Consider the following 50,748-nt stretch of genomic DNA (forward strand, 5'->3'; position numbering starts at 1 on the left):
CTTCATCATACCTCCTGCTATGCAGGAGGTCGGTGATTTTAACAATATTATTGTTTTTGCTCAAAATATTTTGCGAAAGGCGCATAAGATCCAGCCATTTATATGGCGTTCTTTTTAACGCTCGATAGTATAGGTTGAATCCATCAATATAAATATAAGTGTCCATAAAAAAAGCAGGGGGCCCTAAAGCCCCCGCACCATGGGTCGAAACCTCATGGGATGTTTTAAATTTTTTTTAGCATTTTCCAATGAAATAATCTTTTTGAATACTCCTGTCAAGAATTTTTAAAAATATTTTTTTATCAGCGTCCTTTTTTTTCTTAATTATTAATTTAATACTTTTTTTCATTTAAAACAATTTAAATAAAACTCGGCCCATATTCGGCAATAAATTGTCAAGATAATTATTTTAAGGTCTAAATTTGTAAAAAAGATTGATTTTTTCTGATTTGTTATTACAATAGTTATAACAAGGAGGGTTCTAATGTTAGAATTAAAAGTAAGAAAAATCGGCAATTCTCTTGGTTTGGTGCTTCCAAAAGAATCTTTGGCAAGATTGAAAGTCAAGGAGGGGGGGGTTCTTTATTTCACTGAGGCACAGGACGGAAGTTATCGTTTGACCGGATACAACGAGAATTTTTCCCGCCAGGTTTCAGAAGCTGAAAAAATAATGCGGCAGGATAAAGACCTTCTTCGTGAACTGTCAAAACGATGACATATAACTGGATCGAACTTGACACAGTTCTTGCGGTTCACGATATACAAATTGCAGAACATGGTGGTGCACCCGGCATAAGAGATATCGGTTTGATTGAGAGTGCACTGACCATACCCCGCAATCTACTGAGCTATGGTACTCCGGGTGTTGTGGAACTTGCAGCCGCATATGGTTTTGCTCTGACAAAAAATCATGGTTTTATTGATGGAAACAAACGAACTGCATATGTAGTAACCCGTCTTTTTTTGCGGTTACATGGTATGGATTTCAATATTGAGCCAATAGCAAGAGTATTTGCATTTGAAAAATTAGGTAAGGGTGATTATTCTGCCGAAGAGTTCACTCAATGGCTAAAAAGCAATAGTCAGAAAATAGAAGAATTTATGTAAGCACCCCTGAAATAGGGTTTAACCAGAATCGGTTAAACCCTTGATAATCTTGGTACCGGAGGCGAGACTTGAACTCGCAAGAGCTTAAAGCCCGGAGGATTTTGAGTCCTCTGCGTCTACCAATTCCACCACTCCGGCATGAATGGTTCTTTTTTAGGGGAAAATGTGAATTTTGTCAATGAAATTATGATGTCTCCGGATGTTAACCTGCCAGGATTTCGTTAATTCTGCGGGCTGAAACTTCTCCTTCTCTGATAATATTAATATTTAAAGCGGTAACATCTACGATTGTTGATCCTGCGCCTCCTTTTAGAACACCCGCGTTCAGGACCAGATCGGCATGGTCAATAATGGAGGGAACAAGCTGGTCGGTCTGGCTGCAGCCATTTTGGCCGGACAGATTAGCGCTGGTACCGGTAATGGGAAACCCGACAGATTCAACAAGGGCTTTTGCAACCGGATGCGCTGGAATTCTCACACCTATCTTTCCTGTACCGGCAGATAAAAGCTGTGGGATATTGTCTTTGGTTTCAAAGATAATGGTCAGGTTTCCGGGCCAGAACGCATCCATTAGTTTTTTGGCAGGTTTGGAAATTGTTGTGACAAGATCCGGCAGCATGGTCCTGTCAGGGAGGAGGATAAGAATCGGGTTGTTTAACGGCCGGTTTTTTAAGTGGAAAACTTTTTCCACGGCCTTTTTATTCAATGCATTGGCTGCAACCCCATAAAGGCATTTAGCCGGAAAGATTACCACTCCATTGTTCTGGATGATCTTTCCGGCTAAATCAATAATGTCAGATTCAGGATTTACAGGATCAATGCTGACTATTTTGGGGGACATCATACAAAAGATTGTGCCTTTTTATTGACTTTTTCTGCCATCTCCTGTTTAAAGGCCGAAAGTTTTTGGGCTATCAAAGGGTCTGAAACAGCAAGGATCTGGGCAGCAGAAATGCCTGCATTATAAGCACCGGATTTTCCAATAGCCATGGTTGATACCGGGATTCCCGGAGGCATCTGTACAGTTGCCAGCAAAGAATCCATCCCCTTGAGTGCGGATGAATCTATGGGCACCCCTAAAACGGGAAGGGTAGTATGAGCTGCCATGACACCTGCGAGATGTGCTGCATGACCCGCACCGCAGATGAGAACTTTTATCCCTTTTTCTTTTGCTTCAATGGCAAGTTTGGCTGCTCTTTCCGGGGTTCTGTGGGCAGAAGCAACTGTGACAGTGTAGGGGATATCAAATTTTTTCAGTATGGACAGTGCTTTTTCCATGACAGGAAAATCAGAGTCGCTTCCCATGATCACTCCCACCCGGGGGGGTATGGAAAGTCGTTTTAAAGCCTTTGCCCCGATATCTTTGCGATAGAAGTGTTTGTTAAATGAAATTTTTGCACAAGCTTCATATGCCCTGTCAATGGCTTCTTTCACACTGTCACCCAGAGATGTTACTCCCAGGACCCTGCCGCCTGAACTAACGACTTTATCGTCTTTTAATGCGGTTCCGGCATGAAAGACAACGGTATCTTTAACTTTGTTTGCTTCATCAAGGCCGAATATTTCTTCTCCTGTTTCATAGGAGCCGGGATAGCCGCCCGAAGAAATCACCACACACATGGCAGCTCTCGGGTCTATTTTTGTGGAATAATTGTGCAGAGTGCCGTCACAGCAGGCTTCCATCAAGGGCACCAGGTCATTTTCAAGTCTCATGAGAATGGGCTGGGTTTCAGGGTCCCCCATTCTTGTATTAAACTCAAGCACTTTTATCTGGTCTTTATCCACCATAAGACCTGCATAGAGGACACCTTTAAAAGGGGTACCTTCTTTGGCCATTCCCTCTACGGCCGGGATCATGACATCATTCATGGCTTTTTCGCGCAAGCTGTAATCCAGGACCGGTGCAGGAGAGTAAGCTCCCATACCGCCAGTATTAGGGCCTTCATCATTATCAAAAATTCTTTTGTGATCCTGGGACTCCGGCAGCGGCAGAATCGTCTTCCCATCTGTTAATGCGATAAAAGAGGCTTCTTCACCTTTAAGGCATTCTTCCACAACCACGATAGCGCCGGCATCTCCAAACGCATTGTCATTGATCATGGAATCAATGGCCTCATTTGCTTCCTCAAGGGTAGAACAGATGATGACCCCTTTACCGGCTGCAAGACCGTCTGCCTTGACCACACAGGGCGCCCCAAGGGCTTTGGCATAGGCTTTGGCTTTGCCGGTATCGGTGAATGCCTTTCCCATGGCACAAGGGATATTGTACTTAAACATATGCTGTTTTGAAAAATCTTTGCTGCCTTCAAGTCTTGCCGCAGCTTTACTGGGACCAAACACCTTTAACCCCATTTTCTCAAAAACATCTGCAATGCCGCTTACCAGTGGGCCTTCCGGACCGACAACCGTCAAATCGATTTCATTTTCTTTGGCAAAGGCAGCCAATGCATCAATATCTTCTGCACTTATGGGGACAGATTCCGCAAGTGTGTGTGTCCCTGCATTTCCCGGAGCACAGTATATTTTTTCCACCAAAGGACTTTTTGATATTTTCCATACCATTGTATGTTCACGACCACCACCACCAACGACTAGAATTTTCATGTTGATCTCCTTAATTTTTGTTTTGTATGTTCTTTGATTGACAGTTGGATGAGCTTGTCCATAAGTTCGGTAAAAGAGTACCCTGCCACCTGGGCAGACTGGGGGTAAAGACTGGTTGCCGTCATCCCCGGGATGGTATTGGTTTCAAGAACAGACAATTCATTGTTGCAAAGGATCAAGTCTGTTCTGGAATATCCTTTCAGAAAAAGGGCCTGATGCGCTTTGACGGCAAGTTCCTGGACTTTTTTTGTGGTATTTTCATCAATGCGGGCAGGGCAGATTTCCTCGGTTGCTCCGGCAACGTATTTTGCCGTGTAATCGAAAAATTCATGACCAACCCCCGGGATGATTTCGATGACCGGCAATGCTTCCAGTTCATCATTGCCCAGGACGCCACAGGTCAGTTCAATCCCCTTAATATATTTTTCAATAATAACGGTATCATCATGCTGAAAGCTTAATTTAATGGCATCTTTAAGATCTTCTGCCTCTTTGACAATGGTCATCCCCACACTTGATCCGGCGCAGGCCGGTTTCACTACCAGGGGAAGATCTAAGGCGTTCACAATTTTTGCCGGTTCGATTTTTTCATTCATTGACAATGAAAGATAGGAGGGTGTGGGAACCCCGGCACCGTTATAAAGTCTTTTGGCAACCAGTTTATTCATGGCCATCGCACTTCCCAAAACCCCTGCGCCCTGGTAGGGAATATCAAGCAGGTCCAAAAGCCCCTGAACCGTTCCATCTTCTCCAAAAGGACCATGCAGAATGATCAGGGCTGCATCAATCTTATCTGCATCAATGACAAGCTGTTTCAGATCTGTTTTTGGGTCATACGGGGCGATATCATACTTGTCCTTATTGAGAGCATCAAACACCTGTTTGCCGCTGTTAAGAGACACTTCCCTTTCCGAAGAGACGCCGCCGGATAAAAGAGCCAGCCTGATTTTTTTCATAGTAAACTCCTGTTTTATCCTTGAATAATGTTTTGTCTTGCTTTATCAAACTCTGCTCTGGTGATGAGATCCTTTTCAAAAAGTGCCGTCAGTTTAAGAATTTTCTGTTCTGTTTTGTCGATGTCATTTCCAATGAGGAGCCTGTCCGAAGGAGTTGAAAGGGGATGGTCAATGAGCAGCTGTTGATTCTCTTTTGCCGTTATTTTAAAGGACGCAAGCCCTCCTAGAATCCTGACTTCAAGTGTCTTGTCCCGAAATTCCGGCATGGAGAGGATATCTTTGATATCAGAAGAACGCTTACTCATCCTCCGATAGAAAATCCAGGCAATTGCCAGGACTAAAATGCCGATACAGCCCATTATCCAGGGCAGGTAATTATATATCCCCTTGAATAGAATAATGGTAACCCCGATACCTGCCAATAAAATAACATGTAACAGCAGGATGAAATAAGCTGTTAAAATATTTCGGAAAAGGCTGTCTTTATCGTTATTCCAAAAATTCATGACATTTTTTTAATAATATTGTTCCGGTAAGTGTCTGCCATCACGGGTGAACAGGGTCTGTCTCCCCTTATTGTGTTCAATTTGACAAAAAGGTAATTTAGTTTTTTTTGAATTTTCAGTCTTTCAGGAGAATCAATAATCGCTGCTTCAAGCAATTGTTCGGTTTGAGTGATCTTTTTCGTAAGTTCAACTTCCGGGGGGAGAAAACCAGAATTTTTTAATATTTTATGGGCAAGCCGAAACTCCTCCGGAATATGCTGGTCTTCAAACTTCAATGGTTTGCTGTTGCCTTCAAGATTATCAAATGCTCCATCTTTTTGAGCTTTTTTTATTCTTTCTTCAACAAGTGTTTCAAATCCCGGAATCATAAAATTTTATTTGCTCCTGAGAATATTTAATGGTCAAATATTGGGTTGCTAATTTTTAAAATTTTAATTTTATTAAACCCGTAACCGATTTGCAAGGGATATTTTCTTGACACCTATTAGGCAATGCTGTATCAAATATCATTTTAATTTAAAGAATTTATCAAGCGTTTAAGCATGAAATGCAATCAAAGAAATAGTTTTATTGTAAAATGAGCAAACAAAAAAATATCAGCCAGTTTAGAAATATCGGAATCATGGCCCACATTGATGCGGGTAAAACCACCGTAACGGAAAGGATCCTTTACTACACTGGAAAATCTTATAAAATTGGTGAAGTTCATGATGGTGAAGCTGTCATGGACTGGATGCAGGATGAACAGGATCGAGGGATAACCATCACCTCTGCTGTGACCACCTGTGAATGGAATAAATCTCTTATCCAGATCATCGATACTCCGGGGCATGTTGATTTTACCGTTGAGGTGGAAAGGGCGTTAAGGGTTCTGGATGGAGCCATTGGTGTTTTTTGTGCCGTGGGGGGTGTTGAACCACAAACTGAGACTGTCTGGAGACAGGCAGACAGATATTCGGTTCCCAGGCTGGTCTTTATTAACAAGATGGACAGAACCGGCGCGGATTTTTTTGGTGCTGTCAATTCCATAGCAGAAAAGCTTATGGCAAATCCTGTGATACTTCAATTGCCCATGGGCTCAGAAGACAATTTTACCGGGATCATCGATCTTGTCGACATGAAACAGATCACCTGGGATGATGAAACCCAGGGTGCTGAGTATTCAAAAGATGACATTACTTCTGAATTTGAAGAGATAGCTTACGAATACCGGGAAAAACTTCTTGAAGCCATCTCGGAACTCAACGATGAGATAATGGAGAAATATCTTTCAGAAGAGGATATTTCGGTTGGAGAAATCATCAAAGCCATCCGGGCTGCAACCATTTCAAGGCAGATCGTGCCGGTATTTTGCGGAAGCGCCCTTAAGAACAAGGGCATTCAACCATTACTCGATGCTATAGAGTTTTATTTGCCAAGCCCCCTGGATGTTCCTCCGATTAAAGGCATACATCCAGACACAAATGAAGAATTGGAATTTTTACCCCAAAAAAGCGGCCCGCTCGCAGCCTTGATTTTCAAAGTCTCCATGATTGAAGGAAGAAAGCTTTCTTTTGCCAGGATCTATTCCGGTAAACTTGAGGCAGGATCTGATGTGTTCAATCCCTTATTAAAGAAAAATGAAAAATTATCCAGAATTCTTCAAATGCATGCCAATAAGAGAACGCGGTTAAAAGAGGCGTCGGCAGGGGCTATTATCGGTATCGTCGGACTTAAGGATTCCGGAACCGGTGATACCTTATGTTCACAGGATTATCCTGTTTTTCTTGAAAAAATGGAATATGAGGACCCTGTAATTTCCATTGCAATTGAGCCTAAAACCCATGCTGACCAGGAAAAAATCAATGATGTGCTTGAAAAGTTCACCATCGAAGATCCGACTTTAAAGGTGAGCCGTGATGAAGAAACCGGCCAGACAATTTTATCAGGCATGGGTGAACTCCATCTTGAGATTATTATTTCAAGGATGCTAAAAGAGTTTAAAACCAATGTCAATGTGGGGAATCCCCAGGTTGTTTACAGGGAAGTGGTTACCTCCAAATCAAGAGGCCATGCTGTTTTTGAAAGAGAAATTTCAGGGAAGGCGCATTTTGCAAATGTCAGTATCTGTCTTGAGCCTTTAAATCGGGGCGATGGGGTTACATTTAATTGTAAAGTGGGAAATGACCAGATCCCTGAACAATATATTCCAGGCATTGAAAATGGAATTCGGGAGAGTCTTGAAGGCGGATATCTTAAAGGATATCCCCTGGTTGATGTTGCCATAGTGATCGAAGATGGCAGATTTGATGATCGAAGCTCTGAACTTGCCTTCTCCGTTTGTGCATCCATGGCATGTAAGGATGCTTTGGAAAACGCCTCTTTAGGTCTTCTTGAACCGATTATGGAAGTTGAGATTTTTGTTCCGGATACTTACATGGGCGATGCCATATCCGATTTGAATGCAAGGGGCGGAAAGGTGGCATCCATCAATCCGAAAGCGGGTATCCAGATTGTAAAAGCCGTGGTCCCTTTGTCTAAAATGTTCGGGTATTCCACAGCACTTCGATCTGCCAGCCAGGGCAGAGGAACTTTTACCATGCAGTTTTCGCGCTTTGACAGGGTTTAGTTTTTAATATTCTTTGTAGATTGTTTTTTTAATCGAGCTAAAAGTTCTTTTGCTTTTTTTATTTTACTTTCATCCTTTAATTTGTCTAACGCCTTATTTAAATGAATAATGGCAGTTTTATTATTATTGATTTCAGCATAATAGACCCCAAGATAATAATGGGAAAGGTCTTGTTTTTTTTCAAGCGACATAATATTTGCCAGGTTGTAGTAGGCTTTTGGATATAAGGATGGCGTTTTGCTTACAACGGTATTGAAAAGATTTTTGGCTTTTGTCAGGTTTCTTAACTCAAGGTGTGCACTTGCCTGATGAAATCTGGCCATCAAACCCATGACCGGATCTGATTCAATTCCTTGAAGGACGTTGAGTGCTTTTTCGGGCTCACCATTCAGCAGATATATCCTGCCCATTTCAAGAAGTACCATTGGATCGAAAATGTTAATGGAGAGAGCTTTTTTCAGATGCGATATGGCTTTTTCTCTCATTAATTTTCTGGCATAAATAAGGCCCATTCCATAATGGATGGCAGCAGCGTTAGCAGTGTCAGCGTTTGAAGGATTGCCTTCCAGCTTTGTGGTCAATTGATTAAATGTGGGTTCAATGTCTGCATAAAGTCCTAAAAGTCTGTATTTTACCATATCAAACCTGAAATCTTCATCGCATTTTATCTTATTCTCCGAAGGGATGTAGCCTGCGAGAATCGTTTCAACATGGGCAATTCGGTTCCCGGTTCCGGGATGGGTCTTAACATAGTCGGGGATTCCTTCCACGCCCCGGTAATCCGCCGCCCTGATTTTCATCAAACCGGACAAGAGCCCTTCTGGTGCAAAACAGCTCCTTTTTAAAAACATAATTCCTTTTTCGTCAGCTTCTGTTTCATTTTCCCTTGTGAATGTAAGCATGGCTGTCTGACCCACGGCCATTGTGCCCGTGATGATTGCCGCTCCGGCATCGCCACCTGATTTGCTGCCGATGATGGCACCGGCCAGCATTCCTGCCAGGCTTCCGATGTTGATAAATTTTGCACGATCAATGGATTCAGATACATGACGACTTGCGGCATGGGCAATTTCATGTCCGATGATTCCTGCCAGTTCATCAATGGAATCAAGGGCTGTAATCAATCCCCGATAGGCAAAAATATTGGCACCCGGACTTGCAAACGCATTAAAAACATCATCGTCCACAATGTAAAATGAATAATCAAACGGCTGGAGGGGCAGAAAAGAGAGGATATGATTGCCAACCTGTGTAATCATATGACTGGCAATAGGATCATTCAATATCATCTGTTTTTCATGTATCATTTTCATGAATTTTTTGGCGACTTTTCTTTCTTCCGGGATAGATATGGCAAAGCTGCTGTTTGAGGAAAATGAAAAGAAAAAGACCAGGCTGAGAAAGATAAAAAAATATTTGGAAGATTTCATAAAATTATTATCAATAAAACCGAATAAAAAGTCAAAGAGTTTGTTACCTTTCGCCACGTTTATAAGGCTCTGCCAGCATGGCAGGGGCATTTAATTTTCTTGGATCTTTTAAACTGATCAACAAAAGAATAAAGAGCGTTGCGATATAGGGGAGCATGGCCAGAAAGCTGGGTGAAATTCCCAGGGGCTGCAGCAAATACTGAACCACAAAAAAGCCGCCAAACAGGAATGCCGCCCATATGGCTCGCCCGGGGTTCCACAGGGCAAAAATGGTCAGAGCAATGGCAATCCAACCTCTTCCCGCAGTCATCCCCTCTATCCATGATTTTGAATATGAAATGGAAAGATGGGCGCCTGCCAGGGCTGAAAATCCGCCTCCAATGATAACACTTAAATATCTGAGTCTGGATACACTCACCCCTTGAGCTTCAGCGGCTTTTGGGTTTTCTCCCGTTGATCTGATCTGTATCCCCAGACGGGTTCTCTCAAGGAAAAACCAGGAGGCAAAAGCAAGAATTATGGCAAGATAGAAAAACGGACCCTGTGTGAACAGAATTTTTCCAAGCCAGGGAATATCCGATAACCAGGGAATGACCAAATCTTCCATTTTGATTGAAAGGGGTTTGCCCACATAGGGTTTGCCGAGCATACCGGAAAGCCCTAAGCCTAACATGGTCAATGCAAGACCGGAGACAACCTGATTGGCCTGCAAGGTTATAGATGCAAAGGCATGGATGATGGAAAACGCCATGCCCGCGGCTATGGCAGCAAAAACACCCAGCCAGGGCTGGCCGGTTGTCATGGTGACGATAAAGGCTACAACAGCTCCAATTGCCATTACGCCTTCAATGCCCAGGTTAAGGATGCCGGATCTTTCACAAATCACTTCACCTGTTGTAGCAAGAAGTAAAGGGGTTCCCGCAACCATAGCTCTATGAAGTGTTAAAACAATAATATCTTCCATCTATTGCATCCTTATCTGTCTGAAAATTGGATGGTGATTTTATGGTTTAAAAAATAATCACCCATAATTAAAAATATCAACAACGTGCCGTTCACAATTTCAACTGTGGCAGCAGGCAGTCCCAAAGATATCTGTATGGCATCGCCGCCCACCAGTATCCCGGCAAAAAAGATTCCTGAAATCACAGTATAGAGCGGATTTAATTTGGCAAGCCATGCGACAATGATGGCGGTGAATCCATACCCCGAAGATATTGAAGCGGGATAGCCAAGATAGTGATGGATGCCTGCCAGTTCGCCGACACCGGCAAAACCTGCAAGCCCACCGCTGATGGCCATGAGGATCAAGCCTGTTTTTAGAAAATTTATCCCTGCATATTTACCGGCATCCGGGTTTTCACCCACCACCCTTGCTTCATATCCGAAGCGCGTTTTATAAATGATCACACAAAGCACAATGGCACAGATGAGTGCCAGAATCAATGTGACATAGTGAATTCGGGAACCGGGGATCAAGCCTAAAATGGCAGGATCGGGAAGATTATCTGTTCCGGGAAACCCGAACCGTGTTTTCCCTTTCCAGGGTCCTACAATGAGCATGGTTAAAAATTCAGCACAGATATAGTTGAGCATTAAAGTGGAAATCACTTCATTAATAGAGTATTTGATTTTCAGAATGGCGGGTATGATTCCCCACAATGCGCCGCCGACAAAGCCTGCAAGAAAAATTAAGGGGACTATGATATATGACGGCAAAGCCCCTCCAAAGGTCAGCCCCGTCCAGGTAGCAAAAATTGCTCCCATTAACATCTGGCCTTCCGCACCGATGTTCCAGAATTTTGCTCTGAAAGCAAGGGTCAGCCCAGTGCCGATCAGGATCAAAGGAATGGCTTTGGTAATGGTTTCCTTAATCCCATAAAAGGAACCAAATGATCCTGAAAAGATTTCAGTGATTGCATAAATGGGATTAACTCCTGCAATCAGGAAAATAATACTGATCATCACAAGCGCTGCCAAAAGGGAGAGAATATTGGTCATGAAGGATCTCAGGGTGGTTATATTATATCGGTCTGTCGTTTTGATTTTTATCATCATTTTTTTCCCATTGAATCAGGCCCTTTTTGATCCAGCCATCATCAGACCGATATCAGAAAACCGTTTGTCGTCTGAATCAAGAATTGCCATGAATTCACCATCAAAAACAACAGCAATCCGGTCACAAAGTTCAAATATTTCTTCAAGATCTTCAGAAAACAAAAGCACGGTGCTTCCTTTTTTCCTAAGTTCCAAAAGATGTTTTCTTAAGAATTCCGTTGCCCCGACATCCAGCCCGTATGTGGGGTGAGACGCCACAAGAAGCTGTGGCTGCTCACTGATTTCTCTTCCAAGTATGAGTTTTTGAATGTTCCCGCCGGAAAGGTTCCTGATCTGGTTATTAATGGAATGGGTGGAAACTTTAAATTTATTAACAATGGTTTTCGTGTGATTTTTTACCTGATTGTATTTCAGGAAATAGCGCTTGGAAAATTTTTTTAAGTGGTGTTGTTTTAAGATGGCATTATCATATAAGAAAAGGCCCGGAGCGATTCCAAACCGGATTCTTTCTTCCGGTACATGGGAAACCCCATTGTCATAAATATGTCTTGGGGACTTGTTGGTGATGTCCTGGCCATTTATGTTTATTTTTCCCGATGAGATGGGCCTGATGCCGGTAATGGCCTCTGCAAGCTCGCGCTGTCCATTACCTGAAACCCCTGCGATACCGAAAATTTCATTTTCAAAAAGTTCAAATGAGATGTTTTTAAGAGCCAAAAGACCTTTGTCACCGATAACATTGATGTTTTCAACTGATAGGATTTTTTTGCCTTTGTTCAGTTTCTCCCTGCTGATATTAAAGACAACATCCCTGCCCACCATCATCCGGGCCAGGGATTTTTTATCGATATCTTTTGTGTGAGAGCTTCCCACAATTTTTCCTTTTTGAAGCACCATGACCCGGTCACAGATCTCCATGATTTCATCAAGCTTGTGGGAAATAAAAATAATCATGTGGCCCTTGGCCTTCATCTCCCTCAGTATGGAAATCAGTTCTTCTATTTCCTGGGGAGTCAGAACAGAGGTGGGTTCATCAAGAATCAGAAGATCGGCACCATTTAAAAGTGCTTTAATGATTTCTACCCGCTGCTGTTCCCCGGCTGAAAGCTGCCAGATCTTTTTGTCAGGATCAATATGAAAATCGAATTTTTTAGAAAATTGTTTAATTTTATCCCTGATTTTTATTTTGGGAAAGAAAAACGGCGTATCTTTATAGCCTAATGCAATATTTTCAATGACAGAATGATTCTGTACAAGCATGAAGTGCTGATGAACCATTCCGATGCCAAAGTTAATGGATTCAACAGGATTATTAATCCGAACGCTTTTACCGTTGATTTTGATATGGCCGGAATCGGGTTGGTAAAGTCCATACAGGATATTCATCAATGTGGTTTTTCCGGCTCCGTTTTCGCCCAAAAGTCCTACAATTTCACCTGGTTCAACGCAAAGATTAATATCCTGGCTGGCAGGGATACCGTGAAATGATTTTGAGATTGCTTGCATTTCAAGGCGTTGTATTTTTTTCATAATGTTCTTTGGAAAAACCGGGTAAAAAAAGCCGGGAGAGCTTATCCCGGCTTTTTTTATGTAATTGTAATTTTATTAATTAGGAATGGAGCCTTCAACATTATCCACATAATACATAATGCTGATAAGGTCATCTTTTGAGGCTTTTTCATTAGGCTTTATTTTCAGGTTGCCCTTATTATCGCTGATAGGACCTGTAAACGGATCAAATACATCAACACCCTGTTTCATTTGCTCATATCGTTTTACAACAAGATCATAGGCAGAAATTTTACCAAATTCCTTTGTATCAATCATCGCAGCCTTTAATTCTTTTACAAACTTGGGATTGATGATGTCGGTTTCACTACCGCCAAGGATGGCTGCTTTTTCTTTGGCAAGCCACCAGAGATCTTTATTCGTCCAGGTTTTATTATAAATATCTCCAAGGATCTTGGCATACATTCCACCCCAGTTCATGAGCTGTCCTGAAACAACAGAATCAACCCCATAAGGCTGCATGGCAGAATAATGGCTGAAGGTATAAATCTGTTTGCCTTTTTCCGAATGGCTTTGTCCTACTTCAATGACTGAGGGAGTATCTTCGGTAAAGGCAAGGGCATCACAGCCTTCTGCAATCAAAGCTTCAGCAGCTTCTTTTGCTTTATCCGGGCCATACCAGGCATAAATCCATTTTATATTGAGTTTGGCCGCAGGGTTTGCAGCTTTAATTCCAAGGGCATAGGCATCAATATGGCGAACCAGTTCAGGGATTGGGAAAGCTGCCACATAACCGATCTTGTTTGTCTTGGTCAATGCGCCTGCCATAATTCCGTTCAGGTAATACATCTGGTAAAGATCGCCAAAATAAGTTCCCACATTATCAGATCGCTTGAATCCTGAACAATGCATGAAAAGCTTATCGGGATATCGGGTGCCGGCATTAATGGTTTCGTCCATGAATCCAAAACTTGTGGTGAAAACCACATCGCATTTTTGCTGTTGAATAAGCCGGTCAATGATTCTTGCACAGTCTGCGTCAGCAACAGATTCTACAAAAATAGTTTCCAGCCAGGGAAATTTTTTTTCTGCATACTTTCTTCCCAGATCATGGGCATGGGTAAATCCATAATCGCCAACAGGACCGACATAAATAAAACCGGCCTTGAGTTTTTTGTCGCTGGCAAAGGCAGTTGTAGAAAATCCAATAAAAAACATAGAACACATTAACACCAATATCATCCACTTTTTCATTCCTTTCCACTCCTTATATTAAGTTGATTAAAATTCTAAGGATAATACGATAATTAGGTGTTTGCAGTCAACAATTAGATTTTGAAATGTTAGATTTTGAAACTGGATGTTTGCCATAAGGGTCAAAAAAGGATCTCATTTTTAAATATTTTCACAAACCCGTTGATTGGGCAACGCAACCCACCCGTGGAGATCCGGGGTGTCTTATCCTTCCTAGTGCCTGAATAATTTTTGAAAGTTCACAAAGATCTTCCATTGGACGGCAAAAACTCACTCGTTCCTCGCTCAAACAATTTGCCATCTTAACCATTCCAGATCTTTGGAACTTTGTCAAAAATCACAGGCAAACCGGGCGAACAAGACACCCCGGATCTCTTTGATACCTTACACTCCCCGCCAGCCTTGATAATTCCATTGATGGTTTTATCACTCATTGCCGGGATTAGACCCTAAAAAACAGGTGCCTGGATTTGGAATATGACTTTACATAGTTTTTCTGGTATGTCAGGGTGATTTGAACCAAATATTAAAAATAAATTCAAAAATCATATTGGATATTTTGATATTGTATTATAAAGAAAATATATAGGGTTAATATGCAGAATTTTTTCTGCTTAATATAAATGTTAGCATTCACAAATAAGGAACATGAAAATGAAAACTCTACTTACTTTAATCATCATCTTTTCTTTATCTGGTTGCGCTTACAGTATATCTGATATCAATATATCAAATTCAGATCCAATTTGTGTCCGAGAATGTGCGGCTACTTATTCTTCTTGTGTTTCAGGCGGGCCGCAAATAGGGGCAAAAACTGAAACATTAAGGGCATGTAGAGAATCGTATAGCGTTTGTGTTAGCACATGCCCACCTAAATAGAATATAATAAAAAGGAGACGGAAATGGATTACAATTACCCATTCACATCAATAGACGAACAAACTAAACGCATTGTTTTCAATAAAGATCAAGGGGAACGTATGCGGCCTGACGGATCAATATAGGTGGCTGGTCCGTTGAGTTCGGCATTTGCGGGAGGGAAAAACATGGTCCGAGCGGGAGTCAAATCCGAAATATCATTATCCGCCGGAGAATGGCTTATCCTCGATATTGGTTTTGCGAACAAATCAAATAGTTGTGGGTTGCGTATAAACCAGGAATCTTCGGTCGATCTTCAATTTAATGATGCGAAAGAAAGAATATGCTGTTTCATAACCAACAGCACGAAGCCAGTAAATTTGGTAATAGAAGCACCTTTATCGGTCGCCTTTGATTCAAAAGGTAATCCGAAAGGACGTGCAGTCGAAAAACAAGGGAGCAAAACACGTTACTGGTACACAGGGCCTGGTTGTAGCGTTATGGTTGCTGCGCTGTATCTTGTTAAGGCAATTACCGAAATACCAACAAATGCTGAAATTAGGTTATTTGAAGGCTTTGTTACATTTAAAAAAAAGGGTAAAAAAAGTATTCATTCAAGAGATGTTGAGCTATTGAGTGAGGTTATTAAAAATCCAAACCAATATTCTGAGGCAATCATCGAGCCTGAAGCGTTGAAAATGACCTCGTCAGATACATTGAAGAGCGCATTCCTGGTTGCTGGAATTGATGCAGGTATTCCACCACTCATCATGAGAAACGGCTAAAGCTGCGTCAGCCGACGCAAAAAGCCGCACGGCTGACACGGTGACAGCCTTTTCCTACTTCTTATTTGGCGGTTCAAAGTGGAGTCCCGCGTTGTGGGCTGTATTTGCGCTACTTGCAGTATGGATTGTTGTAATGAATGTACTTCACGATGCGGGGCAAAAAGGTCGAGCTTCATACGAGTGCTGAAAGTTGGAAATCGGTTTCCTCATGGTCGTAGCATTGATAGTCTTAGGTGCTTGGTCTAGACCGTTCTGGCGCATGGAAAATTTTGAATCTGTTATGGTTTGTCACAGGCTGATTGCCTTACGGGAGCATATGGATCTTTGCTTACACGTTTTGATTACCGCAGCGGTTAAGCCGCCATGGTGTTTGAGCGAAGAATGAGCGAGTTCATGGCGGTCAGCGAAGATAAGCTTAAAACGTGTTGCAATGTCCATCCAGCGGATGTAGGGCAATCAGCCTGGAATATAACTATATGAAATTATAGATTGTAAGTAGCCTGTGGCGGGTTAGGGGATATTTTTTATGTCAAATATCCAGTTTTGAAAAAATCAATATTCTTTTTTATAAAATAAATTTATATAGTGGAAGGAATTATTTTTTTATCGACAGAGCTTATAAAATATGGTTGAATGAATGTTTTTAAAACAAGTATGGTTTTAAATGTTACGGGAAAATAATGAGTAATATTAAAGAAATTTTAAACAAATCATCTGTCTTCAATTCTCTTGGGGAAGATGATATTCAAAGACTGGAACCACTTTTTGAGAAACGGGAAATACACCCGGGAGACATCATTGCAAAGGCTGAGGATACCGCACAATTCTTTTTTTTATTAAACAAAGGTACTATCTTGCTTGCCATGGAAGAAGGCAGATCAGTTGTTCTTAACACACCCGGGGATTTCATCGGACTGGAATTGTTGTCTGCCAGAGGTGTCTATAAAACGACCATGACTGTTCTTGAAAATGGAAGTGTTTTTGTTGTACCAAGACAGGATTTTCTATCCGTTATTCAGGAAGATTCATCTGCTGCAGCGGTTATTATGACGTCCTGGCAGGAATATCTTGACAAAACAGCATCATTTGCAAAAAATATTGAAGACTTAAGTCTTCCGGAACATTTTTAATGGAGGTAGACGTTTGTACGGATTAGAAGCAATCAATGCCAACAATGGGTGGGCTATTTCCGTTGTCGGAGTATCAATCGTATTTTCAGGTCTTGTCATGCTTTCCCTTGTGATCTCACAGCTTCATAAGGTATTAGCTTTGTGGGAAGATCCTTCAAAGATTAAAGCACTCTTTAAAGCAAAACAATCCGAAGATCAGTCAGACAAACTACAGGAAAAGGAAATAGTCGATCAGGCAGTTTTTACGGAAAGCCAAAAAGAGGTTGTAAGGCAATTCGGCCTTCTTATAAGAACCATGGAAGACCATTTTTCATTGCCAAGACTGCTCCATCTTGCCCAAATCAGTGATTTAAAAAATCCTCATTCAAATCTTAATAACCTTCTCGAAACAAAGATAATTATCCCCGATGGCTCAGGTTTTTTTACATGGGAAAAAGAGACGTTTGACAAAGCCATTTTATAATAGAATAGATTTCTTAAAAAAAATGACAAGTAAAAGGAAATAAAATGGATGCGTTATTTATAGAGTTTTATCACAACACAGGGTTTTATCTGTGGGATTACCGTTACCTTATCATGATTGTTGTAGGGTTGGTGTTTATCTATCTTGGAATTGCCAAAGATTATGAACCCTTGCTCCTGGTTCCCATTGGATTTGGTATCCTCATGGGAAATATTCCCGTATTCCAGGGACTGGGTTTAAGTATTTATGAAGACAATTCAGTTCTCCATTATTTATATTTCGGTGTGACACAAGGGATATATCCGCCCCTTATTTTTCTTGGCATAGGGGCTATGACAGATTTTTCCACCCTTTTGGCAAGGCCGATTCTAATGCTTTTAGGGGCTGCTGCTCAGACTGGTATTTTTATAACATTTCTGGGCGCACTGGCCCTTGGGTTTGCCCCGAACGAAGCATCTTCCATTGGAATTATCGGTGGAGCTGATGGTCCGACCGCCATTTTCCTTACGGCAAAACTGGCACCCCACTTGATCGGTCCCATTGCCGTGGCAGCCTATTCATACATGGCGCTGGTTCCTGTTATTCAGCCTCCGATTATGAGGCTTTTGACTTCCAGAAAAGAGCGTTTGATACGAATGGAAGAACCCAGGGAAGTTACAAAAAGAGAAAAAATAATTTTCCCCATTGTTGCATTCCTCCTCTGCTGTTTTCTGGCCCCTGCTGCCCTGCCATTGCTTGGAATGCTCTGTTTCGGCAATCTCTTAAAAGAGGCTGTTGTAACGGAAAGACTTGCCCAGACCGCAAGAAATGCCCTCATTGATACCGCAACCATACTATTGGGGATTACAGTTGGTGCAAGCACCCAGGGAGATATTTTTCTTGTACCAAGTTCGGTTGGAATCTTTGCTCTTGGTGCACTCTCATTCAGTATTGCCACAGCATCCGGGGTTCTTTTTGCCAAGGTCATGAATCTGTTTTTAAAGACAAAGATCAATCCGCTTTTAGGGGCAGCTGGTGTGTCTGCTGTGCCGGATTCAGCCCGTGTTGTCCAGATGGTCGGTCAGAAAGAAGATCCCACCAATTTTTTATTGATGCATGCCATGGCGCCCAATGTGTCCGGTGTTATCGGATCAGCTATCGCCGCTGGTGTATTATGGAGTTTGATGGCTTAAGTTAAATTTAATAGTTACCTGAATATATAAAAAGGCAAAATTGAAGGTGGATGGATAGTGTCAGAAAAGCCAAGAGAAATTATTATATCAAAAGAAGATGCCGTTTTCTGGATGGATAAAAATGGTGACTGGCATAATGAACACGGAAAGTTTGAGCATCCTAAAATCATAAAATATTTTAACGCATCTATAAAAAAAGATAAAAATGGGTATTATATCCATCAGGTGACGGATGAGTATGATGAAAAAGTATATTTTTCTTATGAAGACACAGCTCTTTTTGTTTTTGATATAAAAGTGAATAAAAATATCATCCTTACATTAAATAACAACGACACAATAAAATTTGATCCGAAACAACTTTTTACCAGGGATGACAACCTCTACATTCAAACCTCTGAGCACCAGGTTAAGTTTAAAGATCGCGCGCTTTTAAAAATTTCAAAGTTTATGGAAGAAAAGCATGGGCAGCTGCTTTTTAAATTGGAAGGCAAGACCTATCCTGTTCAATAGCCATATGGCTAAAGTTTTATTGGAAATGCTGGCGCCAGCAATATCCGGAAGCCCGATAATGGCCGACATAGTCATTGGAAGGGGTTAAACTAAATGATTACAGTGGCTCGCCAATTTTCTGAAACTCTCAAGGAAATCGGTGTTCGATATGTTTTCGGGGTCCCAAGTGGCAGCATGATTGACTATATTGAGGCTATCCGTGAAACAGGGAAGATTGATTTCATACTCGTCAGTCATGAGGCCAGTGCCGGTTTTATGGCATATGTCTGTGGCAGGCTGACCGGTATTCCCGGCGCCTGTTTTGCCACTTTTGGCCCAGGCGCGACAAATCTTTCAACCGGTGTGGGAGGAGCACTGCTTGACCGGTTTCCGCTGCTGGCCTTTACAGATGAAATGCCGGAAGAAAAACGGTATCGTACTGTCCAGATGAATATCGACCATCAGGCATTATTTAAGCCGATTACAAAATGGACGACCCGTTTAAAGGCCGGCAGGGTCAGGGAAACACTTTTAGAGGCTGCCAGGGTTGCCGGTTCCGGAATACCCGGCCCGGTGCATATTGGGATTCCTTCGGATATCAGCAACAAAAAGAGCGAAGAAGACCACATACAATTAAAGCCGCTTCCAAGAATCAAATCGGCAGAACCATCTGTGATACAAACAATGAAGGAGATGTTTTCCAGGGCCTGTAAACCTTTGATTGTTCTGGGGATTACAGCTGTACAGGCAGATGTAAAGCCCTTGATACATGAGTTGATAGAAAAATTTCGACTGCCTGTCATTTTGACCCCAATGGCCAAAGGAATGGTTTCAGAAGATCACCCGTTATATGCCGGTGTCCTGAATCATGCACTTGCAAATATTGTCGGCCAGACGCACCAGCAGGCAGATCTGATCCTTGGTATTGGGTATGATCCTGTTGAAGTGAATTATGAAGACTGGGTCCCTGATGCTCCCATCATTCATCTTAATACTGTTCCGGCGGATCTTGATACCGATTCCCATACGATTGCCGCAGACGTTGTCGGGGATATAAAAATCTCACTTCAAGCGCTTATGACCGTTTCTCATTTGAACAATAAATGGGATATGGATGCGTTGCTGAAGCAAAAACAAAAAATGTTTGCAATTCTGAAATCCCGCGAGGGTTCATTCGGTCCCCTGACTGTGCTTGAAGGATTGAGAAAAATACTTCCGGATGACGGTATCATGACCTGTGACGTCGGTGCCCATCTTCATTTGATCGGACAACAATGGCGGACACCGGAACCCGGATGCCTGCTGATGACAAATGGATGGTCTTCAATGGGATTTGCCATACCGGCAGCAATTGCTGCAAAATTATGTCATCCTGAGAAAAAAGTCGTATGTGTCGTGGGGGATGGCGGTTTTTTAATGACGGCAGGAGAAGTGGCAACCGCTCAGAGGCTGAATTTACAAATTGTAATTATACTCTTATCGGATCAGGAGCTTTCACTGATTCGGATTAAACAAAAAAAGAAAAATTATCAGTGCGGGTATGGTACCCTGCTTTCTGAAAAGGATCATCCAGAGTCAGATTTTTTTCTTGGTGTTCCCATTTTAAACGTTTCGGATCAGACGGCCTATAAAACAGCATTGCAAAAAGCACTTTCCTGTTCTGGACCAGTGATTGTCAAGGCTGCAATAAATAGCTCGGAATATGATGATTTGGTGCTTAAATGATCAGCCGTTCAAATTATTTTTTATATGAAAGTGTATTTAATTTGACCAGATTATATTCCCGTTTTCCAAGGCCTATTTTCTGGGCATAGTCAAGCTGATGCTCCCAGTCAACAGAGGGGTAAAGACCTCTGAACTTGTCTTCTCCAGGGTTTAGATTTGTTTTAAGAACAGTGCCGGGCAAAGCTTTTTGCTGGTTGACAAGGTCAGCGCTTGCCTGGTCAATGGCAACAGGATCACTTGATGCGAGAACGCCTACATTATTCACAATGGGGGATTCGCTGTAAGGCAGGCAATCACATTTGGGTGAAATATCTGTAATAAAATTGATGAAAAAAGCTTTTTTTTCTTTGTTTTTAAGGACCCCAAGATTGTATTCCATCATTTTTTCAAGAAAAATTGGAACCGTCTGATTCCAGTTGATATTCACGGATTCGGTCGGGCACCGGACAATGCATTCAGCACATCCGATGCATTTGTTTTTATCAATATAGGCTTTTTTTTCTTCAAGATAAATGGCCCCTGCAGGACAATGTTTTTCACATTCGGCGCACCCGATACAGGTTTTTCTTTTTATTTTCGGGCTGACATTGGAATGCTGGTCGAGTTTCCCTCTTCTGGAGGCACATCCCATGCCAAGGTTTTTCAGAGTACCGCCAAACCCTGAGAGTTCATGGCCTTTAAAATGGGCCACAGAAACCAATGCATCCGCATCAATGATCTCAGAACCGATATAAACATGTTTGCAGTTTTTCTGGTCCACTTTAATTTTTGTTTCGCTCTTTCCCCTTAGTCCATCGGCAATAATAATGGGCGTGGCATCCATTGAGGAATATGAGAATCCGTTTTCAATGGCCGTATGAATATGGGATACACTGTTGGATCGTGTACCCACATAGAGGGTATTGGCGTCGGTGAGAAAAGGGCCGGCCTTATATTTTTTTATGGTCTGGATGATTGTTCTGATAAATACAGGACGGATATAGGCGGTATTGCCCTGTTCACCAAAATGGATCTTTACGGCGGTCAGATCGTTTTCGTTTAAAATGTTTTCAATCCCTGCTTTTTCAACAAGTCTTGAAAGTTTCTGGGGAAGGTTTTCCTTTGAAGTGGCCTCTAAATCCATAAAAAAAACATCAGTAGTCATTCTTTTCTCCTAACAGAGTTGATTACAATATTAAAAATACTAAAATACGTTAATCTGTTGAGAATTACAATACACAGATGCGGCTGGATCGCTTATGTCATGGTTTGCAACAGCCTGAAGAGTGTTCTTCTGGCAAGTATGTCACCTGAAATAACACCGACCGCTTTATCTTCCTCGACAATGGGCATGGCTGAAATTTCATGGTTCTCCAGCTTCCGGATGCAGTCAATGATGGTGGCATCTGGATTGTTTGTAATCACATCTGCGGTCATGATCTTGGTCAACGGAGAATCCATGGGCAGTTTTGATGCCATGGCTTTGGTAATGTCCCAGTTGGTCACGATGCCGATGAGCTTGCCTTTTTCAGACACGACGTTGACGATGGGAACCTGGGCATCTACCAGTAATTTGGCAGCATCGGTCACGCTTTTATCCACACCGATGGTGGGGGCTTCTTCCATGATATCCCTGGCTGTCCTTGATTTTTCCATGGATGCGATTCGCTGAACACTGATTTGTTCTGCAATTTCACAGGGCAGGCTGTCTGCATCCTTGCAAAGGCCGTTAATCAGTTCTCCCATATTTCGGCGGATGACCGTTTCAAGTTTTTCAACAGCTGCTTTCCTTCGATTATTCGCAAGGCTTTCGAAATCATCCTGGTTTTTTTCAAGCCAGGATTCAATGGCGTTGGGATTTCCTAGAAGGTCTTTGGGAATCAGCAAATGATTCGGTGTCGGAATAATCCTTTCATGGGCAGCATAGATGACCCCGCCTGAGTTTACCAGATAGTCTGTTGCAATCAGCACACCTTTGTCCCTGTAAACAAAGCGTTCCATTCGTCGGCGCTCAGCTTTTCTTTCCGGATTCGGAGAATAGGTGTTTGCCCCTTCAACAATGATCTGCCAGGTTCCCATCCTGTCCGTGGTCATGGATGGGTTTGAGGCGGCATCCACATCCAGGTAGTTGAACACGGGCGATGCCGGAACCAGACAGAATGCGGATTCGGTTAGAAGGTTGTTGGAAGAGTTGGAAAAGACCATGTTTTTTAATTCAGGATGATCCTCGTGCATGATTTGATCATGAAAATATTTTTGAGTCACGGTACCAAACTCTTTCCACATATCAAAGAGCTGTTTCCAGGGGAGCCCGTCCGAATTCAAAAGATAGCCGTTTACATCACTGATCCCTTTGATAATAGGGCAGTTTTCAGGATCATACTCATGAAAAATTCTTCCCACGTGGGCACCCACAGCCCCAAATCCCTGGATGAGAATGTCCAGCTCAGAGGGTTTGGGAATGACCATATTTTTAAACTGGGGTAGTTGCTTTAATTTGGGTAGATGTTCGAGCAGGGCCTTGGTGGCTACCACAATACCATTGGCGGCACCGCCAAGTTCATCAATCCTGTTGCCGCCCATGTCAGCCGGTTTTGATACGACATTGTTCAGGCCGTTTTCAATGGCAAAGGTTTTCATATCCGCATCATTAGTCCCCACATCCGGACCCGGAATATAGATTTTTTTGTATCGTTTTAAAAGCTGACCAAATCCCTTTATGACTTCATACCGGTCTTTTTCACAAAGATTTTCATTCCTGACGATACCGGATTTTCCACCGCCAAAGGGAAGATCGGCGGCGGCATTTTTAAGGGTCATACCCCTTGCAAGGTTATGGATAATATCCGGGGTGATATCCGGCAGCATCCTTGTGCCGCCCATTGACGGCTGTCCCATGGCAAGGTTGTCCACCACAAGGAATCCGCCGATTTCCACAGGGCTGTCCTCATTCCACATACAGGATACCAGCCTTGGCCCCAGGCGGTCTACTTTTATGCCTAGACGTTGGAGACGATCAACATCCAGGGGACCGAATTCAAGAAATCTCAAAGGACCGTCCTTGATCAGGCGGTTTTTCCAGATACTTTCTGGCAGGGCATCGTGCAAAAATTGATGCATTCTTGACGGAATCATTTTCCCATTTCCTTATACTTAAGATTAATGCAGGTTTTTCGCTGCAATGACACCGGTACCGGACTTGATTAATGCCTGTGCTGTCAAGTTGACGGAATGATGCTTGTCAAGATAATTGGTTTGAAGGGCTTCCATCAGATCATTATCCAGAACTTCTTTTTTTGTTAAAAAGTATTCAAGAATGTTAGACGGATGCTCTCTTTTTTCCTCTACATCAATTTCTCCGCCTTCATGTTTTGCAGAAATATTGGGGACTTCTTTGGCAATTTCAATGAGTTCATCTCTGCGGTTGTATGGTTGATTTACAATGGACTGATAGGTTTCCGTAATATGGTGCTCAAAGCGAACCTGTTTTTCAAGGCCCAATTGTTTCCTGATGACATTTGCCTGTCGGATGGTCTCATTGTTTACTGAATTGGAAAGGTTGAAACCCACAAGGGATGTGGTGCCGTCTTCCCGTGCAAAGAGTCTGGCCGTCATGAGTGTCCACATGATAAAGTATGGATTGTCATTGCCTACAAATACGGAGATTTTAAATTCAATGTCCACGCCAAGTCTGTGCATCATGTATCCTAAAAGAATGGTGCCGGAATTTACGTTCAATACCTGCTTAATACCGTAGCCAGTATAGTAGTTGAGATATTCTTCAGCCCATTTTATGGGATAGTCATTGGGCTGCCCGATTCCACCAAAATACCCGGTAATGGTGCCAGGGCCGCCAAGATGAACGTTGCTGCCATCGGTTCCGCGGGTATCAAGGGATTCCACATATGTGGCACCGATGATCTGCATGGCAAGGGCGGTGGCCATGATATCGCCGTTATCTTCGACCTGCTCGGCCATGTTTCTGACCCGGATAATCCGGCCCGGCATGAGTTCTTTTTTCTCAATGGCCTGTCTGGCCTGGGCCATCAGCCAAGGGAAAAACTGCATGGCGCTGGCTTCAAGTGTTACGGCATTGGTCGAATCAACAGATGAGGCATCGCCATCCTTTCCCAGGATATTTTTGCAATAGTCATCCATTGAAATAAATGCTTTCTTGTCCCTTTGTTCCATCAGCCATTCAAGGTCGGCAACATAGGGGGAATTCATTTCTTTAAGGCGTTGCATCAGGGTTTCAGGATTCCTGGCCTGTGCTGCTTTTTCGTTAATGGCCCTGGCACCGCCAAATTTTTCAATCAGGTCACAAAGTTCTTCCACTTGTTTGTTGCCAGGATTTGTGATGAGTTGATTAACAATATCGAGATCTTTTGCTTCAATTTTAAGCATTTCTTTAAGGTTAGCCATGGCAATTCCTTTTTTTAGGTCTTTATTTTTTCATTAGTGCCAGAAATTTTTCTTTTTCGCCTTCAATCATGTGGTAACAATGCTGGTCTTCCGGGAATTTGCCTTCACGAACATCTGTACAATAGGCTTTCATGGCATCTGTGATGATGGTAGCAACATCGCAATATTTTTTAACAAATTTCGGAGTGAATGCCTGGAACTGACCAATGAGGTCGCTGACAATCAAAAGCTGCCCGTCACAGTCTTTTCCCGCACCAATTGAGAATACCGGAATGGTAAGTGTTTTGGCAATATATTGAGCTACTTCCGGGGGAACTGCTTCTACCAGAAGCATCTGAGCCCCGGCCACCTGAACAGCCAGGGCATCTTCAACAACCAGGGCGGCATCTTTGGCTGTCCTGCCCTGGGCTTTGTGGCCGCCCAGCGCTCCGGAACTCTGGGGTGTGAGACCGATATGCCCTATAACAACAATCCCTGCTTCTATGATGGCCTTGATTCTTGAGGCCACCCGAGTGCCGCCTTCAAGTTTGATGGCATCTACGTCAGCTTCCTTAAGGAAACGGCCGGCGTTTTTTACGGCATCTTCATCAGAAGTCTGGTAACTCATAAAAGGCATGTCGCCAATAATGAATGTGTTGGGCGCACCACGTCGAACAGCATCACTATGAACAATACATTGATCCATGGTAACAGGAACCGTGCCTTTGTATCCATAGACACACATGCCAAGGGAATCACCCACAAGAATCATATCAAGCCCTGCTGCTTCTGCAAACTGGGCAGTAGGAAAGTCATAGGATGTCAACCAGGTGACTTTTTCACCCTTTCTCTTCATTTTATAAAAATCATGGATTGCTTTTTTCTTAGCCATTTTATTCTCCTTTTTGTATTATTCGTGAGTTTGTTTAAGCTAAGCTGCATCAATGGGCCATCCCTGGTCGGGTTTGACTTCTGCGTATACAATAAATGTTTCGATTTTTCCCATCCCGGGAATGGTGGCAAGCTTTTCCTTGACCAGATTGCCCAGGTCGCTAATGTCCGGGGCAACAACATGCAAAAGGTAATCAAACCGCCCGGTAATATGGTAGCAGGCACGGACATAGGGAATCATTTTGATTTTATTTTCCAACAGCACAATATCTTTTACCTGGTGCCGGTCAAGGGAAATGCAGGCAAACCCCTGGGCTTTCAGCCCCAGCTTTTCAGGGTCCATTACTGCCCGGTATCCTTTAAGAATTCCCTTGTCTTCAAGTTTTTTGACCCGGTCCAGCATGGTGGAGGGTGCAAGCCCCACCTCTTTAGCAAGCTCACTATTTTTTTTTCGCCCGTCCTGTTGCAATGCTTTTAAAGTATGCCTGTCAATGCTGTCCATGGGGTCTCCAAAATTAAATTCGATAATTTATTATTTATACCGAATAAAATTGTAATGTCAAGTGGAAAAATAAATAAATTTTTGAGATTATTTAAAAACTACCGAATTTTATTCGATAAACAATTAACTGCCTTTCGTGGTCGGGCCTGGTATAGAAACTTGACTTTAAGGTCTTAATTTTATTAATCTGAATTATTAAAAGAAAGAACATTAACTTTTTACAATAAGTATAAGGAAAGATTATGGGTAAGAATGTAGTTGAAAAAATTGATGATCAGGTGAAAATAAAGACCCTTCTTATGAGTGTGTCTGACAAATCCGGCCTGGAGTCCTTTATTCCGGGACTGGTTGAGTTGAATCCGGATATTTTGATTCTGTCAACCGGCGGGACATATAGTAAAATAAAAGAGATTCTGGGTGGAAGGGCAGATTCCTGCTTAGAACAGGTATCTGAATATACGGGCCAGCCAGAAACCCAGGGAGGGCTTGTCAAAACTCTTGATTTTAAAATATACCTTGGTCTGTTGACGGAAACTTATAATGATGCCCATCAGGAGGATTTAAAAAGAACCGATGCCCGCGCCATTGACATGGTCGTGGTGAACCTTTATCCCTTTAGTGAAACCATTGCCAGAGAGGGGGTGAGCCTGGAAGATGCCAGGGGGAATATTGATATAGGCGGCCCGACCATGATCCGGGCGTCTGCCAAAAATTTTATCCGGGTGGCATCGGTGGTTGATCCTTCCACATATCCTTCCATACTGGAAAAACTTAAGGCCAATGATGGCTCTTTATCCCTTGAGGACAGGTTTGGGCTTGCCCAAAAAGCATTTGAGCACACTGCAGTCTATGATAGAACCATCAGCCGTTATCTTGCTGCAAAATCGATAAATGACGTTAAATCATGCTATAAATCAGGAGAATAAGCCATGTCCAAAGATCTCAAAGAGATGTACAAAACAATTATGGATGATCATTTTACCCCGCAGATGGAAGTTTCTTTTGTTGACGGGGATAAAAGACAGACCCTTTTTTATGAAAAGGTTTCATGGGTGATTGACGGGGTGAACAAGGGGTTAAGATATGGTGAAAATCCCGGACAGGAAGCAGCGCTTTACAGGCTTGTCAACGGCAACCTTGCCCTTGGTGATGCCCGAACCATTACCTCTGGAAAATATCTGGTGTCTGATATTGAACTGCTTCAATCGGGCAAGCATCCGGGAAAAACCAATCTTACCGATGCTGACAACGCCTTGAACATTTTAAGATATTTTACCGATACCCCATGCGCCGTGATTGTCAAACATAACAATCCTTGTGGGGCTGCAAGGGCGCAAAGCCTCGAACAAGCCTATCACAAAGCATATATGGCGGACCGTGTGGCAGCCTTTGGTGGGTGCATTGCCCTGAATAAAGCAGTGGATATTGCTACGGCCCAGGCCATCGCCAATCAGTATGCAGAAGTTGTGGTGGCACCGGAATTCGAAGATGGGGTCATCGATATATTGGGTGCCAGGAAAAATTTAAGAGTGATCCGGATTAATAATATTGATAAGCTCCAAAGCTTTATCGGTGAACGGGTGATTGATTTTAAAACTCTGATGGACGGCGGTATGGTGACTCAATGGTCTTTTGTTCCCCAAACCCTGTCTGAAAAGGATTTGGTTGTGGCTTCAACCGAGTATAAGGGGGAAGCATACAAGGTTGACCGTGAACCCACAAGCCGGGAATATGAAGACATGCTGTTCGGATGGCTGGTGGAATCCGGCATTACATCCAATTCAGTGATCTATGTGAAAGACAATGTCACCGTAGGGATCGGAACCGGCGAGCAGGACAGGGTAGGAGTGGCGGAAATTGCTGTGGACAAGGCTTTTCGGAAACTCGCTGACAGATACTGCTTTGACAGATATGAGCTTTCCTTTGCCGATCTGACGGATACGGATAAGAGGGAGCAAATTGAAAATGATGTAAAAGAAGTCAAAGGCGGTCTTATTGGATCTACCATGGTGTCTGATGCGTTTTTTCCCTTCAGGGACGGTATTGATGTGGGGCTCCGTCAGGGGGTTAAAGCCGTGGTTCAGCCCGGCGGCTCTATGAACGATTACCAGTCCATTGAAGCATGTAATGAAAATAATGCAACAATGGTCTATACGGGGCAGAGAAGTTTTAAACATTAAAATTTTTTTATACAAATAAAGAGAGCTGGTCTCTCCTGGCGTCAGCATGCTGGATGGTGACCTGGATGATATCTCCGTATTTGAGTTTGATACCGCTTGGGGGAAGTTTTGCTTCAAACATGAATTCCTTGATCAGCACATTATAGTGATCCCTGTAACAATCAAGAACCAGGGCTTCATAGGTGCTTCCCCGCATGGATTCCAGGTACTTGATAATCCAGTATCGCTTTCTTGATGCCTGTACCCTGCCGGCATTGGCAATGGTCAATGAAATGGATTGGAGAATATTTTCAAGTTCAGCCTTGGAGTAAGCTTTGCGATATCCGAAAATGGCCTTTATCTGCCGCTGTGTAAGAAGGTCATGATACCTTCTGATGGGGGATGTAGCGGTAGCATATGCTTTGACTCCCAAGCCCGAATGGATTTCCGGATCTGTTCCGATCATGGCACGGCTCAATTGCTTTCTTTGCATGAAATTCAAGGTTAAAGAGGTTTCAATGCCTTTGAACAGCCTTTGTTTGGGGGGTGGTTGGGATCTGAAAACAGCAGGCATATTGTTATTTGCAAGAAACTCAGCCATCAGGGAATTGGCAAAGATCATCATTTCAGAAACCAGCATGCGTGCCGGGTTTTCTCTGTCAATTTTTAAATATCCGATCTCCTGATTTTCCTCAAGCCATACATTCACTTCCGGCAGGGTGATCTGAATAGCACCAGCCTTGAGTCTTTTTTCCCGTAATAGTGTCGCAATTTTATAGAGAGTGGTAATGGGGTCATTCTTTCCATTTAAAAGATTTGCCTCAGTATAGCTCATCTGCGTATGGACTTTGATGATACTGGGGACAATATCGTATTCCATAATTTTAAAAAATCGGTTCATTTTAATGATGGTACTGATGCCCGGTCTTATTTCGTTTTCTTTCAGGCTGCAAAGATCCTCGGAAAGATTAGGCGGTATCATGGGCAGCTTATCATCAGGCATGTAAATGGAACTGGCCCGATTCCTTGCCGCAAGATCAATGGGGTCATCGGATTTAACATATGCACTAACATCAATAATATGTATTCCAAGCGTATATCCGGTTTCCGTATTCTCAAGGCTTATAGCATCATCAAAATCAAGTGTAGATTGCCCGTCAATGGTGATCAAGGGGATATTTGTCAAGTCCTTTCTTAACGGGTCATCAAAAAAGTTAGTCTGGGTGCTTGACAGCTTTTTTTCCTGTTCCAGCACATCGGAAGAAAAGTCAGTGGGAATTTGCATGGCCAAAAGATTGGTATTTTCATTTTGATCCCAGATCTCCGCCTTTACAAATACATTAAACAATTGTTCAGGTGAATTTAGAGGTGATTTTTTGATAATATTTTTGGCAACCGGGCAGGAATCAGAATCATTGCCAAACAGATAATAGGATTTTAAAACATCAATAATATCCGGATCAATCGTAGTGTTGCTGCCGTTTTTATTATTCAAAACATCGTTGATCCAGACAGCGCCTTTTTGGATCTGAATTTCCCTTTTCTCAGCCGCTTTGATTTGTCTTTTTCGGGCTTTAACCTGTTCGGGCGTGTAAGGGGCAAAAATTATCTTGTTGAATTTAAAATAGAGTCTGTCATAAAAAAAAGCCCGGATAACCGCTGCTTCATGGTCCGAAGTCAGGGGGGGGTCAAAGCAGAAAAGGGTCATGGTTTCGATATCAATGTCTTCAGACTCTTCATGAAGAATTTCCCATAATTCCTTAATGTTTATGGCCTTGGAAAGTTCTTTTCGGTTTTGCGTGAGCTGTTTTAGCTGGGTAACGATGGAGTCCCTGGAAACAGAAGTGTCAAGGCATATCTGTGATACGTGAGACAATCGGTTTTCAGAAAAATTAACTTCCCGATTATTCTCATTAAGTAATCTTAATTTGCCTTTTTTTTCCTGTAATATAACAGCAGAAATAATTTTCTGCTGGTCAATATACTCTACAATATTCCCTTTAATCATGGTTCCGACAATAACAGGAAGGGGGTGTGTTGTCAAATGAACAAGAGGCATGAAAATCTTGTAAATTAAAGGGAAATACGATAGAATGATTTTATGGGAAACAAAGAGAATAAAGAGAATAAAGAGAATAAAGACTTAAAAAAACAAAACAAAAATGATCTGCCGATTTTTGATTCTGATCATGATTTTTTAAAGGCATTTGAAAAAAAGAATGAGATAAAGACAGACAAAAAAAAAATTCAAACAAACAAGCATGGGGTGCAGGTGTTGGATACTCTGTCTGATAACCGAAATTTCATAGAAAATAGAGGCAAAGAAGATTTTGCTGAGCTGTTGGAGGAATCTTTTAAAAACGGGGAAGTAAAACCTGCAAAGAAAACATCATCCATGCCTGTAAAAAAAAGACTAAAGCGGTATCCGCCTGTTGAAGTTGAGCTGGACCTGCATGGTTACAACGCCATTGGCGCCCAAGTCAAAACCAGATCGTTTATCCACTCTTGCAAACATCAGGGGTTTTTTACATTAAGAATTATTGTCGGAAAAGGGCTTCATTCCGATCTTGGAGCGGTATTGCCTGATGTCGTTGAAGATGTATGCAAAGAAATGAAAAAACAGAATCTGGTTATCTGGTATGAATGGGATAAAAAAAAGAAATCTAAAAGTGGTGCTGTGATTGTTTATTTAAAACAATTTGAACGCTTTGAATGATCATTTTTTTCTGAGCTGATACTTTTTGACTGCCTGATTGTGCTCCTGGATGGTTTTTGAAAATTGATGGGTGGTATCTTTTTTAGAAACAAAAAACAAATATTCGGTTTGAGCAGGATACAAGGCTGCCTGTAATGACTTGGCCCCGGGGTTTGAAATGGGACCCATGGGAAGCCCCTTGATTTGATAGGTATTATAAGGGGTTAGCATTTTAAGGTGTTTCCGTTTAATGTTGCCATCAAAATTTTTGATGCCGTATATGACGGTGGGGTCACTTTCCAGGCGCATGTTTTTTCCCAGGCGGTTATGAAAAACAGAAGAGATCAAGGGTCTTTCCGAAGCATCTCCCGTCTCTTTTTCAATAATGGATGCAAGGGTCACAATATCATGGACAGAAAAGCCGAGAGTTTTTGCCCGGGCCTTCCATTTTTCAGTGAAAATAATTTTAAAATGTCCAACCATAGTGGTAATGATATCCTCACAGGAAGTATGCTTTGGGAAAAAATAGGTGTCAGGAAAAAGATAACCTTCCAGGGAGGTTGATTTAATTCCTAAGGAGATGATAAAGGATCTGTCTTGGCAAAGATCTATAAATCTTGTTTTGTTGCAGAGATCTGTCTTTTCAACCAATGCGGCAACTTCTCTGATATTCATTCCTTCCGGAATAGTCATCCTGTACAATTTTACTTTGCCTTTTAAAAGAATCTCAAGGATGTGCTCCGGAGATTTTGATGCAGACAGAAGATATTCTCCCGCCTGAAGTTTTTTCTCTGCCTTTTTCATTTTTGTGAATAATGTAAAATATGTCTTATTTGATATAATGGATTTTTTTTCAAGGTTTTTTGCAATAATCGTAAGGTTTTGACCGGGTTTGATGGTAAAAATCTTTTCAACGGCAGCAGTGCTTGCGGGTTCTTTAATAAAGGATTTTATATCAAGATAAAAGAAAAATCCTCCTGTAAAAAGAAAGATAAAAAGAACAAATGTTAAAATTTTCATGTTGTTTCTTGGCATATTGTCTTGGGACGCATAAACGGACAAAGGGTATCCTGTACGATACCCTTTATCCGTTATACTGTTCTAAATTACTATTTTAAGGTCAGTTCGCCTTTGCTATTGGAAAACCTGTATCCGGGTTATAGCAGAGCCTACAGCAGTTCAGGCATCTTTCAGCTTCTTTATGGGCCGCATCTTCCGGCAGAACAAGATCAACCTCAATCATTGAATCAAGCCTTTGATCAACAGGAATTTCCGGCATTTTGGCCCGTGCTGTTTTTTTAAGGCCAGGAACTTTTGTGAAAATGGATTCAGGAATCCTCTTTTTTTGTAAAGAATCTTTTACCGGTTCCACCGGTTCTCCTTTTAAGAACAGATCAATGGACCGGGCAGAACGCCTTCCGCTGCCGATGGCATCTACAACAAGAGCCGGCCCAGTAGCAGAATCCCCGGCCGTAAAAATATAGGGTATGGAAGCCTGCAGGATTGCCGGGTCATTATCAATGGTATTCCATCTTGTCAGTTCCAGTTCCGTCATTCTTGGATGGGGGTCCTGATCTTTAAATGAGGCATCCGGAGACTGACCAATGGCCGAGATGACCATTTCCACATCAAGAAGGGTTTCTGAGCCTTCAATGGGTACGGGACGTCGTCTGCCGCTGGCATCGGGTTCACCCAGTTCCATTTTAAGGTATTCGAGCTGGGCCACTTTGCCGTTGTCATCGGCGATGACTTGAGTGGGGGCAGCCAGGAAAACAAATTCAACGCCTTCTTCTTCTGATGCGACAATCTCAACTTCATTGGCCGGCATCTCGTTTCTGGTTCTTCTGTAAACAATGTATACTTTTTCAAGACCAAGCCTTAAAAGAGTTCTTACACAGTCAATTGCACTGTTCCCGCCCCCTACTACAGCTGCAGTTCTCCCCAGCTTTATTTTTTCACCCCTGGAAAATCTCTGGAGAAAATCAATTCCTTTAAAACAACCATCGAGATCCTCTCCTTCAATGCCAAGGGAATAATCTTCCCAGGCACCCACACCCAGTAATACGGCTTCATAGCCCGAGGCCATCAAGGATCCAAGCCCGAAATCAACACCAAATCTAACATTACAAAAAGCCTTGATTCCAAGGTCAAGAATCCCCTGGATTTCCCAGTCAAGAACCTTTTTGGGAAGCCTGTACTCAGGGATACCGTATCTGATAATGCCGCCAAGCTTTGGCATGGCCTCAAAGATATCCACCTGATGTCCTATCCTTCGAAGGAAGAATGCACAGGATAGCCCGGCAGGCCCGCCACCGATCACAGCCACTTTTTTGCCTGTATCCGGTGCACATTTAATGGGGATCCTGGAACCTGAATTCATTTCATAATCAGCAACAAAGCGTTTGAGCTGGTTAATGGAAACCGCTTCTTCTTCAATACCTCTTCTGCACTCATCTTCACAAGGATGGGGACAGACCCTGCCACAGGCAAGGGGTAAAGGGTTTCTCATGCGGATGGTCTGGACAGCTTCTTTATATTTGCCTTCCCTGAGCTGGTTGATATATCTGGGTATATTGATTTCAGCAGGACAGGTCTGGGCACAGGGTGCCAGAGCATCCTGTGTCTGATTAAACTTCATGAGTTGTTCGGAAAGGGTTGTTACCTTTATAATATCTTTTGGGCAGGCCAGCTGGCAGGCACCACAGCCCACGCATTTATCATCATCCACAACAGGATAGCCGTTGGGTCCAATTTCAAGAGCATCAAATTGACATGCTTTGACACAATCGCCAAGACCCATACATCCCACACCACAAACCCGTTTGCCGCCAAATACAGCAGCCATGGCTTTACAGGAGGAAATTCCCATATAGTGGTATTTATCATCGGCACGATTTCCGCCTTCACAAATATTATAGGATAACGGGCTTTCAGCTGCGCCTGCATCTACACCCATTATTTTTGCAACTGCTTCCACCCCTTCCTGGTTTGATATAACACATACAGAAGGTTGCGCTAGGCCATTTACAACTGCTTCGGCAGCAGCTGAGCATCCGGCATATCCGCAACCACCGCAGTTTGCGGCGGCAAGGTTGTTTTCCACCTGTGCAATTCTCGGGTCTTCATATACATAAAAGACCTTGGATGAAAGGCTGAGTACAATACCGCATACAGCACCAATGCCTAACATAAACAATAAAGCTGGGATCATAATTTCACCTTATATTTTTGAACTTCCTCTTTATTTTTTAAACCATTCCTTTAAAAGACATAAATGTCAAAGCAATAATGCCTGCAGTCACAAGACCGATGGATGTATCCTGCAAGGGTTTTGGAACTCTGGCCAGGTTAACTCTTTCCCTGATGCTGGCAAAGAGTACGAGAGCAAGCCCAAACCCGATAGCGTATGCCGTGGCAGAGACAACTGCTTGAACAAAGGTATATTCTTCGTTAATATTGATCAGGCAGACACCCATAACTGCGCAATTGGTGGTGATGAGCGGCAAAAAAATTCCCAGTCCGGCATAAAGCCCTGGAATACTTTTTTTCAAAAACATTTCCACAAACTGAACCAGGGACGCAATTACCAGGATAAAGGAAACCGTACGCAAATACTCAACGTCAAGCGCTTTTAACAGGTAAGTATCCACCATCCACGTGAGAGTGCCGGCCATAACAAGGACAAAGACAACGGCCATTGCCATGCCCACGGCAGTCTCCATTTTCTTGGATGTGCCAAGGAACGGACAACAACCGAGGAACTGGGCAAGGAGAATGTTATTGATAAAGATACAGCTTATTGCAAGGACGAATAAATCACCCATATTATTATCTCCTTTTTATTTTTTACCAATGAGGTTCATCAAACAGAGCATGAGTCCAAGACCGACAAAAGCACCGGGTGCCTCAATCATGAATTTGAACGGAAGAAAGTTTCCTCCCATTTCAAAAATAGGAACTCCACCCCAGACGGTAATTGTTCCATTACCTAAAAATTCTCTGACTGCACCCAGGGAAGCAAGGGATAACGTAAATCCCATACCGATACCCAGCCCGTCAGCAATGGACATGACAGGACTGTTCTTGCTGGCAAAGGCTTCTGCCCGGCCAAGAACGATACAGTTCACAACAATCAAGGGGATGAAAATACCCAGTTTCAGGAACAATTCATATGTATAAGCCTGCATCATCAGCTCCACAATGGTAACAAAGGTGGCTATGATGACTATGAAACAGGCGATTCTGACTTTTGACGGAATAACATTTCTAAGAAGAGATATTAAAAGATTGGAAAAAACCAGAACAAAGGTGGTTGCAACACCCATCCCGATTCCGTTTTCAACTGATTTTGTAACCGCAAGGACCGGGCAAAGTCCTAAAACCAGCCTGAAAGGAGGTATCTCAGCCCAGAGTCCTTTTGTAAATTCTTTTGCTAAGGATTGTGCCATATTTTTTTCTCCTAAAATATTTTGCCTTATTTCATCTGCTTGACAATTTCAGGTTTTAGTTTCTGATAAATTTCTTTTGCCTGGGCTGCAGCAACACTAACTCCTTTTGAGGTAATGGTTGCACCGGACATGGCATCAATAACGCCGCCGCCATTTTTGAGGGCAAAATTTGTGTCCATTTTAAGGCCTGAAAATTGAGAGACAAAGGAAAGGTCTTCTTTGGCCCTTGATCCGATGCCCGGGGTTTCAGCATGGGTGGTCACCCTTACATCCACAATTTCGTCGGTATCCAGGTTGATGCCCACCATAAGTCCGATAGGACCACCATAAGCGCCTCCTTTTGTTTCAAAGGCAATTGCTTTTGAACCATCTGAAAGCTTACCCGGGAAAATCTGCAATTCAATATCATCAGTCTTTATTGTAAATCTTTCTGCCAGAGGATCATTGGTGGCTTCCGGAAATATATCTTGAATAGCAGGCGCTTTCTGAAATTTTAAAACCTGATTTTCAATTTGTACCTCGGTTCCTGATTTTACTACAGCAAGCAGGCCGCCTGAAACAGCTGTCAATACTGTTAAAACCACAACCATACTAATCATTTCACGCATTGTTTACTCCCTTTCCCAAAGCTTTTGGTCTAATTGTGTCGACTAGGGGGTTCACAAGGTTCACTAACAGGATCGCCAAAACAGTACCATCGGCATAAGCTCCGATGTTTCTCATCAGGATGATCATTACAGCAGCAAAAAATCCGTAAATAAACATGGGAATCCTGTTTGCCGGAGAGGATGAATTCTCAGTGGCAAGAAAGAATGCTCCAAAGAGTGTATATCCTGAAAAAAGATGGAGCATGGGTCCTGCATAGGTATCCGGGTTTGCCATGCTGAACGCCAGGGCAGTTACAATGATACCTGCAATAAATGAAACCGGAATTTCCCACCGGATATATCCCCTTAAGATCAGGTAGATACCACCGATAATAAGGCCAAGCCCAAAGGTGGAACCAATAGCGCCCACCTGTTTGCCCATGATAAGATCACCTATAGGAAATAGACCTGCGACCTCATAGGCTCCCTGGAACTTAAGGGCAGCCAGCGGTGCAAGGGCGGTAAAATCGAATTCATAATTAATATAGGCAGTATCGAAATCAAAAAAGACCTTCCAGGAAAGCATTAAAAAGGCCATTCCCACAAGGGCCGGGTTAAACGGGTTGGCTCCGATACCACCGAAAATCATTTTACCGATAACCACTGCAACAAAAGTTCCGGTAATGACAAGCCACCATGGGGATGTGGCCGGAAGCATCATACCGAAAACAAGTCCGATAACGGCAGAATCCAGATCACCGATAGAGATCTTCTTTTTGGATATGATATTTAATATAAGCTCCCAGACCATTGCACTGGAAAGAGATAGTGCAAGCACACCAACTGCTGGTGCGCCGAACTGAATAATACCAAAAATGACTGCCGGGAGGGTGGCAATCATTATATTCAGATTCATTTTAAAAAGACTATCTCCATCATGCCAGAAAGGTGCGTGGGATACTGTTAATTTGTTATTATTCATTGGCAGTCTCCATTCTAAACCTCTGCTCTAAGTTTTAAAATCTCATGTTTTCCAAGCCGGATATATTGGAATAACGGTATCTTTGCAGTACAGACGTATGCGCAGAGACCACATTCAATACAAGACTCAAGATCATATTTATCAGCAGCCTCTTCATACTGGTCAGCTTCAAGGTATCGTACCAGAAGATTCACAGGGACATTTGCAGGGCAGATCCGAAGACAGTTGCCACAATTCACACACGGATAATCTGATACCTCAGGGATGATATCCCGGTCCTGAATCATCACTGTATCCATATCAGGTAGGACAGGATGGTGATGTGTGTAAGTTGCAAATCCTTTCATGGGCCCACCGATGACAATTCTGTCCTGTTCGTTGACATGAATGCTGAAGGTATTGAAAATTTTGCGTAAAGGTGTTCCAATGGTGGCCTTAACCCTGTATTGAGTTCCCTGTTTTCCTATAACCGTCAGAATTTTTTCAAAATCCGCAGATTTTGTCTTGTATGCTCTGGCTAAAGAGACTACGGCTTCAGCAGTGATAAAACAAACCCCCATATCTTCAGGTGTTTTTCCTGCAGGAAGTATCATGCTTAAATGGTCTTTTAAAATCATTGCCGGTAAATTAGAAGGATATGTCAAAGCGGTTTTGAATACCTGAATCGAATCAAATCCTCCTTGGATATTTAAGCCTTCCGGTATAGTGATACAAAGTTTAGGAACACGGGTTATCTTTTTTAAAACCTGCGCCCCTTTTTTTATCTCATCCAAAAATTTCAGAGTTATATACTGATTGGTTGTTGATAAAAGATCCATGTCTGCACAGGTAATGACAATGGTATTAATTTTAACATCATCATTGGCAAGGATTTTTAGCGGAGGAGCTCCCGGCAGTGTCCTTAAATATTCGTCAGCAGAGGCAATATCATCCTTTAAATCATATGTTATCGAATCTGTTTGGGTTGTCTGGCTCTGATCATTTTTGATAACAAGATAGGTGGAGATATTGGCAAAATCATCCGAATAAGTGTCAATAGTTCTGATGGTTCCTGTGACGGGAGAAATTGTATACTCTGTACTTTGATTGTAAAGGCGTAACTTTTCTCCCTTTTCAACCGCGTCCCCTTTTTTTATTAAAGCCTGCCTTGTACTGTCAATGGGTTCATTCAATAATAAAGTAAGGTTGGACGGGATGGGTATCGGCTCCGGCTCTTTAGGATCCGGTTCCACAAGATCATAGTCGAGTCTTGGTTTGGTTAACGTGAAAAAAGATCGTTTAATCATAATAAGTCCTTGTTTTGTAAAAAGCTTAGATCATTCATTGTCGTTAATATTTAAGATATAAAAATCTAAATTAGCTATAATGAATGACACGTATTACATTCTACCGGACCTGCGCCAATATCTTCATGGCATCCCTTGCACTGAGCATGAAATGCATCAGCTCTTGATAGTAAGTCTTCATCACCTGTCTCTTCATGGCACTCACTGCAGTTGTAGGTTTCATCATCTTCAATGTTATGATGGCAGTCCAGGCAATCTTCCGTATAATCGCCTGTGTGTACTGAATGGGTGAATAAAACTTTACCGGCTTTGTTCTGAAACATCATGCGTACTGGTTCTTCAGGTGCAGGGGGAGTAAAAGAGGCATAGCATATAATTCCTGTGATCAAAAATATGATCATAATTAATATAGCTACTTTTAGGTCTCGTTGTGATGTCATAATACTTCTCTCTTATCTAAGGGTTAAAGTTCATGCGACAAACCCACAACTAGCATGGCGTTATATTACATCATAGTTATCTTGGCAAGGAAAAAATTTAAATTTAGGGAATGGTGCAATCGGCCGGGATGATATGTGGTTTTTTTCTGACAAGGAAAGGCTTATAGGCTTCTTTTTTTGAAAGCGAGTTGTTTTTTTTCCGGATGATATAAAAGGAGAGTCCAAAAAATAAAAACCCTGAAATCATGGAAACAAAGGAGGGGTCCATTTGAAGAGAAGGTGCAAGACTGTTTCCGATCAATGCACCGATGATCAGTAAAATAATGGGAAATACATATAAAAAAAATGTTAAGAAAAGCATTGGTCTGGTTTCAAGTCCAATGAGGACATGATCCCCTTTTTCTACATTAAGCGTGTTTTTAACCGTAATGGTCATTTCTTTTAGACTGCCTGCTGTTCCGCAACCTTCTTTTGAAGAGCAGGATTCGCATGCACCGGATCTGGTTGTTTTTATCCAGGCAATAGACTGGTTTGCTTTGGTTACAATTCCGTTTTCAGTGATCATAGTTCAATTATCTTTTATCAGGTCCTTGGCAGTTTGCTTTTTTATTTTCTGAAAGGATAAACTTGATATATAATGATGTCAATTTTTTTATTTTTTCTTGACAAAAAAAATGTGTTGATATAATCTCACCAAGTCTTATTCAAAGGCGCTGCTCCCCAGTAGCTCAGTTGGCAGAGCAATTGGCTGTTAACCAATGGGTCCGCGGTTCAAATCCGTGCTGGGGAGCCAACTTAAAAAACATACCCCGTGGAAATTTTAGCTGGATTTTTTTCAGTCGGCCTAAAGGTCTCTTTTTAGCCGGGTCTAAAGGAATAGTCCGGGCCTCATAGTGTTTTCAAGATATTGGCGATGGCGTTCAAAATTATCCCCGTTGTCGGAGGCTTCAAACCGGATCTCCTGGCCAAAGGTGATGCAGACCCGTGAAAAGGGTTTGGGCAGCATGAATCTATCCCATGAATTGAAAAACCAGGCATGCTCTGCCGAGGTATAAAGGGGAATTACAACCGCATCTGCCTCAAGAGCCATCTTAATGATACCAGCCTTGACCCTGCCGATGGGACCGGTCGGGCCGTCAAGGATATGGGCACCAAGCCCGTACATCTTTAAATGGTCAATCATGTAATCCATGGCTTGTTTCCCCCCCCGTGAAGAGGAACCCCTGGGGGTATGCCAGCCCGTCCTTTTGGCCACCCCTGAGATCAGATCTCCGTCTTTGCTCTGACTGATCATCAGGCCGGGGTTGTATTTGGAATAGGTCTTGAAATGATGGATGGCTGAAAAAAACTGCTGGTGCCATGCACACAAAAGAACAGGAGTCCCCTGTTTCCGAAGTCTCTGCCAGTGTCCCTCATTTTCAACCTTGATCCTAAGGGTCATACTATAAATCCGGATAAGGTAATAGGCAAAAAAAATAAAGGGCCGGGTGTAAATAATAAATTTTAATCTTTTAAACATTGGTTTCTCTCCCAAATTGGAGCTCCCGGGCATTTTAATATGATTTTAACAGCTTATGAATAACCAGCAAAACAAGGTAAACGGCACCACTTAATACAATGATGGTGGGGCCGCTGGAAAGGCTCCATGAGTAACTTAGGTATAAGCCTGTCCATGTAAATAAGGTGCATAATAAAATTGAGTAAAGCATCATCTGCCACAGCCTTTTTGCATAAAAAGAAGCAATGGCCGAAGGAATCGTCAACAGGGCAATCACCAGCACAATCCCCACGATCCTGACCATAAGTACTATGGTCAAAGCAGTGAGAATGAGCAACAAAAGATAGAAAAAAGTAGTGTTAATTCCTCTTAAGGATGTGAACTCACTGTCAAAACAAACACTGAAAAACCGGTTGAAAAAAAGGATGGAAACACCAAGAACCAAGGCATCCAGGCATGCGACATACAAAAGATCTTTACCCGAAATCAGCAGGATATCGCCAAACAGGTAGGAGCTGAGATTGAAATACCCCGGCGTTTTGTCAATGAGCAAAATACCCGATGCCATACCCACGGCCCAGAGCGTACCGATAATGGTGTCCTCCCTTTCCTTTGCATGAAGGCTGACAAGTCCCACGGTCACGGCGGCAATGATTGCAGCAAGCACGGCCCCTAACATCGGATCAAACCATGTGAGCCCTGCATTTACCTGGAGAAAAAGTGCCAGCCCAATGCCGCCGAATACGCAGTGGGAAATGGCTCCGGCAAGGTATCCGATCTTTTTTATAGTGACAAATGTTCCGATGATGCCAAAGGAAATAGAGGCAAGGGAGCCCATGATAAATGCATATTTCAAAAACAGGTTGTCAGGATCAAAGATTGCATAAAAAATATCAATCATGACTATGTCCTTCCTGGCTGCACCTGTGATCATGCCGTACCATTTTCAGGTCTCCATGATAAATATCCTTGATCATGGCTCCGTTTATCAGGGTTGTGGGGTGAATGACTACCTGGCGGTTCACGCAGATAACACTTTTTACATATTTTGAAACAAACCCAAGGTCATGGGATACCAGGAGAATGGTCATTTTTGAGTTCAGTTTCTGTAAAATTGAAAACAGATTTTCTTCTGTCTGATGATCCACATTAGCGGTGGGTTCATCCAGCAAAAGGATGTCCGGGTTGCTGCATAAGGCTCTGGCAATAAGGATACGCTGCTTCTGACCGCCGGAAAGTTCGTTAAACTCTGTGTTGACAAATGCTGTCATCCCTACTTCATCAATTGCAGTTAATACCTCGATCTTGTCCTTTTTTGAAAACCATAGATTTGATTTTGTAAGCCTTCCCATCAAAACCACATCCATGACGGTTGCCGGAAAGTCCATGTCCAGGTGGGCATACTGGGGCATATACCCCATCTGCTGTCTGACTTTGTCCGGAGACTTCCCCAATATGCGGATCACTCCTCTATCCGGTTTAATCAAACCAAGGATCAGCTTGAGAAGGGTGGTTTTTCCGCCGCCATTGGGGCCGACAATGCTGGCAAATTCGCCTTTTTTAATTAGAAGGTCAACATTCTCCAGAACATTGCGTTGTTTATACGCAAATGAGATATTATTTAATATGATTTCATGATCATTGTGCATAATTTAAGCCTTAAATAATACGGTTGCAAAAGCCCGGGTCATTTATTTTTTTAATACTCCGGCAATGGATTGAGCAATGTTTTTCATGTTGGCCAGGTAATCATAGGCAAGGGGATCTATGAACACCACCACACCGTTTATGGCAGATGCAATTTTCTCTGCTGTATTCCGATCAAACTGGGGCTGCGCAAAAATCACCCGTGTTTTCTGTTTTTTTGCGAGCTTGATAATGTTAGAAAGCGTTTTCCCTTTGGGCGTTTTCCCCATGGTTTCAACTGCAACCTGCTTCAAGCCGTAAGCATCTGTAAAATACCCGAAAGACGGATGAAATACAAACAGATTTTCTCCCTTTAAATCTTTGAGGATAGTTTTCAGACGATGGTCAAGCTCGTCCAGATCTTTTACAAACATCTCGTAATTTTTTTTATACTCATCCCTGTTGTCCGGGTCGATGGTGGAAAGTGTCTTAAAAATTGTATGGGCCTGTGCTTTTGCAATCAGCGGACTCATCCAGATATGGGGATCTTTACCGACAGGGTCATGATAATTTTTATTGTCCTGATGGTTGACGCCATGGTTCTGCGGTTCAGTAGCACGGTCAAGATTTTCTTTGTCATGATAATGTCCCTCCATTTCCCTTAATACGACGCCCTGACGGGTATCCACAACCTTTGCTCCGGTAATGGATTTAATTTTATGCAAAATACCGTTTTCAAAGGGAACTCCAATCCTGAAATAAATGTCTGATGACATGAGTTTTTTTATCTGGTCCGGGGAAGGGGAATAGGTGGCAGGGCTTTTGCCCGGTTTTACCAGGACATCAACTTTTACATTGGTTTTGCCGATTCTTTCAACAAAATATTTTTGGGGCATAATACTGACATGGACGTTAAGGGGTGGCTTTGCAAAGGTGTTTAAGGGCAGCAGCCATACCAGGACGGCAACTACAAACATATAATGTTTTATAAGGGCTTTCATTTTTCTCCTTTTAATCATTTTAATAGCAGATCGGATTTTTATTTTCCACATGTTTAGGTGATTAATACTTGACATATAAACCTTTCCAAGAATAATGTTCTATAAGTGCACAATCAGCTTATAACTAAATATTTATAGAAAACATCACAAAAATTGTGGTAATGTGTAAGCGATTAATTTGGAAGACAGCTAAATATGCAAATTTTAAATCCCTCTAGGTGGTATCTTCACCCTGTTTTTGTTTTTGCCTGTTCCATTTTCGCCCTGGCCACATTCCTTGTGTTAACGGTCAGTTGGTACATGGAAATCACATCGGCCCTGGAAGTGATTGTTCTGAAGTTTCATATTGATCCAAAGTTGATTTTTCCTTCAAAAACCGGGATGACCATACTGGTCTTAAGCGCTTTAATTGCAGTGGTATTGATCGGTATTTTTCTTGCATTTATCTATTACCAGAAAACCGTCAATCTTTTCAGACTTCAGCATAATTTTATCTATAATTTTACTCATGAACTCAAGACCCCTGTAACCTCTTTAAGGATCTACCTTGAGACCTTTATCCGGCATCCGTTAGAGCCTGATGAAATAAAAAAATACAGCAAGAATATGTTGGAAGATATTGATCGGCTTACGGAAAACATTAACAGCATTCTTAATCTTGCCAGGATTGAAAGTCAAAATTTTGATTCCGAAGTTACCAGGAATAATCTGGTTAAATTTGTAGAAAATTTTTGTGAAAAAAACACATCTCTTTTTCGGGATCTGGATATTGAGATCGAAAATCAATCCAACAGCCGGATGGTTTATCCGGTGAATTCGTTTTTATTTGAGATGCTCTTAATGAACATCATTTCCAATGCCATTAAGTATAACGAATCCCAAACGCCAAAACTCTTCATCCGGTTTAAAAGTTTTATACAAAAAGTGACCATTGAGTTTATAGATAATGGGATCGGTGTCGATAAAAAAGAGGCAAAAAAAATTTTCAGGAAGTTTTATCAATCCACTCGGTATCATAAAAACGATGTCTCGGGATCAGGCCTTGGATTGTACCTTGTTTCCAGCATTGCCAACATCCATGGGTGGAGAGCATCTGCTACAAGCGAGGGGAAAGGAAAAGGCGCAACTTTTACTATTACCATTCCAAGAGCAAGCATTGCCAATGTCAGGGAGAAAAATCTATGGAAGCGATTGAAAAAAAGCGTATTCTGGTCATAGAAGATGAAGTCCATATTGCAGATGGAATCCGTTTGAATCTTTCCCTCCAGGGGTATCATGTAAAAATTGCCATAGATGGCCTTGAGGGCCTTGCTCAATGGCGGTCCTGGAAACCGGATTTGATTATCCTTGATATTATGCTGCCCATGATCGACGGGTTTTCTATTTTAAAAACCATTCGCCAGGAAGATGAAAAAATTCCTGTGCTCATCCTTTCTGCCAGGGGGGATACAAAAGATAAAGTCAAAGGGCTTCGATACGGTGTAGATGATTATTTGTCAAAACCGTTTGACCTGGAAGAATTTCTTTTAAGAGTTGAAAGGTTAATCAAAAAAAAAACCTGGTATGAAGATGACAAAAAGAATAGAAAATCGGGATATAAAATGTTTAAAGGCGACTATTATGATTTTGGGGATAATCATATTGATTTTGTCACTTTCAAAGCCCGGTGTGCTGTCGGTGAAATTATTTTAACAGAGCAGGAAATTGTTCTGTTAAAACTTTTTATTGCAAATAAAGGAAAGCCTATGTCAAGGGAAATGCTGCTGACCGCGGGCTGGGGATATTCAAGGGATACCTCCACAAGGACAGTGGACAATTTTATCGTCAGGTTTAGAAAATATTTTGAAAAAAAACCTAAAAAACCGGTCTATTTCATCAGCAGGCGGTCTGTGGGGTATGTATTTGACCATGATTAAAGACATGAGTAAAAATTGGATCAATCTGAAACAAAGGACAAAACATAATCATCATCAATGAATGTTGAATAAACATCCACATCGATTTTCTTTTTGTTATGCCAGATCTCATTGTTGATGACTTCCACCCTGTGAAGGCTTTCATTAAAACCTTTCTTTATATATTTTAAATAGGCTTCTTTGATGGTCCAGTTTTTGAAAATTTCGACGGAATCATCTTTTAAATACAAAATTTCATCTTGTGTAAATGCTATTTTCATAAAGGAGACATCCGGCTTTTTTGCGATCTTTTCAATGTCAACACCAACAGTTTGATCTTTGTTTTTACAGCATGCGGCTGCCGTATAATCGTTGCTGTGGGACAATGAAATAGGAATATCAGGATGATGGGTAAGATATGGAGCCCCTTGCTCAAGATAGGAAAGCGTGATTTGATCAAGGGAAGAGTTCCCTGGAAAAAAATATTGGATCATCTGTTTGATCAGATATCGACCACTTATCCATTCTATCTGTTTTTTCAGGGCTTTGAAGCTATTGATGGTGCTGATTTCATCATCGTTTAAAAAGGGTTTGATAAAATCATCTTTTTTAAATGTTTCATTCACCACCGGCCCGAAATTATAGTAGATCCCTTTACTGAAAATCGACTGGATAATTTCCGGTATTCTGGAATACCAGATGGTGATGCCTGATTTTGGAGACAGGGTGTTTATGCAGATTCCATTTTGGGAAATTGAAGTCATATTCGGCTTATATATCAAGCATCTTTGTTTTACAATCGTTCAAGGGGGATTAACCCTTTGGTATCTTCATTTCTTTTTTTTTTCTCGCAAAAGAAAATGGGGGATGAATCTGGGATCAATATTTTTCGGATTGACCGAACCGTATTCCGTTTCAAGTTCTTTGATTAAATCTGTTAAAACCTCGAGAAATTCTTCTGTCAGGTCGGTTTCTTTAATTCCGGTTGCTTCGGATGTCCAGATAATCAGGTCATTTAACTGTAGCTGATCGGTTTCGTCTGAGTCAGGTTTTGAAAATAGAGCGATGAAGAAATCTTTGAAGGTTATTGTATCAATCGGTTCAAGGGTGGGTGCCAGATTCAGCCGGTCTTTTGCCCAGAGGGTCAGAATCAATGTTTTATACGTTAATACACCTTCTTTGAAAGACTTAATATTGACATCCAGTTTGCTGATCATCCTATCCAGGGAAATGATCTGTTTCAAAATTTTGTCGGTCACCGTAATGTCTAAAAGGGATTTGAAATCTCTGTATAATTCACCGGAGGCATAATTATCATAATACAATGGCCGGTCGAGAAAAAGGCCGCCAATAACCCCTAAAAAATCTTCCCCAAAGAAACTTAAGGGAAGCCTGTTTTTGTTTATAAAGCTTTTTTTAAACCAGTTGATTGATTTTGTTTTCAGCTTGATGCCAGCCCTTGAGCCGGTTCTGAAAATATCTTCAAGGAAATATTTCTGGATCACATCCCTGGCAAGCTCGGGTTTGAGCTCTCCTTTCAGGATGACCTCAAGCCCGAGGTTTATATAGGCACAGGCTTTTTTAATAGCTTTTTCAAGTATTTCTCTGGATTGGACTTTTATTTTATCTGCGGAAATGATTTTATTGATCAATGCGGCAAGTTCTGATTCAAGATGAAGGATAAACTCCGGATCAAATAATTTCAGGGATTTTACAAACAGATCATCCCCTTCAATAAACTGGGAGAAAAACTGGGGGGGCAATGGCATATCCGGGTCAAACTGATGATTAAACAAGGCGTTCTCAGGCCGTTTGCGAAGAGATGAAAGCCGGGTTGGCTGATAAATACCAATAGCTTCATGGGTGGGCAAAAATCCTTTTTCAGCAAGCCGCAGGTTTTTAAGCCTGAACTGTTCTTCTTCGACTTCAGCCAGCAGCACTGCTTTGGTTTCAAGGAGCAGCCCGTGAAAGACCGACAGATCCATTTGTGCCACAGTTTTCACCATTTTTTCGATTAATTCCCAGGCTTCCTGATTGTCCATTGGTTCGGGCTGGTCTTCATCAATGGCTTCATCGATGGCCTCGTCTGTGATCAGGGGCTTTCCGGGAAATCTGAAATAAAATTTATCATCAATGGTAATATAATCATCAAAATCAGATGGGGGAGGCTCATCGTGTTCCCTGACTTTGATCTCCATGTTTTTAAACAGGTAAAATTCAAAATAATCAGGTTTCTCCTTTATGATCCATCGCAAAAGTCTCTGGGGGTCAGCCTGAAATAAAAGATCAAATGTCTTTGTCATATATTCAAGGTCAAGCCGGTCATTGTCCCAGACTTCCACATCCAGAATATATTCCCATTGTTCTGATTTGGCCATGGACAAGACGGGAATGAAGTCATAGGGGCCTATCTTGTGCATGAGATAATAGAGATCCTGGTCTGGAAAAGATTGTACCAGTGTGGCCGGTGCCGGGGCGTCAAGGATTAGCCCCAGGGCGTTTTCAGATTCACTGACAAGGATTTCATGGCGCACCGCCCGAAGTTCTCCCTCTTTTTTTTGAATATTGGCAAGTTTATAATTTGTTTTTTCGGTCATGTTAGGGTCCTGATATCTTTTGATTACAAATATTGATGTATTGGTTTATTTCGGGACTATCCCTGAACTTTTCAAAAAAGGTCAATGCAGCTTTAAACTGCTCTTTATTCATCAGGCTAACTCCCATGCAGATATTTAAATCTTTGTTTTCAGGCGAATGGTCCAATCCCTTTTCCAGGATGGAAATCGCATCATTAAAATTTTTCTGTTTCTGGTGCAGCATGGCAAGTCCTAAAAATGCCCTGGAATCCGGAGCATATGATAATGCTTTATTATACAGCAGTTGTGCTGTTTTGTCCTGGTTTTTCACCCGGGTGTCGGCAGCGTATTCTCCATGGGAAAATGTCATGGCAAGCCTTGACAGGAAATCAGCATGAAGGGGGGCTAATTCTTTTATATCCACAAGATTTATTTTTTGGGCAAATGCATCAAGGTTATTGTAAAATTCAGACCTCAAACGGTCTCCAAAGATTTTTATTTTTGCAAAATCAAGATGGTCATCGACTTGAAACCAGGGAAGGTCTTCTATTTTTTGATACCAGATATCATCCGATATTAACTGCTGGTCGACTGCTTTTTGATACAGATAGGTCCCGGGGAAAATCACAAGCAGATAAAATATGGCACTCAAGGGCGTGATGGTGTTTAAAAGGTCGATACTTTCCTGTAGGGTCTGATCTGTTTCTCCGGGTGAGCCATAAATAAAATAGGCCCGGGGCAGTATGCCATAGGAAGCGGTCAGGGAAAAAGCCTCTATGATTTTTTCACGTTTAATGGGCTTGCCAAGAACCCTTCGGATTTTTTCAGATCCTGATTCAACGCCAAAACTCAATTGTATGCATCCGGCCTTTCTCATTGAAAAGAGGATGTCCTTATCAATGGTATCCACTCTTGAAATAGCATTCCAGGTGATGACAAGCTTTCTGCTGATAATATGATTGCAAAAATCAATCACCCGTTGCTTATCCATTGTAAACGTATCATCTGAAATATAAAAATGAGTAACGCCTTTTTTTACAAGACTTTCCACTTCATCGGCAAACCATTCGGGAGAATGGAGCCTTAACTTTTGATTTCCCCAGAATTTTGGAGATCCGCAAAACGTACACTTGCCGGGGCAGCCCCGTGACATGGCAAGGTGCTGATATATAAAATATTTTGAAGGGTGAACCAGTGTGTCAAGTGCTTTGATCGGCTGCCTTGGGGCGGTCTGGACAATGCCGTCATTTTTTTTAAAGATAAGACCGTTAATATTTTTAAAGGAACCATCGATCCTGTTATTCAGTTCAGTGACAAGTTCAAGAAAGGTGATTTCACCCTCTCCTGTAACAATAAAATCAATGTCAGGGCAGGCAGTCAAAAGATGCCGGGCAAGAAAGGTCGGTGCAGGCCCGCCAAAAACAATGGTGATATCCGGTTTGATCTGTTTTGCTGCCTTGGCACATTCCATTGCATTCCAGCGGTTCGGGTTGATTACGGAAAATCCTATAACATCCGGTTGTTCAGTTGTGACAAGCTTTTTGAACGCTTTAACAGGGTCACCCTTGATATCTGCCAGGTTGATAATTTTTGTTTCAAATGAGTTTTCGATCAGAAGCGCCCCAATATAGTAGAGCCCTATGGGAACGATACTGGCATCTTCACCCAAAAGCCTTGCATCAAGGCAGACAGGGTTGACAAGAAGAATCTTTTTTGTTTTTACCATGAACCAATGATAATGTCGGTAAGTTTTCTTTTGGGGACATGGTGAACCCCTTTTTCATCCCGCCAGTATTTGATATCCCCGTCTTCATTTAGCTCATCAATCTGGATCTCTTCAACGGGTTTTCCCAGTGCCACTATAAGTTTGGGCTCAAGATGCTCTTTTATATTTAAATATTCTTTTAGCTTCTTGATATTAATAGAGCCGAACATACATCCGCCAAGCCCCATGGCTCTTGCTCCCAGCAGCATGGTCTGGGCAGCTATCCCATGGTCGCACCAGAATTTATCTGAAATATTGTGGTCACCCATGATGACAATATAGGCGGAAGGCCTTTCTTCCTTTACAGGACCTTTCCAGTCTTTTAAATATGCAGCCCAGCCCAGGCAGGAAAAGATTTCTTCATTTTTGCTTTCATCACAGCAGATCACATATTTCAAGGGTTGTATATTGGCAGCCGAGGCACAGTTTCTGGCAAGGTCAACCAGTTCTTTTAAAATTTGTTTGTCAATTTTAACGGCATTGTCAAACCGCCGGCAGGACCTGTTCACTTTTACAAGGTCTTTAAAAGATGATGGTGTCACAAGTTCTCTCCTTTGCATTCAACCCGCTGGAATCTGGGCTTGTTAATATCAATCCAGTCAAGAATTTTATCCATTTCATCGCAAATTTCCTTTAATGCCCGGCCCCGGTGGCTCACCTGTCCCTTTTCTTCAATGGTCAACTGGGCAAAGGTTTTATTAAATTCTGGATAAAAAAAGAGTGGATCATATCCAAACCCGTTTTCACCGGATGGCTCTTTTGTGATAACGCCTTTGCATTCCCCTTCATAGGTGAGGGCGGCACCCGTGGGAACGGCTATGGAAATCACACACTTAAAGGCTGCATTCCGGTTTTCTTTGCCTTTCAAGTCGGCCAGCATTTTTTTAACATTGTCTTTATCTGAGGCGCTTTCACCGGCATATCTGGCAGAATAGACACCTGGCGCACCGTCAAGTGCTTCGACACAAAGCCCGGAGTCATCAGCCATGGCAGGATGCCCTAAAATTTTTGCTGTAAAGGAGGCTTTTTTATAGGCATTGTCATCAAAGGTTTTTCCATCTTCAATGACTTCAGGGATAGGACCGAAATCATCAAGGTTTTTGATATCAATGGGAAAATCTTTTAAAAGCGCTTTAATTTCTCTTGTTTTTCCCTTATTTCTGGTTGCAAGAACGATTATTTGTTTCAATGGTTTGCTCCATATTAATTTTCAGGTTTGATTTTGGAATAATATAAGATCAAGCACCCATTTTGTAAACCCCTGGCACATAAATAAGCAATTCTCGGTCACGTACTATTTTCAAATTTAGCGCACCTGTTTTTTTTATCGGAGCATACCGCTTTCAAGGTTAACAGGCTT

Annotated in this window: 48 protein-coding genes and 2 tRNA genes; 15 read left to right on the forward strand and 35 right to left on the reverse strand. The window is 42.1% G+C overall.

Annotated elements, in window-relative coordinates:
* Positions 1-484 precede the first annotated feature (484 nt).
* Positions 485-715 carry an AbrB/MazE/SpoVT family DNA-binding domain-containing protein gene (locus tag QAI40_RS04915; protein WP_299979046.1) on the forward strand — a complete coding sequence of 77 codons (231 nt, stop codon included), beginning with the start codon at positions 485-487 and terminating at the stop codon, positions 713-715.
* The gene (locus QAI40_RS04920; protein WP_299979044.1) at positions 712-1,107 is read left to right on the forward strand and encodes a type II toxin-antitoxin system death-on-curing family toxin; all 396 of its coding nucleotides are present in this window, start codon (positions 712-714) and stop codon (positions 1,105-1,107) included. The genes QAI40_RS04915 and QAI40_RS04920 overlap by 4 nt, the downstream gene beginning before the upstream one ends.
* Positions 1,108-1,157: 50 nt before the next feature.
* Here the strand turns inward: QAI40_RS04920 and QAI40_RS04925 are convergent.
* The 6 genes from QAI40_RS04925 to QAI40_RS04950 all read right to left on the reverse strand — a co-directional run bounded on the left by QAI40_RS04925 (position 1,158) and on the right by QAI40_RS04950 (position 5,541).
* A tRNA-Leu gene (locus QAI40_RS04925) sits at positions 1,158-1,245 on the reverse strand.
* 64 nt (positions 1,246-1,309) lie between these two features.
* Complete coding sequence (locus QAI40_RS04930) at positions 1,310-1,951, reverse strand: L-threonylcarbamoyladenylate synthase (RefSeq protein ID WP_299979042.1); 642 nt, start codon at positions 1,949-1,951, stop codon at positions 1,310-1,312.
* Complete coding sequence (gene purD, locus QAI40_RS04935; RefSeq protein WP_299979039.1) at positions 1,948-3,711, reverse strand: phosphoribosylamine--glycine ligase; 1,764 nt, start codon at positions 3,709-3,711, stop codon at positions 1,948-1,950. Before purD ends, QAI40_RS04930 begins: the two co-directional genes overlap by 4 nt.
* Complete coding sequence (locus tag QAI40_RS04940; protein WP_299979036.1) at positions 3,708-4,667, reverse strand: D-alanine--D-alanine ligase family protein; 960 nt, start codon at positions 4,665-4,667, stop codon at positions 3,708-3,710. Before QAI40_RS04940 ends, purD begins: the two co-directional genes overlap by 4 nt.
* 14 nt (positions 4,668-4,681) lie before the next feature.
* The gene (locus QAI40_RS04945; RefSeq protein ID WP_299979033.1) at positions 4,682-5,173 is read right to left on the reverse strand and encodes an SHOCT domain-containing protein; all 492 of its coding nucleotides are present in this window, start codon (positions 5,171-5,173) and stop codon (positions 4,682-4,684) included.
* On the reverse strand, positions 5,170-5,541 hold the full coding sequence (locus QAI40_RS04950; protein ID WP_304511463.1) for a DnaJ family domain-containing protein: 372 nt from the start codon (positions 5,539-5,541) through the stop codon (positions 5,170-5,172). Before QAI40_RS04950 ends, QAI40_RS04945 begins: the two co-directional genes overlap by 4 nt.
* Positions 5,542-5,750: 209 nt before the next feature.
* Between QAI40_RS04950 and fusA the strand changes: the two genes are divergently transcribed.
* Entirely contained in the window at positions 5,751-7,781 is a 2,031-nt protein-coding gene (fusA, locus tag QAI40_RS04955) for an elongation factor G (RefSeq protein ID WP_299979027.1), read from the forward strand.
* Here fusA and QAI40_RS04960 read toward each other — a convergent pair.
* The 5 genes from QAI40_RS04960 to QAI40_RS04980 form a co-directional block, all read right to left on the reverse strand.
* Positions 7,778-9,211, reverse strand: coding sequence for a M48 family metallopeptidase (locus QAI40_RS04960; RefSeq protein WP_299979025.1), 1,434 nt, complete (start codon positions 9,209-9,211; stop codon positions 7,778-7,780). The two genes, fusA and QAI40_RS04960, sit on opposite strands and share 4 nt — an antisense overlap.
* Positions 9,212-9,254: 43 nt before the next feature.
* Complete coding sequence (locus QAI40_RS04965) at positions 9,255-10,175, reverse strand: ABC transporter permease (RefSeq protein WP_299979022.1); 921 nt, start codon at positions 10,173-10,175, stop codon at positions 9,255-9,257.
* Positions 10,176-10,186: 11 nt separating this feature from the next.
* Positions 10,187-11,269 carry an ABC transporter permease gene (locus QAI40_RS04970; RefSeq protein WP_299979019.1) on the reverse strand — a complete coding sequence of 361 codons (1,083 nt, stop codon included), beginning with the start codon at positions 11,267-11,269 and terminating at the stop codon, positions 10,187-10,189.
* A gap of 15 nt (positions 11,270-11,284) precedes the next feature.
* On the reverse strand, positions 11,285-12,799 hold the full coding sequence (locus QAI40_RS04975; RefSeq protein ID WP_299979016.1) for an ABC transporter ATP-binding protein: 1,515 nt from the start codon (positions 12,797-12,799) through the stop codon (positions 11,285-11,287).
* Positions 12,800-12,874: 75 nt separating this feature from the next.
* Positions 12,875-14,032: a BMP family ABC transporter substrate-binding protein gene (locus QAI40_RS04980; RefSeq protein ID WP_299979013.1), complete on the reverse strand. Its 1,158-nt coding sequence runs from the start codon at positions 14,030-14,032 to the stop codon at positions 12,875-12,877.
* Positions 14,033-15,036: 1,004 nt separating this feature from the next.
* Between QAI40_RS04980 and QAI40_RS04985 the strand changes: the two genes are divergently transcribed.
* The 6 genes from QAI40_RS04985 to QAI40_RS05010 all read left to right on the forward strand — a co-directional run bounded on the left by QAI40_RS04985 (position 15,037) and on the right by QAI40_RS05010 (position 20,657).
* Entirely contained in the window at positions 15,037-15,675 is a 639-nt protein-coding gene (locus QAI40_RS04985; protein ID WP_299979011.1) for a hypothetical protein, read from the forward strand.
* A 680-nt stretch (positions 15,676-16,355) separates the two neighbouring features.
* The gene (locus tag QAI40_RS04990) at positions 16,356-16,805 is read left to right on the forward strand and encodes a Crp/Fnr family transcriptional regulator (protein WP_299979008.1); all 450 of its coding nucleotides are present in this window, start codon (positions 16,356-16,358) and stop codon (positions 16,803-16,805) included.
* Between the two features lie 13 nt (positions 16,806-16,818).
* Positions 16,819-17,268 carry an OadG family protein gene (locus QAI40_RS04995; protein ID WP_299979005.1) on the forward strand — a complete coding sequence of 150 codons (450 nt, stop codon included), beginning with the start codon at positions 16,819-16,821 and terminating at the stop codon, positions 17,266-17,268.
* Positions 17,269-17,312: 44 nt separating this feature from the next.
* Entirely contained in the window at positions 17,313-18,440 is a 1,128-nt protein-coding gene (locus QAI40_RS05000; protein WP_299979002.1) for a sodium ion-translocating decarboxylase subunit beta, read from the forward strand.
* A 57-nt stretch (positions 18,441-18,497) separates the two neighbouring features.
* Positions 18,498-18,953: an MFS transporter permease gene (locus tag QAI40_RS05005; RefSeq protein WP_304511465.1), complete on the forward strand. Its 456-nt coding sequence runs from the start codon at positions 18,498-18,500 to the stop codon at positions 18,951-18,953.
* A 93-nt stretch (positions 18,954-19,046) separates the two neighbouring features.
* Positions 19,047-20,657, forward strand: a complete 1,611-nt coding sequence (locus tag QAI40_RS05010; RefSeq protein ID WP_299978996.1) for a thiamine pyrophosphate-binding protein — start codon at positions 19,047-19,049, stop codon at positions 20,655-20,657.
* 13 nt (positions 20,658-20,670) lie between these two features.
* Here QAI40_RS05010 and QAI40_RS05015 read toward each other — a convergent pair whose 3' ends face one another.
* The 5 genes from QAI40_RS05015 to QAI40_RS05035 form a co-directional block, all read right to left on the reverse strand.
* Positions 20,671-21,801 carry a DUF362 domain-containing protein gene (locus tag QAI40_RS05015; protein ID WP_299978993.1) on the reverse strand — a complete coding sequence of 377 codons (1,131 nt, stop codon included), beginning with the start codon at positions 21,799-21,801 and terminating at the stop codon, positions 20,671-20,673.
* A 92-nt stretch (positions 21,802-21,893) separates the two neighbouring features.
* The gene (locus tag QAI40_RS05020) at positions 21,894-23,771 is read right to left on the reverse strand and encodes a Glu/Leu/Phe/Val dehydrogenase dimerization domain-containing protein (protein ID WP_299978990.1); all 1,878 of its coding nucleotides are present in this window, start codon (positions 23,769-23,771) and stop codon (positions 21,894-21,896) included.
* Between the two features lie 24 nt (positions 23,772-23,795).
* Complete coding sequence (locus QAI40_RS05025) at positions 23,796-25,058, reverse strand: hypothetical protein (protein WP_299978988.1); 1,263 nt, start codon at positions 25,056-25,058, stop codon at positions 23,796-23,798.
* 22 nt (positions 25,059-25,080) lie between these two features.
* Complete coding sequence (panB, locus tag QAI40_RS05030; protein ID WP_299978985.1) at positions 25,081-25,929, reverse strand: 3-methyl-2-oxobutanoate hydroxymethyltransferase; 849 nt, start codon at positions 25,927-25,929, stop codon at positions 25,081-25,083.
* A 39-nt stretch (positions 25,930-25,968) separates the two neighbouring features.
* Complete coding sequence (locus tag QAI40_RS05035; protein ID WP_299978983.1) at positions 25,969-26,430, reverse strand: Lrp/AsnC family transcriptional regulator; 462 nt, start codon at positions 26,428-26,430, stop codon at positions 25,969-25,971.
* Between the two features lie 242 nt (positions 26,431-26,672).
* On the opposite strand from QAI40_RS05035, the gene QAI40_RS05040 reads away from it, so the two are divergent.
* Positions 26,673-27,356: a hypothetical protein gene (locus tag QAI40_RS05040; protein ID WP_299978980.1), complete on the forward strand. Its 684-nt coding sequence runs from the start codon at positions 26,673-26,675 to the stop codon at positions 27,354-27,356.
* A gap of 3 nt (positions 27,357-27,359) precedes the next feature.
* Positions 27,360-28,610 (forward strand): IMP cyclohydrolase, encoded by a 1,251-nt coding sequence (locus QAI40_RS05045; protein ID WP_299978978.1) that lies wholly within the window; start codon positions 27,360-27,362, stop codon positions 28,608-28,610.
* Positions 28,611-28,617: 7 nt separating this feature from the next.
* On the opposite strand, the gene QAI40_RS05050 is transcribed toward QAI40_RS05045, so the two are convergent.
* Positions 28,618-30,648, reverse strand: coding sequence for a ribonuclease catalytic domain-containing protein (locus QAI40_RS05050; RefSeq protein ID WP_299978975.1), 2,031 nt, complete (start codon positions 30,646-30,648; stop codon positions 28,618-28,620).
* A 42-nt stretch (positions 30,649-30,690) separates the two neighbouring features.
* On the opposite strand from QAI40_RS05050, the gene QAI40_RS05055 reads away from it, so the two are divergent.
* Positions 30,691-31,305, forward strand: a complete 615-nt coding sequence (locus tag QAI40_RS05055) for a Smr/MutS family protein (RefSeq protein ID WP_299978972.1) — start codon at positions 30,691-30,693, stop codon at positions 31,303-31,305.
* Here the strand turns inward: QAI40_RS05055 and mltG are convergent, their stop codons facing one another.
* From mltG to QAI40_RS05100, 9 genes are all read right to left on the reverse strand, one after another.
* Positions 31,306-32,304 (reverse strand): endolytic transglycosylase MltG, encoded by a 999-nt coding sequence (mltG, locus tag QAI40_RS05060; protein ID WP_299978970.1) that lies wholly within the window; start codon positions 32,302-32,304, stop codon positions 31,306-31,308. It abuts the gene before it with no gap.
* 100 nt (positions 32,305-32,404) lie between these two features.
* Positions 32,405-34,495, reverse strand: coding sequence for an FAD-dependent oxidoreductase (locus QAI40_RS05065; protein ID WP_299978967.1), 2,091 nt, complete (start codon positions 34,493-34,495; stop codon positions 32,405-32,407).
* A 37-nt stretch (positions 34,496-34,532) separates the two neighbouring features.
* A complete protein-coding gene (gene rsxA / locus QAI40_RS05070) occupies positions 34,533-35,108 on the reverse strand; it encodes an electron transport complex subunit RsxA (RefSeq protein ID WP_299978964.1) in 576 nt (191 codons plus the stop codon).
* A gap of 15 nt (positions 35,109-35,123) precedes the next feature.
* Entirely contained in the window at positions 35,124-35,732 is a 609-nt protein-coding gene (gene rsxE, locus QAI40_RS05075) for an electron transport complex subunit RsxE (protein WP_299978961.1), read from the reverse strand.
* 26 nt (positions 35,733-35,758) lie between these two features.
* Complete coding sequence (rnfG, locus tag QAI40_RS05080; protein ID WP_299978958.1) at positions 35,759-36,340, reverse strand: RnfABCDGE type electron transport complex subunit G; 582 nt, start codon at positions 36,338-36,340, stop codon at positions 35,759-35,761.
* A complete protein-coding gene (locus QAI40_RS05085) occupies positions 36,333-37,301 on the reverse strand; it encodes an RnfABCDGE type electron transport complex subunit D (protein WP_299978956.1) in 969 nt (322 codons plus the stop codon). Before QAI40_RS05085 ends, rnfG begins: the two co-directional genes overlap by 8 nt.
* 14 nt (positions 37,302-37,315) lie before the next feature.
* Entirely contained in the window at positions 37,316-38,587 is a 1,272-nt protein-coding gene (locus QAI40_RS05090; protein ID WP_299978953.1) for a 4Fe-4S dicluster domain-containing protein, read from the reverse strand.
* 74 nt (positions 38,588-38,661) lie between these two features.
* On the reverse strand, positions 38,662-39,027 hold the full coding sequence (locus tag QAI40_RS05095) for a cytochrome c3 family protein (RefSeq protein ID WP_299978950.1): 366 nt from the start codon (positions 39,025-39,027) through the stop codon (positions 38,662-38,664).
* A gap of 103 nt (positions 39,028-39,130) precedes the next feature.
* Positions 39,131-39,592: a SoxR reducing system RseC family protein gene (locus QAI40_RS05100; RefSeq protein WP_299978947.1), complete on the reverse strand. Its 462-nt coding sequence runs from the start codon at positions 39,590-39,592 to the stop codon at positions 39,131-39,133.
* 152 nt (positions 39,593-39,744) lie between these two features.
* Between QAI40_RS05100 and QAI40_RS05105 the strand changes: the two genes are divergently transcribed.
* A tRNA-Asn gene (locus QAI40_RS05105) sits at positions 39,745-39,820 on the forward strand.
* A gap of 75 nt (positions 39,821-39,895) precedes the next feature.
* Here the strand turns inward: QAI40_RS05105 and QAI40_RS05110 are convergent.
* From QAI40_RS05110 to QAI40_RS05125, 4 genes are read right to left on the reverse strand one after another with little or no spacing between them, the layout of a single operon-like run.
* Positions 39,896-40,546: a lysophospholipid acyltransferase family protein gene (locus QAI40_RS05110; RefSeq protein ID WP_299978944.1), complete on the reverse strand. Its 651-nt coding sequence runs from the start codon at positions 40,544-40,546 to the stop codon at positions 39,896-39,898.
* A gap of 34 nt (positions 40,547-40,580) precedes the next feature.
* Positions 40,581-41,426 carry a metal ABC transporter permease gene (locus QAI40_RS05115; protein WP_299978941.1) on the reverse strand — a complete coding sequence of 282 codons (846 nt, stop codon included), beginning with the start codon at positions 41,424-41,426 and terminating at the stop codon, positions 40,581-40,583.
* Complete coding sequence (locus QAI40_RS05120) at positions 41,419-42,174, reverse strand: metal ABC transporter ATP-binding protein (protein WP_299978937.1); 756 nt, start codon at positions 42,172-42,174, stop codon at positions 41,419-41,421. Before QAI40_RS05120 ends, QAI40_RS05115 begins: the two co-directional genes overlap by 8 nt.
* Positions 42,175-42,216: 42 nt before the next feature.
* A complete protein-coding gene (locus tag QAI40_RS05125; protein ID WP_299978935.1) occupies positions 42,217-43,152 on the reverse strand; it encodes a metal ABC transporter solute-binding protein, Zn/Mn family in 936 nt (311 codons plus the stop codon).
* Positions 43,153-43,452: 300 nt separating this feature from the next.
* On the opposite strand from QAI40_RS05125, the gene QAI40_RS05130 reads away from it, so the two are divergent.
* Both QAI40_RS05130 and QAI40_RS05135 read left to right on the forward strand, forming a co-directional pair.
* Positions 43,453-44,370 (forward strand): sensor histidine kinase, encoded by a 918-nt coding sequence (locus QAI40_RS05130; RefSeq protein WP_299978932.1) that lies wholly within the window; start codon positions 43,453-43,455, stop codon positions 44,368-44,370.
* The gene (locus QAI40_RS05135) at positions 44,334-45,068 is read left to right on the forward strand and encodes a response regulator transcription factor (protein WP_299978929.1); all 735 of its coding nucleotides are present in this window, start codon (positions 44,334-44,336) and stop codon (positions 45,066-45,068) included. Before QAI40_RS05130 ends, QAI40_RS05135 begins: the two co-directional genes overlap by 37 nt.
* A gap of 20 nt (positions 45,069-45,088) precedes the next feature.
* On the opposite strand, the gene QAI40_RS05140 is transcribed toward QAI40_RS05135, so the two are convergent.
* The 5 genes from QAI40_RS05140 to QAI40_RS05160 form a co-directional block, all read right to left on the reverse strand.
* Positions 45,089-45,811 (reverse strand): 4'-phosphopantetheinyl transferase family protein, encoded by a 723-nt coding sequence (locus QAI40_RS05140; RefSeq protein WP_299978926.1) that lies wholly within the window; start codon positions 45,809-45,811, stop codon positions 45,089-45,091.
* Between the two features lie 66 nt (positions 45,812-45,877).
* Positions 45,878-47,644: a DUF6178 family protein gene (locus QAI40_RS05145; protein WP_299978924.1), complete on the reverse strand. Its 1,767-nt coding sequence runs from the start codon at positions 47,642-47,644 to the stop codon at positions 45,878-45,880.
* A 1-nt stretch (position 47,645) separates the two neighbouring features.
* A complete protein-coding gene (locus QAI40_RS05150) occupies positions 47,646-49,349 on the reverse strand; it encodes a B12-binding domain-containing radical SAM protein (RefSeq protein WP_299978922.1) in 1,704 nt (567 codons plus the stop codon).
* Positions 49,343-49,930, reverse strand: coding sequence for a nitroreductase family protein (locus QAI40_RS05155; protein WP_304511467.1), 588 nt, complete (start codon positions 49,928-49,930; stop codon positions 49,343-49,345). Before QAI40_RS05155 ends, QAI40_RS05150 begins: the two co-directional genes overlap by 7 nt.
* Positions 49,927-50,577: an XTP/dITP diphosphatase gene (locus QAI40_RS05160; protein ID WP_299978915.1), complete on the reverse strand. Its 651-nt coding sequence runs from the start codon at positions 50,575-50,577 to the stop codon at positions 49,927-49,929. Before QAI40_RS05160 ends, QAI40_RS05155 begins: the two co-directional genes overlap by 4 nt.
* Positions 50,578-50,748 lie beyond the last annotated feature (171 nt).

The sequence above is a fragment of the Desulfobacula sp. genome, from assembly GCF_030611305.1.
Taxonomy (GTDB): Bacteria; Desulfobacterota; Desulfobacteria; order Desulfobacterales; family Desulfobacteraceae; genus Desulfobacula.

Bases quoted from the DNA above. Each gene is read 5' to 3' on its own strand.
- QAI40_RS05150 (WP_299978922.1), bottom strand. From the start codon at position 49,349: ATGGTAAAAACAAAAAAGATTCTTCTTGTCAACCCTGTCTGCCTTGAT.
- QAI40_RS05090 (WP_299978953.1), bottom strand. From the start codon at position 38,587: ATGATTAAACGATCTTTTTTCACGTTAACCAAACCAAGACTCGACTAT.
- QAI40_RS05095 (WP_299978950.1), bottom strand. From the start codon at position 39,027: ATGACATCACAACGAGACCTAAAAGTAGCTATATTAATTATGATCATA.
- QAI40_RS04970 (WP_299979019.1), bottom strand. From the start codon at position 11,269: ATGATGATAAAAATCAAAACGACAGACCGATATAATATAACCACCCTG.
- QAI40_RS05045 (WP_299978978.1), top strand. From the start codon at position 27,360: ATGTCCAAAGATCTCAAAGAGATGTACAAAACAATTATGGATGATCAT.
- QAI40_RS05125 (WP_299978935.1), bottom strand. From the start codon at position 43,152: ATGAAAGCCCTTATAAAACATTATATGTTTGTAGTTGCCGTCCTGGTA.
- QAI40_RS05040 (WP_299978980.1), top strand. From the start codon at position 26,673: ATGGGTAAGAATGTAGTTGAAAAAATTGATGATCAGGTGAAAATAAAG.
- rsxA (WP_299978964.1), bottom strand. From the start codon at position 35,108: ATGGGTGATTTATTCGTCCTTGCAATAAGCTGTATCTTTATCAATAAC.
- QAI40_RS05035 (WP_299978983.1), bottom strand. From the start codon at position 26,430: ATGGACAGCATTGACAGGCATACTTTAAAAGCATTGCAACAGGACGGG.
- QAI40_RS05055 (WP_299978972.1), top strand. From the start codon at position 30,691: ATGGGAAACAAAGAGAATAAAGAGAATAAAGAGAATAAAGACTTAAAA.
- fusA (WP_299979027.1), top strand. From the start codon at position 5,751: ATGAGCAAACAAAAAAATATCAGCCAGTTTAGAAATATCGGAATCATG.
- QAI40_RS05100 (WP_299978947.1), bottom strand. From the start codon at position 39,592: ATGATCACTGAAAACGGAATTGTAACCAAAGCAAACCAGTCTATTGCC.
- QAI40_RS05025 (WP_299978988.1), bottom strand. From the start codon at position 25,058: ATGGCTAACCTTAAAGAAATGCTTAAAATTGAAGCAAAAGATCTCGAT.
- QAI40_RS04930 (WP_299979042.1), bottom strand. From the start codon at position 1,951: ATGATGTCCCCCAAAATAGTCAGCATTGATCCTGTAAATCCTGAATCT.
- QAI40_RS04965 (WP_299979022.1), bottom strand. From the start codon at position 10,175: ATGGAAGATATTATTGTTTTAACACTTCATAGAGCTATGGTTGCGGGA.
- QAI40_RS05050 (WP_299978975.1), bottom strand. From the start codon at position 30,648: ATGCCTCTTGTTCATTTGACAACACACCCCCTTCCTGTTATTGTCGGA.
- QAI40_RS05000 (WP_299979002.1), top strand. From the start codon at position 17,313: ATGGATGCGTTATTTATAGAGTTTTATCACAACACAGGGTTTTATCTG.
- QAI40_RS05065 (WP_299978967.1), bottom strand. From the start codon at position 34,495: ATGATCCCAGCTTTATTGTTTATGTTAGGCATTGGTGCTGTATGCGGT.
- QAI40_RS05135 (WP_299978929.1), top strand. From the start codon at position 44,334: ATGGAAGCGATTGAAAAAAAGCGTATTCTGGTCATAGAAGATGAAGTC.
- QAI40_RS04960 (WP_299979025.1), bottom strand. From the start codon at position 9,211: ATGAAATCTTCCAAATATTTTTTTATCTTTCTCAGCCTGGTCTTTTTC.
- QAI40_RS05115 (WP_299978941.1), bottom strand. From the start codon at position 41,426: ATGATTGATATTTTTTATGCAATCTTTGATCCTGACAACCTGTTTTTG.
- QAI40_RS04990 (WP_299979008.1), top strand. From the start codon at position 16,356: ATGAGTAATATTAAAGAAATTTTAAACAAATCATCTGTCTTCAATTCT.
- QAI40_RS05020 (WP_299978990.1), bottom strand. From the start codon at position 23,771: ATGATTCCGTCAAGAATGCATCAATTTTTGCACGATGCCCTGCCAGAA.
- QAI40_RS04945 (WP_299979033.1), bottom strand. From the start codon at position 5,173: ATGAATTTTTGGAATAACGATAAAGACAGCCTTTTCCGAAATATTTTA.
- QAI40_RS05110 (WP_299978944.1), bottom strand. From the start codon at position 40,546: ATGTTTAAAAGATTAAAATTTATTATTTACACCCGGCCCTTTATTTTT.
- purD (WP_299979039.1), bottom strand. From the start codon at position 3,711: ATGAAAATTCTAGTCGTTGGTGGTGGTGGTCGTGAACATACAATGGTA.
- rsxE (WP_299978961.1), bottom strand. From the start codon at position 35,732: ATGGCACAATCCTTAGCAAAAGAATTTACAAAAGGACTCTGGGCTGAG.
- rnfG (WP_299978958.1), bottom strand. From the start codon at position 36,340: ATGCGTGAAATGATTAGTATGGTTGTGGTTTTAACAGTATTGACAGCT.
- panB (WP_299978985.1), bottom strand. From the start codon at position 25,929: ATGGCTAAGAAAAAAGCAATCCATGATTTTTATAAAATGAAGAGAAAG.
- QAI40_RS05085 (WP_299978956.1), bottom strand. From the start codon at position 37,301: ATGAATAATAACAAATTAACAGTATCCCACGCACCTTTCTGGCATGAT.
- mltG (WP_299978970.1), bottom strand. From the start codon at position 32,304: ATGAAAATTTTAACATTTGTTCTTTTTATCTTTCTTTTTACAGGAGGA.
- QAI40_RS04975 (WP_299979016.1), bottom strand. From the start codon at position 12,799: ATGAAAAAAATACAACGCCTTGAAATGCAAGCAATCTCAAAATCATTT.
- QAI40_RS05145 (WP_299978924.1), bottom strand. From the start codon at position 47,644: ATGACCGAAAAAACAAATTATAAACTTGCCAATATTCAAAAAAAAGAG.
- QAI40_RS04950 (WP_304511463.1), bottom strand. From the start codon at position 5,541: ATGATTCCGGGATTTGAAACACTTGTTGAAGAAAGAATAAAAAAAGCT.
- QAI40_RS04940 (WP_299979036.1), bottom strand. From the start codon at position 4,667: ATGAAAAAAATCAGGCTGGCTCTTTTATCCGGCGGCGTCTCTTCGGAA.
- QAI40_RS05010 (WP_299978996.1), top strand. From the start codon at position 19,047: ATGATTACAGTGGCTCGCCAATTTTCTGAAACTCTCAAGGAAATCGGT.
- QAI40_RS05120 (WP_299978937.1), bottom strand. From the start codon at position 42,174: ATGCACAATGATCATGAAATCATATTAAATAATATCTCATTTGCGTAT.
- QAI40_RS04915 (WP_299979046.1), top strand. From the start codon at position 485: ATGTTAGAATTAAAAGTAAGAAAAATCGGCAATTCTCTTGGTTTGGTG.
- QAI40_RS05015 (WP_299978993.1), bottom strand. From the start codon at position 21,801: ATGACTACTGATGTTTTTTTTATGGATTTAGAGGCCACTTCAAAGGAA.
- QAI40_RS05130 (WP_299978932.1), top strand. From the start codon at position 43,453: ATGGAAATCACATCGGCCCTGGAAGTGATTGTTCTGAAGTTTCATATT.
- QAI40_RS04920 (WP_299979044.1), top strand. From the start codon at position 712: ATGACATATAACTGGATCGAACTTGACACAGTTCTTGCGGTTCACGAT.
- QAI40_RS05140 (WP_299978926.1), bottom strand. From the start codon at position 45,811: ATGACTTCAATTTCCCAAAATGGAATCTGCATAAACACCCTGTCTCCA.
- QAI40_RS04980 (WP_299979013.1), bottom strand. From the start codon at position 14,032: ATGAAAAAGTGGATGATATTGGTGTTAATGTGTTCTATGTTTTTTATT.